Source organism: Coriobacteriia bacterium, from assembly GCA_014859305.1.
Lineage (GTDB): Bacteria > Actinomycetota > Coriobacteriia > Anaerosomatales > Kmv31 > Kmv31.
Map to the genome: position 1 here is coordinate 1 of JACUUM010000008.1, position 50,565 is coordinate 50,565.

Annotated in this window: 45 protein-coding genes and 1 tRNA gene; 41 read left to right on the top strand and 5 right to left on the bottom strand. The window is 70.6% G+C overall.

The genetic code is table 11. The features are described from left to right. Positions 1 to 68: 68 nt before the first annotated feature. Both IBX62_02425 and amt read right to left on the bottom strand, forming a co-directional pair. The gene (locus IBX62_02425; GenBank protein MBE0475936.1) at positions 69 to 407 is read right to left on the bottom strand and encodes a P-II family nitrogen regulator; all 339 of its coding nucleotides are present in this window, start codon (positions 405 to 407) and stop codon (positions 69 to 71) included. A 42-nt stretch (positions 408 to 449) separates the two neighbouring features. Next, positions 450 to 1,823 carry an ammonium transporter gene (amt, locus tag IBX62_02430; protein ID MBE0475937.1) on the bottom strand — a complete coding sequence of 458 codons (1,374 nt, stop codon included), beginning with the start codon at positions 1,821 to 1,823 and terminating at the stop codon, positions 450 to 452. Positions 1,824 to 2,120: 297 nt separating this feature from the next. Between amt and uvrA the strand changes: the two genes are divergently transcribed. From uvrA to IBX62_02525, 19 genes are all read left to right on the top strand, one after another. Further along, positions 2,121 to 4,985 (top strand): excinuclease ABC subunit UvrA, encoded by a 2,865-nt coding sequence (gene uvrA / locus IBX62_02435; GenBank protein ID MBE0475938.1) that lies wholly within the window; start codon positions 2,121 to 2,123, stop codon positions 4,983 to 4,985. Between the two features lie 3 nt (positions 4,986 to 4,988). Beyond that, positions 4,989 to 5,495, top strand: a complete 507-nt coding sequence (locus tag IBX62_02440; protein ID MBE0475939.1) for a hypothetical protein — start codon at positions 4,989 to 4,991, stop codon at positions 5,493 to 5,495. Then, positions 5,495 to 7,195: a hypothetical protein gene (locus IBX62_02445; protein MBE0475940.1), complete on the top strand. Its 1,701-nt coding sequence runs from the start codon at positions 5,495 to 5,497 to the stop codon at positions 7,193 to 7,195. The genes IBX62_02440 and IBX62_02445 overlap by 1 nt, the downstream gene beginning before the upstream one ends. Further along, positions 7,138 to 9,087, top strand: coding sequence for an excinuclease ABC subunit UvrC (gene uvrC / locus IBX62_02450; protein ID MBE0475941.1), 1,950 nt, complete (start codon positions 7,138 to 7,140; stop codon positions 9,085 to 9,087). The genes IBX62_02445 and uvrC overlap by 58 nt, the downstream gene beginning before the upstream one ends. A gap of 1 nt (position 9,088) precedes the next feature. Next, a complete protein-coding gene (locus IBX62_02455) occupies positions 9,089 to 9,457 on the top strand; it encodes a phage holin family protein (protein MBE0475942.1) in 369 nt (122 codons plus the stop codon). Continuing rightward, complete coding sequence (gene rapZ, locus IBX62_02460; GenBank protein ID MBE0475943.1) at positions 9,454 to 10,401, top strand: RNase adapter RapZ; 948 nt, start codon at positions 9,454 to 9,456, stop codon at positions 10,399 to 10,401. The genes IBX62_02455 and rapZ overlap by 4 nt, the downstream gene beginning before the upstream one ends. Next, positions 10,398 to 11,351, top strand: a complete 954-nt coding sequence (locus IBX62_02465) for a YvcK family protein (GenBank protein MBE0475944.1) — start codon at positions 10,398 to 10,400, stop codon at positions 11,349 to 11,351. Before rapZ ends, IBX62_02465 begins: the two co-directional genes overlap by 4 nt. 1 nt (position 11,352) lies before the next feature. Then, positions 11,353 to 12,324: a DNA-binding protein WhiA gene (gene whiA / locus IBX62_02470; protein ID MBE0475945.1), complete on the top strand. Its 972-nt coding sequence runs from the start codon at positions 11,353 to 11,355 to the stop codon at positions 12,322 to 12,324. A gap of 87 nt (positions 12,325 to 12,411) precedes the next feature. Beyond that, on the top strand, positions 12,412 to 13,419 hold the full coding sequence (gene gap, locus IBX62_02475; protein ID MBE0475946.1) for a type I glyceraldehyde-3-phosphate dehydrogenase: 1,008 nt from the start codon (positions 12,412 to 12,414) through the stop codon (positions 13,417 to 13,419). Between the two features lie 96 nt (positions 13,420 to 13,515). Then, positions 13,516 to 14,709, top strand: coding sequence for a phosphoglycerate kinase (locus IBX62_02480; protein ID MBE0475947.1), 1,194 nt, complete (start codon positions 13,516 to 13,518; stop codon positions 14,707 to 14,709). Next, the gene (locus IBX62_02485; protein ID MBE0475948.1) at positions 14,710 to 15,486 is read left to right on the top strand and encodes a triose-phosphate isomerase; all 777 of its coding nucleotides are present in this window, start codon (positions 14,710 to 14,712) and stop codon (positions 15,484 to 15,486) included. Between the two features lie 3 nt (positions 15,487 to 15,489). Next, positions 15,490 to 17,049: a 2,3-bisphosphoglycerate-independent phosphoglycerate mutase gene (locus tag IBX62_02490; protein MBE0475949.1), complete on the top strand. Its 1,560-nt coding sequence runs from the start codon at positions 15,490 to 15,492 to the stop codon at positions 17,047 to 17,049. Positions 17,050 to 17,087: 38 nt separating this feature from the next. Beyond that, positions 17,088 to 17,327, top strand: coding sequence for a preprotein translocase subunit SecG (gene secG, locus IBX62_02495; protein ID MBE0475950.1), 240 nt, complete (start codon positions 17,088 to 17,090; stop codon positions 17,325 to 17,327). A 261-nt stretch (positions 17,328 to 17,588) separates the two neighbouring features. Further along, positions 17,589 to 19,232, top strand: a complete 1,644-nt coding sequence (locus tag IBX62_02500) for a peptide ABC transporter substrate-binding protein (protein ID MBE0475951.1) — start codon at positions 17,589 to 17,591, stop codon at positions 19,230 to 19,232. Between the two features lie 99 nt (positions 19,233 to 19,331). Continuing rightward, positions 19,332 to 20,351 (top strand): ABC transporter permease, encoded by a 1,020-nt coding sequence (locus tag IBX62_02505; protein ID MBE0475952.1) that lies wholly within the window; start codon positions 19,332 to 19,334, stop codon positions 20,349 to 20,351. Then, a complete protein-coding gene (locus IBX62_02510) occupies positions 20,344 to 21,279 on the top strand; it encodes an ABC transporter permease (GenBank protein ID MBE0475953.1) in 936 nt (311 codons plus the stop codon). The genes IBX62_02505 and IBX62_02510 overlap by 8 nt, the downstream gene beginning before the upstream one ends. After that, entirely contained in the window at positions 21,276 to 22,334 is a 1,059-nt protein-coding gene (locus tag IBX62_02515; protein MBE0475954.1) for an ABC transporter ATP-binding protein, read from the top strand. Before IBX62_02510 ends, IBX62_02515 begins: the two co-directional genes overlap by 4 nt. Then, complete coding sequence (locus IBX62_02520; GenBank protein MBE0475955.1) at positions 22,331 to 23,341, top strand: dipeptide ABC transporter ATP-binding protein; 1,011 nt, start codon at positions 22,331 to 22,333, stop codon at positions 23,339 to 23,341. Before IBX62_02515 ends, IBX62_02520 begins: the two co-directional genes overlap by 4 nt. 117 nt (positions 23,342 to 23,458) lie before the next feature. Beyond that, positions 23,459 to 23,544, top strand: a tRNA-Leu gene (locus tag IBX62_02525). 77 nt (positions 23,545 to 23,621) lie between these two features. Here IBX62_02525 and IBX62_02530 read toward each other — a convergent pair. After that, entirely contained in the window at positions 23,622 to 26,078 is a 2,457-nt protein-coding gene (locus tag IBX62_02530) for a SpoIIE family protein phosphatase (protein ID MBE0475956.1), read from the bottom strand. Positions 26,079 to 26,169: 91 nt separating this feature from the next. Between IBX62_02530 and IBX62_02535 the strand changes: the two genes are divergently transcribed. The 5 genes from IBX62_02535 to IBX62_02555 all read left to right on the top strand — a co-directional run bounded on the left by IBX62_02535 (position 26,170) and on the right by IBX62_02555 (position 30,959). Then, positions 26,170 to 26,802, top strand: coding sequence for a phosphoribosyltransferase (locus IBX62_02535; GenBank protein ID MBE0475957.1), 633 nt, complete (start codon positions 26,170 to 26,172; stop codon positions 26,800 to 26,802). 41 nt (positions 26,803 to 26,843) lie between these two features. Then, positions 26,844 to 27,542, top strand: a complete 699-nt coding sequence (locus tag IBX62_02540) for a hypothetical protein (protein MBE0475958.1) — start codon at positions 26,844 to 26,846, stop codon at positions 27,540 to 27,542. After that, complete coding sequence (locus IBX62_02545) at positions 27,539 to 28,807, top strand: B12-binding domain-containing radical SAM protein (protein MBE0475959.1); 1,269 nt, start codon at positions 27,539 to 27,541, stop codon at positions 28,805 to 28,807. The genes IBX62_02540 and IBX62_02545 overlap by 4 nt, the downstream gene beginning before the upstream one ends. A 56-nt stretch (positions 28,808 to 28,863) precedes the next feature. Then, complete coding sequence (locus IBX62_02550) at positions 28,864 to 29,988, top strand: pyridoxal phosphate-dependent aminotransferase (protein MBE0475960.1); 1,125 nt, start codon at positions 28,864 to 28,866, stop codon at positions 29,986 to 29,988. 257 nt (positions 29,989 to 30,245) lie between these two features. Further along, positions 30,246 to 30,959 carry a PHP domain-containing protein gene (locus IBX62_02555; protein MBE0475961.1) on the top strand — a complete coding sequence of 238 codons (714 nt, stop codon included), beginning with the start codon at positions 30,246 to 30,248 and terminating at the stop codon, positions 30,957 to 30,959. Between the two features lie 46 nt (positions 30,960 to 31,005). Here the strand turns inward: IBX62_02555 and IBX62_02560 are convergent, their stop codons facing one another. Next, positions 31,006 to 32,226 carry a ferrochelatase gene (locus IBX62_02560; protein ID MBE0475962.1) on the bottom strand — a complete coding sequence of 407 codons (1,221 nt, stop codon included), beginning with the start codon at positions 32,224 to 32,226 and terminating at the stop codon, positions 31,006 to 31,008. Positions 32,227 to 32,396: 170 nt separating this feature from the next. Here IBX62_02560 and IBX62_02565 point away from each other — a divergent pair, with 170 nt between their 5' ends. Continuing rightward, entirely contained in the window at positions 32,397 to 32,594 is a 198-nt protein-coding gene (locus IBX62_02565) for a zinc ribbon domain-containing protein (protein ID MBE0475963.1), read from the top strand. Next, on the top strand, positions 32,591 to 33,016 hold the full coding sequence (locus IBX62_02570; protein MBE0475964.1) for a DUF302 domain-containing protein: 426 nt from the start codon (positions 32,591 to 32,593) through the stop codon (positions 33,014 to 33,016). Before IBX62_02565 ends, IBX62_02570 begins: the two co-directional genes overlap by 4 nt. Positions 33,017 to 33,043: 27 nt before the next feature. On the opposite strand, the gene IBX62_02575 is transcribed toward IBX62_02570, so the two are convergent. After that, positions 33,044 to 33,325 carry a metal-sensitive transcriptional regulator gene (locus IBX62_02575; protein MBE0475965.1) on the bottom strand — a complete coding sequence of 94 codons (282 nt, stop codon included), beginning with the start codon at positions 33,323 to 33,325 and terminating at the stop codon, positions 33,044 to 33,046. Positions 33,326 to 33,490: 165 nt separating this feature from the next. Between IBX62_02575 and IBX62_02580 the strand changes: the two genes are divergently transcribed. The 15 genes from IBX62_02580 to IBX62_02650 all read left to right on the top strand — a co-directional run. After that, positions 33,491 to 34,459, top strand: coding sequence for a cation transporter (locus IBX62_02580; protein ID MBE0475966.1), 969 nt, complete (start codon positions 33,491 to 33,493; stop codon positions 34,457 to 34,459). A 243-nt stretch (positions 34,460 to 34,702) separates the two neighbouring features. Beyond that, positions 34,703 to 36,097, top strand: a complete 1,395-nt coding sequence (rpoN, locus tag IBX62_02585) for an RNA polymerase factor sigma-54 (protein ID MBE0475967.1) — start codon at positions 34,703 to 34,705, stop codon at positions 36,095 to 36,097. Continuing rightward, on the top strand, positions 36,094 to 37,635 hold the full coding sequence (locus tag IBX62_02590) for a PAS domain S-box protein (protein MBE0475968.1): 1,542 nt from the start codon (positions 36,094 to 36,096) through the stop codon (positions 37,633 to 37,635). The genes rpoN and IBX62_02590 overlap by 4 nt, the downstream gene beginning before the upstream one ends. Then, positions 37,610 to 38,962, top strand: coding sequence for a sigma-54-dependent Fis family transcriptional regulator (locus tag IBX62_02595; GenBank protein ID MBE0475969.1), 1,353 nt, complete (start codon positions 37,610 to 37,612; stop codon positions 38,960 to 38,962). Before IBX62_02590 ends, IBX62_02595 begins: the two co-directional genes overlap by 26 nt. A gap of 115 nt (positions 38,963 to 39,077) precedes the next feature. Then, positions 39,078 to 39,431: a hypothetical protein gene (locus tag IBX62_02600; GenBank protein ID MBE0475970.1), complete on the top strand. Its 354-nt coding sequence runs from the start codon at positions 39,078 to 39,080 to the stop codon at positions 39,429 to 39,431. A 4-nt stretch (positions 39,432 to 39,435) separates the two neighbouring features. Continuing rightward, a complete protein-coding gene (locus IBX62_02605; protein MBE0475971.1) occupies positions 39,436 to 39,723 on the top strand; it encodes a heavy-metal-associated domain-containing protein in 288 nt (95 codons plus the stop codon). A gap of 72 nt (positions 39,724 to 39,795) precedes the next feature. Beyond that, the gene (locus IBX62_02610) at positions 39,796 to 40,524 is read left to right on the top strand and encodes a cytochrome c biogenesis protein CcdA (protein ID MBE0475972.1); all 729 of its coding nucleotides are present in this window, start codon (positions 39,796 to 39,798) and stop codon (positions 40,522 to 40,524) included. 120 nt (positions 40,525 to 40,644) lie between these two features. After that, complete coding sequence (locus IBX62_02615) at positions 40,645 to 43,833, top strand: SpoIIE family protein phosphatase (GenBank protein ID MBE0475973.1); 3,189 nt, start codon at positions 40,645 to 40,647, stop codon at positions 43,831 to 43,833. Then, on the top strand, positions 43,823 to 44,611 hold the full coding sequence (locus IBX62_02620; GenBank protein ID MBE0475974.1) for an anti-sigma factor antagonist: 789 nt from the start codon (positions 43,823 to 43,825) through the stop codon (positions 44,609 to 44,611). The genes IBX62_02615 and IBX62_02620 overlap by 11 nt, the downstream gene beginning before the upstream one ends. A 35-nt stretch (positions 44,612 to 44,646) precedes the next feature. Next, on the top strand, positions 44,647 to 45,753 hold the full coding sequence (locus tag IBX62_02625; GenBank protein MBE0475975.1) for a glycosyltransferase: 1,107 nt from the start codon (positions 44,647 to 44,649) through the stop codon (positions 45,751 to 45,753). Between the two features lie 15 nt (positions 45,754 to 45,768). Next, positions 45,769 to 46,335 (top strand): nitroreductase family protein, encoded by a 567-nt coding sequence (locus IBX62_02630; protein ID MBE0475976.1) that lies wholly within the window; start codon positions 45,769 to 45,771, stop codon positions 46,333 to 46,335. Positions 46,336 to 46,338: 3 nt separating this feature from the next. After that, a complete protein-coding gene (locus IBX62_02635) occupies positions 46,339 to 47,040 on the top strand; it encodes an HAD-IA family hydrolase (GenBank protein MBE0475977.1) in 702 nt (233 codons plus the stop codon). A 2-nt stretch (positions 47,041 to 47,042) separates the two neighbouring features. After that, positions 47,043 to 48,824 (top strand): alkaline phosphatase family protein, encoded by a 1,782-nt coding sequence (locus tag IBX62_02640; protein ID MBE0475978.1) that lies wholly within the window; start codon positions 47,043 to 47,045, stop codon positions 48,822 to 48,824. 23 nt (positions 48,825 to 48,847) lie between these two features. After that, on the top strand, positions 48,848 to 50,347 hold the full coding sequence (locus tag IBX62_02645; GenBank protein MBE0475979.1) for a menaquinone biosynthesis decarboxylase: 1,500 nt from the start codon (positions 48,848 to 48,850) through the stop codon (positions 50,345 to 50,347). Beyond that, a partial coding sequence (locus IBX62_02650) for a hypothetical protein (GenBank protein ID MBE0475980.1) occupies positions 50,344 to 50,565 on the top strand: 222 nt, incomplete at its 3' end. The genes IBX62_02645 and IBX62_02650, both read left to right, overlap by 4 nt.

The window sequence follows — 50,565 nt, forward strand, 5'->3', positions numbered from 1 at the left end:
CGCCGGGCGCGGCGGAGCCGATCAGCTCCCGGCGCATCCGCAGGTAGCCGTCCACGCCGTCGCGGCCTCTACAGCGCGTCCGGCCCGCGCTCGCCGGTGCGGATGCGGACCGCGCTCTCGCAGTCGTAGGTGAAGACCTTGCCGTCGCCGATGCTGCCGGTGCGTCCGGCGGTCACTATCGCCTCTTCGACCCGGGTGGCCAGCTCGTCGTCGACCACGACCTCCACCTTGACCTTGGGCACGAACTCCACCGTGTACTCCTGGCCCCGGTAGACCTCCGTGTGCCCCTTCTGACGCCCGAAACCCTTCACCTCGTAGGCGGTGAGCCCCGCCACGCCGAGTTCGTGCAGCGCATCCTTGACCTCGTCCAGCCTCTGCGGCTTGACGATCGCCTCGATCTTCTTCATCGGTGACCTCCGTCTCGGCCCTTCTTCAGGATGGCGTGGGTCTCAGCCCTCGGTCTGCACGGCGGCGGAGGCCGCAGAAGCCGGAGAGGCCGCCACGGCCGCCGTGATCGTCCCCGTCCCGAACGTCCCGCTCGGGACGAAGTCGGGGTAAGCGCGGTTACCGTGCTCGCCGATATCGAGGCCCTCGAGTTCCTCCGCCTCGCTCACGCGCAGGCCGACGACCGCCCTTATCGCGAGCCAGGCCACGAGCGAGACGGTGAACACGGCCGCGCCGACCGAGGCGACGCCCGCGAGCTGGGCGAGCAGCAGCGTCGTCCCCCCTCCGAAGAACAGCCCGTCCCCTGTCGTTCCGGGCATGTGGACGTCTTGTGCGAACAGGCCCACCGCGAGCGTGCCGAAGATGCCGCCCAGGCCGTGCACCGCCAGCGCGCCCACCGGGTCGTCGACCCGCAGCTTGTCGAAGGCCAGCACTCCCAGCACGACGATACCGCCGGCGATACCGCCGATCGCCATCGAGCTCCCGACGCTCACGAACGCGGCTCCCGCAGTGATCCCCACGAGACCGGCCAGCGCGCCGTTGATCGTCATGCCGATGTCCGGCTTGCCGATGAGCACCCACGCGACGGCCGTCGCCGCGAGCGCGCCCGCCGCGGCCGCCACGTTCGTGGTGACCACGATCCGCGAGATCGCCATCGGGTCCGCCGCCATCGTGCTCCCGGGGTTGAATCCGAACCAGCCCAGCCAGAGCACCAACGCGCCCGTCATCGCCGAGGTCATGTTGTGACCCGGGATCGGATGCACCTTGCCGTCCTTGCCGTACTTGCCCAGACGCGGTCCGAGCACGAGCACGCCGGCGAGGGCGGCCCAGGCGCCGACGGAGTGCACGACCGTCGATCCCGCGAAGTCCCAGAAGCCCAGCTCGGCGAGCCAGCCGCCGCCCCAGATCCAGTGACCGACCACCGGATACACGAGCGCCACGAGTACGAAGGAGAAGACCATGAAGCTGATGTACTTGATCCGCTCCGCCACGGCGCCCGAGACGATGGTGGCCGCGGTCCCCGCGAAGACGAGCTGGAAGAAGAACTTCGCCATGAGCGGCACGCCCGCCCAGCTGATGGACGAGTAGACGCCGCTGTACGCGTCGCCGACGGCGGGGCTGTTGTCCGCCCCTCCGACGAACCAGAGTCCCTCGAGGCCCAGGAACGCGTTACCGTCACCGAACATCAGCCCCCAGCCGAGGACCAGGAACGCCAGCGTCGCCACCGCGAACACGATGAAGTTCTTCGAGATGATGTTCACCGTGTTCTTGGCCCTGCAGAAGCCCGACTCCACCAGCCCGAACCCGAGGTTCATGAAGAACACGAGCATTCCGGCGACCAGCACCCATAGGGTGTCCGCCACGACCTGTGCATCCACAGGATCCTCCTTTGCCGCTGACGTCGCGTCGGGCGGTGGGAACGGTCACGCGTCCACCGGCCCGCCCGCCTACACGCCGAGGATGTCCGGCGATTGTTTCCGGGGTGTGGCGATGGAGTGAAAAGGTCTTTGCGGCGCTCGCCGCATGCTCCCCGGCAGCGCCCTTGCTGTGACCTCCCTGCGCCGACCCGGCGGTCCTCGCGGACAACGGCGAGGCTCTCGTCGTCGTATAATCAAGGGTCGGCGCCGGACCTCCTCGGCGCGCGTGTGCGCCGCCTGCGAACCGGAAGGACCTTCGTGCCCCTGGACCGTCTGTCAATACGCGGGGCCCGCGAGCACAACCTCAAGGGCTTCGACCTCGACATCCCTCGCGACCGCCTCGTCGTGATCACCGGGCTGTCGGGCTCGGGCAAGTCGTCGCTTGCGTTCGACACCGTCTACGCCGAGGGTCAGCGGCGCTACGTGGAGTCGCTCTCGGCGTACGCCCGGCAGTTCCTCGGGCAGATGAGCAAGCCCGACGTGGACCACATCGACGGCCTCTCGCCGGCGGTCTCGATCGACCAGAAGACGACGTCGCGGAACCCGCGCTCCACGGTGGGCACGGTGACCGAGATCTACGACTACCTGCGCCTGCTGTTCGCGCGCGTGGGCGTCCCCCACTGCCCGATCTGCATGACGAGGATCGAGCGGCAGACGCCCGAGCAGATCGTCGACCGCATCTCCGAGCTCCCTGCGGGCACCAGGTTCCAGGTGCTGGCGCCGGTCGTCCGGGGACGCAAGGGCGAGTTCGGCAAGCTGCTGGACGACCTGCGCCGGGAGGGCTTCACGCGGGTGCGCGTGGACGGCGCCGTGCGCGAGCTCTCCGAGGACGTCAAGCTCGGCAAGAAGTACCGCCACGACATCGACGTGGTCGTGGACCGGCTCGTGATGAAGGACGGCATACGGACGCGTCTGGCGGACAGCGTGGAGATGGCCCTGCGGCTCGCCGACGGCAACGTGTGCGTGGCGGTGGTGGACGGCGACGAGGAGACTTACTCGCAGGCGCTCGCCTGCCCCGTGCACGGCGTTTCCATGGACGAGCTCGCTCCTCGGGACTTCTCGTTCAACAGCCCGTACGGCGCCTGCCCGGACTGCGCGGGGCTGGGCAGCCGGCTCGAGGTGGACCCCGACCTCGTCGTGCCGGACCCGACGCTCACGCTGGACGAGGGCGCGATCAAGCCGTTCGCCAGCGGACTGAACTACTACCCGCAGCTGGTCGCCGCCGCCGCTAGGCACCTCGGCGCCGACGTCGACACGTCCTGGGAGAAGCTCCCTGCCGACGTGCGCCGCGCTCTGCTGCAGGGCCTGGGCGACGAGCGCATCCGCGTCGACTACGTGACCCGCGACGGGCGCGAGACGCACTGGTACTCCAAGTACGAGGGCGCGATGAACTCCGTGTTGCGCCGCTTCGGCGAGACCGACTCCGAGGGGGTCAAGGACAAGCTCCGGGAGTACATGGCACTCATCCCCTGCCGGACGTGCCACGGAGCGAGGCTCAAGCCCGAGATCCTCGCCGTGACGTTCGGCGGCAAGAACATCCACGAGGTCACAGCGATGTCGGCTGCGGCCTCCCTGCATTTCTTCAGCCATGTCGAGCTCACCGAGCGGCAGCATCACATCGCCGACCGCGTCATCAAGGAGATCGTGGAGAGGTTGCGGTTCCTCGTCGACGTCGGACTGGACTACCTGACCCTGGAGCGCGCGACGGGCACCCTGTCGGGAGGCGAGGCGCAGCGCATCCGGCTCGCCACCCAGATAGGCAGCGGGCTGATGGGCGTGCTCTACATCCTCGACGAGCCCTCGATCGGGCTGCACCAGCGCGACAACGCCCGGCTGATAGCAACGCTGGAGCGGCTGCGCGACGTGGGCAACACCGTGATCGTGGTCGAGCACGACGAGGAGACGATACGCGCGGCGGACTTCGTGGTGGACATGGGGCCGGGCGCCGGAGAGCACGGCGGCGGGATCGTGTGCGTGGGACGGCCCGAGGAGGTCCTGGAGTGCGAGGAGTCGCTCACCGGCGCCTACCTGTCCGGGCGGCGCTCCATCGCCGTGCCCGAGCGGCGGCGGGGGGATGGCGGGCGCGGCGCCGTCCGGCTCCTCGGCGCGGCGGAGCACAACCTGAAGGGGATAGACGTCGAGTTCCCGCTGGGGAAGCTCACCGTGGTGACGGGCGTCTCGGGGTCGGGGAAGAGCTCGCTCGTGACGGACACTCTCGCCCCGGCACTCTCCAACGTCGTCTACCGCGGGCGCAAGCGCGCCGGCAAGCACCGGGCGCTGGAGGGCGCGGCCGCCATCGACAAGGTCGTGGACATCGACCAGTCGCCCATCGGGCGCACGCCGCGCAGCAACCCGGCCACCTACACCGGCGTGTGGGACGACATCCGGGCGTTGTACGCCTCGACGCCGGAGGCCAAGGCGCGCGGCTACGCGCAGGGGCGGTTCTCCTTCAACGTCAAGGGCGGGCGTTGCGAGGCGTGCAAGGGTGACGGTCAGATCAAGATCGAGATGCACTTCCTGCCCGACGTGTACGTGCCCTGCGAGGTCTGCAAGGGCGCGCGGTACAATCGTGAGACGCTGCAGGTGACCTACAAGGGCAAGGACGTGAGCGACATCCTCGACATGACCGTGGAGGAGGCGCTGCACTTCTTCGAGAACATCCCGCCCGTCGCCCGCAAGCTCCAGACGCTGTTCGACGTCGGTCTGGGCTACATCCGCCTGGGTCAGCCCGCCACGACGCTCTCCGGCGGCGAGGCCCAGCGCGTCAAGCTCGCCAGCGAGCTGCAGCGGCGCAGCACCGGCCGCACCTTCTACATCCTCGACGAGCCGACGACCGGGCTTCACTTCGACGACGTGCGCCAGCTGCTGCTCGTGCTGCAGCGCCTCGTGGAAGGAGGCAACACGGTGCTGGTGATCGAGCACAACCTGGACGTGGTGAAGTCGGCGGACTGGATCGTGGACCTCGGCCCCGAGGGCGGAGACCGCGGCGGGGAGGTCGTCGTGTCGGGCACGCCGGAGCAGGTGGCCGCGTGCGCGGGCTCGCACACGGGGCGCTTCCTGCGCCCGGTGCTGGAAGGCCGCGGCGCCACCGTCGCGCCGGAGCTGTCCGCGGGGAGGGCGTAGGCGGTGCGCGGCGCTGCCGGCATCCTTCGCGCCCACCCGCGAGCGCTCGCGGCAGCCGCGGCCGCGGCGGCTGCTGTCGCCGCTCTCGCCGCGCTCGCGGTGGTGTCGCTCTATGCCCGAGGAGGCGGTCCGCTGCCCGCGCCGCTGCGGTTCCTCTCCCCGGCCGACGCGCCGGCGCATGACTCTCCGTCGGTGACCGCATTGCGCACGCTGCGGCTCGCGGGGTACGACCACGCGGTCGTCGGAGAGGAGGACGGCACGGTGGTCGTGCGCCTGTCGGTGCCTTCGGTGGCGTCGCCGGCCGACGTGGAGCTCTCGTGGCAGACGGCCCTGGCGGTCGGGGCAGCCGCCTACCCCGAGGCGGAACGCTGCGCGGCGCAGGTCTTCAGCGGCGGCCAGGCGCTCGTCGAGGTGCGGGCGGACGGCGGCGAGGTGCGCGAGGCGCCCGACGCGGCGGCGCTGCGTGCACGAGCGGAGATCGCGTACCTGCCCGAGAGCGGGGGCGAGTGATGGGCCGCCTCGGCCGCCTGGCGCTGCTGTCCGCGCTGTCCGCGGCGGCGGCGCTGCCCGCGTTCCCGGCGCCGCCGGCGCGTGCCGAGGCACGTGCGCAGGCATACGAGCACCTGTGGCAGGCGGAGACGGCCCTCGGCGGGGAGCGCGGGCGGACGGCCAAGCGCGTCGGACGTTCGACCGTGACGCTCGCCGCCGAGGGTGGCCGGTTCCGCGGCACGGTCCGCTACGAGGACGTGCTCGGTGCCGAGGACCCGTCGGGGTTCCACTCCCAGTCCGGTTCGATCACGCTCGTGCTCACCGGCGCGTTCGTGGAGTCCGGGCGCACCGCGGGCGGCACGTTCGAGGGCACGGTGTACGTCAACACGGTGCGGGTGGCGAGCCTGGACGAGGCGGTCGCGGAGGGGATCGAGGCGCGATCGGACGGCGTTCGGGTCGCCTACGCGGTCTCCGGCCACTGGGGCGCGGCCATAGAGGACGGACGCGCGACCGGCGAGCTGCTCTACGAGCAGGCCGAGGTGGTACGTGCGAGCGCACCCGATGCGCCTGCGCACGGTCCCGGGTGGTTCAACCGCTTGGGCCCGGCGCTCGCCGGCGGGTCCTCGCCTCCGGGCGAGCCGCAGACCTTCACGGCGATACTCGGCGGCGACCCGCCGGCGGCGGATCCTGGACCCGGCGATGCGGGTGCCGGTGGCAACGGCGGCGCCGGCGGCGCTGCTGCCCCGAGACCGGTCGTGCCGGCCGGACCGGGCAGCCCGGACGGCGGCCCGGGCTTCTGGCGCTACGTCCTGCGCGGTCTGGCCGGACGGCCGCGGGGGCGCGGCGTGCCCGCCTCACCGGAGGCGCTGAGGGCGGCGCGCGCGCTGCGCGACGCCCGGCCCTCGGGAGCGGTCCCGCTCCCCCCCGGCGCGGTCGCGATCGACCTCGACGTGAGCGGCGCCTACCTGGACGCGCTGAACCGCGCTTCCGGGCTGACCGCCGAGGAGGACCTCGCGGGGTTCGAGCCCATCGGCGAGACGTGGGCTTCCGCACGGCGGGACTCGCCGGGGAGGCCTGCAGCGCCCGCCGAGGCCGATCCGTCCGTCTTCCACGCGGCGCGCCTGCTCGAGGCGCTCGAGGGCCAGGGGGGCCGGGGCGCCGGCGACCTCGCCGAGAGCGCGAGCGCCATCGCCGAGGGCCGCGCCTTCGGCGCGGTGCCCGAGCTGCGGGCGTGGACGTTCGCCGCGGAGGCGGTGCGCGGCGTGCCGGGCGCGCGGAGCGTCCTCGCGGCGACCGCCGGCGCGGTGCGGCTCGTACGCCAGGCGCCGGTGCCGCGGGAGGGGCCGGACGCCGACGCCGTGCTCGCCGCGGCGGACAGCGCGCTCGCTCCGCGCGAGGCCCGGGAGGTCGCGGCGTTCGTGCGGGCGCCGTCCATGGACGCCTCGGCCTCCGCCGGCGAGGCGCTTCCGGTCGCGGTGCTCGCGCGCGCGCCGGGCGGTGCGCTGTCCTGGGAGAGCGAGGGCGCAAGGACCAGCGTGAGGCCGGCGCGGTTCCCCGCGTACAGGCGCGCCGACGGCCGCGTCTACTGGCTCGCGGGCGAGGACGGCCCCGCCGCCCTGACCGACGGCACGCTGCGCGGCTGGGCGTTCACCCTGCCTCGGGCATGGCTGGTGGACCCGGCGCGCGTCGGGCGTATCCTCGCCGAGTTCCCGGCGGGGTAGCCGTGGACGCTCCCACCCTGCGCGAGCAGCTCTCGAGGGTGCCCGACGCCCCCGGCGTGTACCTGTGGAAGGACGCCGGCGGAGAGGTGCTCTACGTCGGCAAGGCCAAGCAGCTCCGTTCGCGGATGCGCAGCTACCTGGCCGCCCGCCACCCCGACCGCCCGGCCATCGAGCAGATGATGGGGATGGTGACCGGCTTCGACTACGTGGTGACGGAGAACGAGGTAGAGAGCCTCATCCTGGAGAGCAACCTCATCAAGCAGTTCGCGCCGCCGTACAACGTCGCCTACCGCGACGACAAGACGTATCCGTTCATCGCTGTCGGCACCGGTGACCCATACCCGGCGATCAAGTACACCCGCGAGAGGCACCGCCCCGGCACGCGCTACTTCGGCCCCTACACCGACGCCCGTGCGGCTCGCGAGACCATCGACGTCGTGCGCCGCATCTACCCGGTGTGCAGCGCCGCGTGCGTCGAGTGGAAGCGGCTGGCCGCGCGAGGCGAGCCCGCGGGCAAGGCGTGCTTCGACTTCCATGTCGGCAGAGGACCGGGCGCCTGCACGGGGGAGGTCGACCGCGGCGAGTACCGCGCCCAGGTCGACAAGGTGGTCGCGTTCCTGTCCGGGCGACACGCGGGCGTGGCCGAGGAGCTCGAGCGCGAGATGCTCGACGCGGCGGAGGCGCTGGAATTCGAGCGCGCCGCGCGCTTCCGCAACTCCCTGGAGGCCGTGAAGAAGGTGCTCGAGCGGCAGAAGGTCGTCTCGGCCCGAAGGCTGGACGCCGACGTCTTCGGCATCTTCCGCGAGGAGACGATCGCGGGCGTCCACGCCTTCGTGGTGCGCGAGGGCCGTGTGCTCATCGGCAACGAGTTCGTGCTCGACAAGGGGCTCGACATCGGGGAGCCGGAGCTCGTGGAAGGCTTCCTGCTGCGCTACTACGGGACGACCCCGGAGATCCCCCGCGAGGTGGTCGTGCCCGCGCTGCCCGAGGATCCCGGTGCGATGGAGGAGTGGCTGTCCGAGCGGCGCGGCACGCGCGTCCGCCTGACGGTCCCGCGCCGCGGCGAGAAGAGGCGCCTGCTGGAGATGGCGGCGACCAACGCCCGGCACACGCTCGCGCGCTACGTGCACCGGACGCGCTACGACGAGGAGCGCTCGAACGCGGCGCTCCTCCAGCTGGAGAGCGCGCTTGCGCTGCCCGCCCCTCCCATGCGGATCGAGTGCGTGGACGTCTCGACCCTGCACGGCCGCCAATCGGTGGCCTCGCTCGTGGTGTTCGAGGCCGGCCGCCCGGTGCCCGGCGCGTACCGCCGCTTCCGGATCCGCATGCCCTCCGAGGAGGCCGACGACGTGGCGATGATGGGCGAGGCGCTGCGGCGGAGGTTCGCGCGGCACGGCGCGGGAGACCGGCGCTTCGCCCGCGGCCTACCCGACCTGCTGATCGTGGACGGCGGCAGGCCGCAGCTCGGCGCCGCTCGCGCGGCTCTCGCCGACGTCGGGGTCGCCGTCCCCGTCGCCGCGCTGGCCAAGCGCGAGGAGGAGCTGTTCGCGCCCGGGTTCGACGAGCCGGTCGTCCTGCCTCCGGGCTCCGCCTCGCTCTACCTCGTGAAGCGTATCCGCGACGAGGCGCACCGGTTCGCCGTCGCCTACCACCGGAAGCTCCGCGGCAAGGCGATGACCGCCAGCGCGCTGGACGACGTGCCCGGCGTCGGGCCGGCGCGGAAGAGGGCGCTGCTGCGGGCGTTCGGCTCCCTGAAGCGCCTGCGCGAGGCCTCCGCCGCCGAGATCGCCCAGCGCGCCCGCGTCCCGCTGGAGGTCGCCGAGGACGTCCGTCGCGCTATACTCTCCACCAGCGTGGAACGCACCGCCGACGAGCCCGAGGGGAGTCAGTGACATGAGGTTCCTCGTCCGCTTGCTCGTCTCGGCGCTCGTCATCTTCGGCGTCGCGTACCTCTTCGAGGGCGCGCTGCTCGAGCTCGACCCCGCCGACGCGTTCGGCACCGCGCTCGTGGCGGCGATCGTGCTCGCGGTCGTCAACGCCACGCTCAAGCCGATCGCGCACCTCGTCTCGCTGCCGGTCACGCTGCTGACGCTGGGCCTGTTCGCGCTGGTGGTGAACGCGGCGATGCTGTACGTCGTGGCGTGGGCGGTTCCCGGCCTGGACCTCGTCGGCTTCTGGCAGACCGTCCTGGCCGCGCTCCTGATATCCATCGCGACGTCGGTGCTCACCAAGCTGCTCGCCTCCGAGGGGGGCCGGCGATGAGCCCGGGCCGCCCGGCCGGCCCGCCGCCGGACGGGGGACCGGCCGGCGTGGAGGAGGCCGTCGCTCGCTCGGGTCCTCAGTTCGTGGTCGTCACCGGGATGTCCGGCGCGGGACGGAGCCAGGCCATCCACACGTTCGAGGACTTCGGGTACTTCTGCATCGACAACCTGCCGCCGGCGTTCATCCGTCAGATGGTGGAGCTCACGAGCCTCCCCGGCAGCAAGATCCGCCGCGTCGCCGTGGCCTGCGACGTGCGCGGCCGCGAGTTCTTCGATCAGCTCTCGGGCGAGCTGCAGGCGCTGGAGGAGGGCGGCGTCGAGTTCCACCTGCTCTACCTCGAAGCCGACGACGAGACGCTCGTGAGGCGCTTCAAGGAGACGCGCCGCCGCCACCCGCTGGAGGAGGCAGGCTCGATCGTGGACGCCATCGCGGCGGAACGCGAGGCACTGGCCGAGATCCGGGGCCGTTCCGGGGTGGTCATCGACACGAGCGAGATGCGGCCGTCCGACCTGCGCGAGGCGATCCGCGATGAGTTCTTCTCCGGCAACCTGCGCGCGACGCTGTCGGTCACCGTCTCGTCCTTCGGCTTCAAGTACGGACTGCCCATCGACGCGGACATCGTGATGGACGTGCGCTTCCTCCCGAACCCCTACTACGACCCCGATCTCAGACCGCTCACCGGCACCGAGGAGCCGGTACGCGAGTACGTGCTGTCGCGCGGCGAGACCAAGACGTTCCTGGACCGCTGGTTCGCGCTGCTGGACGCGCTGATGCCCGGGTACCTGGCGGAGGGCAAGACGCACCTCTCGATCGCCATGGGCTGCACCGGAGGCATGCACCGCAGTGTCTGCCTCGCCGAGGAGACGGCGTCGCACCTCCGCCGCAAGGGCTTCAGGGTGAGCGTCAGCCATCGCGACATCGGCAAGGACAGGCTGGCGCGATGACCGGCGGCTCGAGGCGTGCGGTGGCGCTGGGCGGCGGCACGGGGATGCCCGTGGTGCTGTCGTGTCTGGTCGAGCTGGGCTTCCGGACGACCGCCGTCGTCACGGCCGCCGACGACGGGGGCTCCTCGGGCATGCTCCGGCGCGAGCTGGGCATCCTGCCCCCCGGCGACGCGCGGAACTGCCTGATCGCCCTAGCCGAGCCCGGAAACGCGCTGGCCGAGGTCTTCCGGTACCGCTTCCCTCGAGGCGAAGGGCTCGCAGGCCATGCGCTCGGCAACCTCATCATCGCCGCGCTGGCCGACATCGAAGGCGGTTTCGCCGAGGCGCTGGCCGAGGCCGGCGAGCTGCTGCGCGCGCGCGGCCGCGTCCTGCCGTCCACGCTGGACGACGTCGCGCTGCATGCCGAGGACCGATCGGGCCGACCCCTGAGCGGACAGGCGAACATCGCGCGGAGCGCCTCGGCGGTCTCGCGCGTGGCGTTGGACCCGCCCTCGCCGCGGGCGTACGCGCCGGCAGTGGAGGCGATCGAGTCCGCCGACGCGGTGGTGATCGGACCGGGCTCGCTGTTCACCAGCATCATCCCCAACGTGCTCGTCCCCGGCATCGTGGATGCGTTGAGGCGCACGCGGGCGAAGCGCCTGTACGTGTGCAACGTCGCGAACCAGCGCGGCGAGACGGCCGGCATGGACGCTTACGGGCACGTGAAGGCACTGCGCGAACACGGGGTCGACGGCGCGCTGGACGCCGTGCTCGTGAACGACGCCGCGCGTCTCGGCCGGCGCCTCCTGCAAAGCGACACGGAGGTCGATGTCGTGGACGCGGGGCGGGACGTCGTCGAGCGGATCCGGCGCGAAGGGGTCGCCGTGACCGTGGCGGACGTCGCGGCCGAGGACGACTGCCGCCACCACTCCAAGGCGAAGCTGGCGCGCGCACTCGAGGAGGTCCTCTGAAGTGTCGTTCACCGCCGAGGTCAAGGAGGAGCTCTCGCGAGTAGCCCCGCGGCGCGGCTGTTGTCCGAAGGCGGAGCTCTCCGCGCTGGTGCGGGTGGAAGGCGCCCTGCACATCGCCGGGGAGGGACGGTACCGGCTGGAGATCGCCACCGAGACCGCGCCGGTGGCGCGCAAGACGATCAAGCTGCTCCACGAGCTCTACGACCTGAAGACCGAGCTCACCGTTCGCCGCTCGGTGCTGCACAAGGCGAACAACTACCTCATCACCGTGCCCAGCCAGCCCAGGTTGCGAGCGGCCTTGGCCGACCTGGGCGTACTCGCCGAACGCGGGGGCATCGGGTACGGCGTCCCCTCCGCGCTCGTCAAGCGCGACTGCTGCGCGATGGCGTTCCTGCGCGGCGCCTTCCTCGGAGGGGGCTTCGTGGCCGACCCGCACGGGGACTTCCACTTCGAGCTCACGGCCGAGACCGAGCGTCTCGCCGAGGACCTCGCCGGGCTGATGGAGCGGTTCGGCATCGACGCGCGGGTCACGCGGCGGCGCGGGCTGTATGCGGTGTACCTGAAGGGAGCGGAGCCCATCGTGACGTTCCTCGCGCTCGCCGGTGCGCATCGCGCGCTGCTGCAGACCGAGGACGTGCGGGTCATCAAGAGCATGCGCAACGAGGTCAACCGTCTGGTGAACGCCGAGACGGCGAACCTGCAGAAGACGGCGGACGCCGCCCTGGCCCAGGTCTCGGCCATACGCGCCGTCGCCGAGGAGCGAGGACTGGACGCTCTGCCGCCGGCGCTGCGGGAGCTGGCCCGCCTCAGGCTGGAGCACCCCGACGTCTCCTTGCGCGAGCTCGGGGAGCTCGCGGACCCGCCGCTGTCGAAATCGGCGGTGTATCATCGGATTCGCCGTCTCGAGGAGATCGCCGGGGAGATAGCGGGCTCGTCGGGGGGCGGGAAGCGGGGACGCGAGCGCAGAGGATGAGGCGTTCCCGAGGGGAATGAGAGGGTGACGCGCGCCGCGCGAGGGCGACGCGCGCCGCTGCTTTCCGGTGACGAGGAGGGATGCGCGTTGGCGATTCGTATCGGCATCAACGGGTTCGGCCGCATCGGAAGGCTGGTCTTCCGCGCGTGCGAGGGGGACCCGGGGATCGAGGTGGTGGCGGTCAACGACCTGACCGATGCCGAGACCCTGGCTCACCTGCTGAAGTACGACTCGATCCACGGCGTGTTCGACCGCGGCGTGGAGGCGGCCGACTCGGCCTTCAGCGTCGGGGGCCGCGAGGTGAAGGTGCTGGCCGAGCGCGACCCCGGTGCGCTTCCCTGGGCGGACCTGGGCGTGGACGTCGTGGTGGAGTCCACGGGGCTGTTCACCGACGCCACCAAGGCGCGCGCGCACATCGACTCCGGCGGAGCCCGGAAGGTCATCATCTCCGCGCCCGCGAAGAACGAGGACATCACGGTGGTCCTCGGCGTGAACGACGACGCGTACGACCCGTCTTCGCACCACGTCGTCTCCAACGCCTCCTGCACGACGAACTGCCTCGCGCCCGTGGCCAAGGTCCTGATGGACGCGTTCGGGGTGAAGCGCGGCTTCATGAACACGATCCACAGCTACACCAACGACCAACGCATCCTCGACCTGCCCCACTCCGACCTGCGGCGCGCCCGGGCCGCCGCGCTCTCCATGATCCCGACCTCCACGGGCGCGGCCAAGGCGATCGGGCTCGTGCTGCCCACCATGAAGGGCAAGCTCGATGGCTTCTCCATCCGCGTCCCGACGCCGGACGGCTCGGTCGTCGACCTCACCGCGGAACTCGAGAGCGAGGTCACCGCAGACGAGGTCAACGCCGCCATGAAGGCCGCCGCCGATGGACCGATGTCCGGGATCCTCGAGTACACCGAGGACCCGATAGTCTCGGTGGACGTCGTCGGGAACCCCGCGTCCTCGGTGTTCGACGCCCAGGCCACGATGGTGATGGGCGGGACGGGCGACTTCGTGAAGATCCTGTCCTGGTACGACAACGAGTGGGGGTACAGCAACCGGGTGGCGGACCTGGCGAAGAGGGTGCTGCCGTAGGGACAGGGCGATCGGCTGCTTCGGGGGCTCCTTCGGTTCGTGGGCTTGGGACGTTCGGGCCGCCCGTACCGTCCGCCGCTTCCGGAGGGAGGCCCGATGTTCCGCAAGAGGACGATCAGGGACGTGGACGTGCGCGGGAAGCGGGCGCTCGTGCGCGTGGACTTCAACGTGCCGCTGTCGGAGGGCACGGTCACGGACGACACGCGGGTCCGGGCCGCGCTGCCGACGATCCGCTTCCTCATCGACCACGGCGCGCGGGTCGTTCTGATGAGTCACCTCGGCCGGCCCAAGGGGGAGCCCGACCCCCGTTACTCGCTGCGCCCGGTCCGCCGGGTGCTGCAGCGCCTGCTCGGGCGCAACGTGGTCTTCATCGACCAGACGGTGGGCCCGGAGGCCGAGGAGGCGGTCTCCCGCATGGTCGACGGCGAGGTCCTCATGCTGGAGAACGTGCGCTTCAACCCCGGCGAGAAGGCCAACGACCCCGCCTTCGCCGCGCGCCTCGCCGCGCTCGGAGACCTCTACGCCAACGACGCGTTCGGAGCCGCCCACCGCGCCCATGCCTCCACCGAGGGCGTCGCTCATCTGCTGCCGGCCGTGGCGGGCTTCCTGCTCGCCCGGGAGGTCGAGACGCTCACCGACATGCTCTCCGAGCCGCAGCGCCCGTTCACGGCGATCCTCGGGGGCTCGAAGGTCTCCGACAAGCTCGGCGTCATCGACAAACTGCTCGACAGAGCGGACTCGCTGCTCATCGGCGGCGGCATGTGCTTCACGTTCCTCGTGGCAAGAGGCATCGGCGTAGGACGCTCCATCGTCGAGGAGGACTGGGTGGAGCGTGCCGGGGAGATGCTCGCGAAGGCCGCCGAGCGGCGCGTGGACGTGATGCTGCCGGTGGACTTCGTGGTGGCGACCGAGATGGCCGAGGACGTGTCCACGCAGGTGTGCGGCCGCGAGGAGATCGGCATCGACCAGATGGGGCTCGACATCGGGCCGACGACCGTCGAGCTGTACAAGGGCGCGGTCGCCGACGCGCGGACGATCTTCTGGAACGGGCCGATGGGCGTGTTCGAGATGAAGCCCTTCGAGGCCGGCACGCGGGAGATCGCCACCGCGGTCGCTCGGAACACCCGGGCCGTGTCGGTGGTGGGGGGAGGCGACAGCGTCGCCGCCCTGCGCAAGTTCGACCTCGAGGAGCGCGTCACCTTCGTGTCGACCGGCGGCGGCGCGTCGATGAGACTGCTTGAGGGGGCGCCTCTGCCCGGTGTCGAGGCGCTGTCGGACAAGGAGGGCTAGATGGCGACGAACGGGCGCAAGCCGCTGATCGCGGGCAACTGGAAGATGTACAAGACGGCGGGGGAGGGCGCGATCCTCACACAGGAGCTCGACCAGCTCGTGAGCGGCGTCTACAACCGCGTGGAGGTGGCGGTGTGCCCGCCGTTCACCGCGCTGAAGTCGGTCTCGACCGTGATCGAGCTCGACAGGCTCGAGATGAAGCTGGGGGCCCAGGACGTCTTCTGGGAGACCGAGGGCGCCTTCACGGGCGAGGTCTCGCCCAGGATGCTGGCCGACCTGCGCTGCGACTACGCGATCGTCGGACACTCGGAACGGCGCGAGCACTTCGGCGAGACCGACGGGACCGTCAACAAGAAGGCGCGGGCCGTCTTCGCCGCCGGCATGGTGCCGGTCGTGTGCGTGGGCGAGTCGCTCGCCACGCACGAGGCGGAGGGCACGGAGGAGTTCGTGCGCGGCCAGGTGCGGGCGGGCTTGGAAGGGCTGACGGCCGAGCAGGCGGCGGCGCTGGTGGTGGCGTACGAGCCGATCTGGGCGATCGGCACGGGCCACACGCCCATCCCCGAGGTCGCCAACGACGTCTCCCGCACCATCCGGGCCACCGTCGGCGCCATGTACGGTCCTCCGGCCGCTCAGTCCATGCGGGTGCTGTACGGCGGCTCGGTCAAACCGGAGAACGCGGCGATGTTCTTCGGCGAGCCCGACATCGACGGCGCGCTCGTGGGAGGGGCTTCGCTGGAGGCGCGCACGTTCGCCGAGATCGTCAGAGCGGCGCTGTAGGCGATGCGGGGCTGCAGTCCGGGGCGCGGGGGCGGTCCGCGGTCGCCGCTGCTGCTGGTGGTGATGGACGGCTACGGGTTGGCGCCTCCGAGCGCGGGCAACGCGGTGTCGCTGGCCCGCACGCCGAACCTGGACGGCCTCTTCGCGCGCTACCCGTGGGCACCGCTGTCGGTGAGCGGGCTGGCCGTCGGCCTGCCCGAGGGGCAGATGGGCAACTCCGAGGTCGGGCACCTCAACATCGGCGCGGGGCGCGTCGTCTACCAGGAGCTGACCCGCATCAACGCGGCGATCGAGGATGGCACGCTGGCCGCCAACCCCGTGCTCGACGAGGCGATCGATGGCGCCGTGCGCGCTGGCGGGGCTGTGCACTTCATGGGCCTGCTGTCCGATGGGGGCGTGCACAGCCACAACAGCCACCTGTACGCGCTGGTCGAGGGGGCCCGTGCGCGCGGCGCCGACCGCCTCTACGTGCACGCGTTCCTCGACGGCCGCGACGTGCCGCCCACGAGCGGCGCGGGCTACGTGCGCGAGCTGGAGGGGTTCCTGCGAGAGCTCGGCGCCGGACGAGTCGCCACCGTGATGGGCCGCTACTACGCGATGGACCGCGACCGGCGCTGGGACCGGGTCGAACGGGCCTGGCGCGCCATGGTGCTGGGCGAGGGGCTGGAGACCGAGCACGCCGCCGGTGCCGTCGAGCGCAGCTACGCCGAGGGCACGACCGACGAGTTCGTCGAGCCCACCGTGGTGCTCGGCGACGAGGGGACGGCGGCGACCGTCTCGGACGGCGACGCGCTCGTGTTCTTCAACTTCCGCCCGGACAGGGCGCGCGAGATCACGCGAGCCTTCGTGGACCCCGCGTTCGCCGAGTTCGAGCGTCCCGCGTTCCCCCGGGTCCGCTTCGTGTGCCTCACGGAGTACGACCCGACCATCCCCGCGCCCGTGGCCTTCCCCAAGGAACTGCCGCGATGCGTGCTGGCCGACGTGCTGGCCGAGGCCGGTCTGCGCCAGTTCCACATCGCCGAGACCGAGAAGTACGCGCACGTGACGTTCTTCCTCAACGGCGGCGTGGAGCCCCCCAAGCCCGGCGAGGAGCGGGTGCTCGTCCCGAGCCCGAAGGTGCCGACCTACGACCTGCAGCCGGAGATGAGCGAGCCCGAGGTCACGCGCCGTCTCGTCGAGGCCATCGGGGCGGGTGCTGCCGACGTCTACATCGTGAACTACGCCAACTGCGACATGGTCGGGCACACCGGCGTGCTGGAGGCGGCCGTGAAGGCGGTGGAGGCGGTCGACGACGGGGTGGGGCGGATCGTGAAGGCGATCGGGCGCGCCGGCGGGGAGGCGCTGGTGACGGCCGACCACGGCAACGCCGAGCGGATGCGCGAGCCCGATGGAGGCCCGCTGACCGCTCACACCACCGACGAGGTGCCGTTCCTGGTGGTCTCCGACCGCGTGCGGGAGGTGCGGGCGGGGGGGATACCCGCCGACGTGGCCCCCTCCGCACTCGACCTTCTGGACATCGAGCCCCCCGAGGAGTGGACGGGGCGCAGCCTGCTGGTATACTGATACACCGCCCGTACGCGCGGCCGAGGAAGAGGTGGGACGTGAACGCGCTCGAGTGGCTGCTCGTCATCATCCATACGCTGTCCGCCCTCGGAATGATCGTGTTCGTGCTGCTCCACTCCGGCAAGGGGACCGGTCTGTCCTCGATGTTCGGAGGCATGATGCCCTCCACCTCGGCCGGCACCGGCATCATCGAACGGAACCTCGACCGCATTACGATCGGAACGGCCTGCGTGTTCGCCGTGACGTCGCTGTTGCTCATGGTCATCCTCGGCTTGTAGCCCCCATCGTCCGCTCCTTGTGAACGCCCCTCCCCGCGGGGGCGTTCTTCGTGTCGCGCCCCCCGGAGGCGTATCCAGCGTCCTTGCGTTTCCATTGCAACAGAGAGAAACTTCCAAGTGGTCGTGTTCCGCCAGCAGGGGCCGTCGCGCGAGCCGAGCCCGCCGCCGGGCGGAGCGCGGACGCGACCGAAGGGGCTCCCTGCGGCTGAACGCTTGCGAACGACGAACGGTCGGATTCGTCGTCATCGAAGGGAGGCCCCTTTGTCAGATCGATTCCGTAAGCTCCTGGTCCTGACGCTGGCGCTCGTACTCGGCCTGTCGCTCGTGACGGGTTGCGGCCGCGCTGCGGAGGGCGAGAGGGGCGGCGACGAACGGGCTGTCGAGCCCAAGGTCGGCGGGACGCTGGTGATCGGGTACGAGCAGGAGCCCGAGATCCTGAATCCCTTCATCGAGGGCGGGGACATGATGGCCACCAAGGACGTCGTCGCCAACGTCCTTTGGGGGCTCGTGCGCGTACGGCCCGACTTCACCTACGAACCGCTCCTCGTCGAGGAGGTCCCGACCCTGGAGAACGGCCTCGTCACCGAGGACCCGTTCACGGTGACGTACAAGATCAGGGAGGAGGCCGTCTGGAGCGACGGCACCCCCGTCACCGGCGAGGACGTCGAGTTCACGTGGCAGACCACCATGGACGAGAAGAACAAGATCCTGTCGCGCACGGGCTACGAGGACATCGAGAGGATCGACGCCGACGGTAAGACCGCCAAGCTCACCTTCAAGAAGCCGTACGCCGCCTACAAGGACCTCTTCGCCGTGTCGCAGACCCTGCTGCCCAAGCATGCCCTCGAGGGCAAGGACTTCAACGAGGTCATCAACGCCGAGATCCCCGTCGCCAGCGGACCGTTCGTGTTCAAGGAGTGGGCCAAGGGCGACAGCATCACCCTGGAGCGAAACGAGGCCTTCTGGAGCGAGCACACGTCATACCTCGATGCCGTGACGTTCAAGTTCATCCCGGACACGAACACCGAGGTCGCGCAGTTCAAGACGGGTGAGGTGGACGCGATCAACCCGGCGCCGGACGTGAGCCTCATCGAGCAGCTCGAGGCGGTCGAGGGCGCCGATGTGCAGGCGGACCCCGGGACGATCTGGGAGCACCTCGGCTTCAACCTGGAGAAGGTGTCCGACGCGAGGGTCCGCCAGGCGGTCGCCTACGCCGTGGACCGCGATGCCATCTCGAATCAGGTGATGAAGGGCCAGGTCAGCCCGCTGCAGAGCATCTTCGTGCCGGAGCAGGCCTCCGTGTACGTATCGGCGTGGGAGAAGTACGCGTTCGACACCACCAAGGCCGAGCAGCTCCTCGGCGAGGCCGGGTACGCGAAGGGTGCCGACGGCTACTACGCAAAGGGCGGGAACCGGCTGACGATCGAGATCAAGTCGACCGCCGGCAACGCCGGCCGCGAGAAGGTCCAGCAGATCATGCAGTCGCAGCTGAAGGACGTGGGCATCGAGCTGAGGATCGACAACGAGGAGCCCTCCACGTTCTTGGGCAGCACCGTCGTCGACGGCACCTACGAGCTCGGGCTGTGGGCATGGCTGGCCAGCCCGGACCCCGGCTCGACGTTCCTGTACGCCTCGGATGCGGTCCCTCCGGGCGGCCAGAACTACTACCGCTACCGCAACGACCAGGTGACGGAGTGGCTGAAGGCCTCCGACGCCGAGGTCGACGAGGCGGCGCGCGCCGAGTTGCTGAAGAAGGTCCAGACGCAGATAGCCGAGGACGTGCCGCTGATCCCACTGTACCAGCGCCTCTCCATCGTGGCCGCGCGAGGCGGGATCCACAACGTCGAGAACAACGCGACGCTGGAGGGCGTGTTCTGGAACCTCGGCGAGTGGTGGAAGGAGTAGGCTCGGGAGAGGCCTCCGAGCCTGTGTGAAGCTCCGAGGGGGGCCGGCTCGCGCGTCCGCGGGCCGGCCCCCGTCACGAGGACTGACGGGGAGCCGCCGGTGGGACGACTCGCCTCGACAGCGGCGACGCTGAAGGACCTCGCCCCCTTCGTGGCGCGCCGGTTCCTGTACAGCCTGGGCGTGATAGCGCTCGTCACGGTCATCGTGTTCTCGCTGATGCAGTTCGCGGGAGACCCGCTCGCGCGCCTGCGCAACAACCCCAACGTCTCTCCGGCCGACATCCAGAGGATCGAGAGGCGGATGGGGCTGGACAAGCCCGCGTACGTGCAGTTCGCCTACTGGGTACGGGACTCGGTCCGGGGAGAGGGGGAGTGGTCCGAGAGCTTCTCGTACAAGACGCCGGTGCTGCCGATCGTCTGGGACCGCTTCAAGAACACCCTCGTGCTGGTAGGGATCACGGTCCTCGTGGCGCTCGCGGTGGCCATACCCATCGGCGTCTACTCCGCCATGCGGCAGTACTCGGTCTTCGACTACCTGGCCACGGCATTCTCGTTCTTCGGATTCTCGATGCCGGTCTTCTGGTTCGGTCTGATCCTGCAGCTCGTGCTGGGCTTCTACCTGATGGACTGGCTCGGCCTGAAGGAGCCGCTGTTCTACACCGCGAGCATGTACTCGCCGGGGATGGAGGGGGACGTCCTGAACCGCCTCCGGCACCTGGTGCTTCCCGTGATGACGCTCTCTCTGACGATGGTCGCGGGCTGGAGCAGGTACCAGCGCTCCGCCATGCTCGATGTCGTCCGCTCGGACTACCTGCGCACGGCGCGGGCCAAAGGGCTCCCCGAGTGGGCGGTGATCGGCAGGCACGCGCTGCGGAACGCGCTCATCCCCGTCGTCACGATCGTCGCGATCGACTTCGCGACGCTGCTCGGCGGGGCGATCGTGACCGAGACCATCTTCGCCTGGCCCGGTATGGGGCGGCTCTTCTACCAGGGACTGCTGAGGCGCGACTACCCGCTGGTGATGGGGACCGTGCTCTTCAGCTCGACCGTCCTCGTCGCGTTCAACCTGCTCGCGGATATCGTCTATGGCTTCCTGGACCCGAGGATCCGCGATGAGTAGCGCCTTGCCCGAGCCCGGGACCGAGCGTGACCCCGCGCCTGCGCTCCCGGACGTCTCCGACGAGCCCGTCTACGGCGCGGGTAGGAGCCAGTGGCAGGTGTTCTCGAGCCGGTTCCGCCGTCACAGGCTCGCCGCCGCCGCCGCGGCCGTCCTCGCGGTGCTCTACGCCGCGGCCGTGCTCGCTCCCCTGATCGTCCCGTACGACCACACCGAGATCAGCTACCTCGGTGCGCAGCCTCCCTCGGCCTCGCATCCCATGGGGACCGACGAGCTCGGGCGCGACCAGCTCTCGCGGATCGTGATGGGCGGGAGGGTGTCGCTGATGGTCGGGCTGGTCGTGGCGGTAGTCGCGCTCCTGGCCGGCACCGCCGTGGGTATGATCGCCGGCTACTTCGGCGGCTGGCTCGACAACGTCCTGATGCGGTTCACCGACATGATGCTGTCGCTGCCGTTGCTGCCCCTGCTCATGGTCGCGGGGGCCGCTTTCGGAGGCACGTTGTGGAACATCGTCCTCATCGTGGGGCTCCTGTCCTGGATGCCGGTGGCCAGGCTGGTCCGCGGTTCGTTCCTCTCGCTGCGGGAGAAGGAGTTCGTCGAGGCGGCTCGTTCGACCGGTGCCTCGAGCGGGCGCATCATCGTGCGCCACCTGCTGCCCAACGCCGTGGGCCCGGTCGTCGTGAACACGACCCTGACCGTCGGGACGGCGATCATAGTGGAGTCGGTCCTGAGCTTCCTCGGGTTCGGGATCCAGCCGCCTACCCCGAGCTGGGGGAACATGCTGACCGAGGCCAAGTCGACCATGGTGCTCTACCCGTGGCTGACGTGGTTCCCCGGGCTCATGATCGTGCTCACGGTGCTGTGCGTGAACTTCTTCGGCGACGGCCTGCGGGACGCGCTGGACCCCATGCAGCGGGAGGGCGTGTCGTGAGCCGCCCGAGGGAGGCGGCGGCGCCGCTGCTGAGGGTCGAGGACCTCAGGACGTACTTCGACACCGACGAAGGCGTCGTCAAGGCCGTCGACGGCGTGTCCTTCGAGCTCGCGCGCGGACGTACCCTCGGCGTGGTCGGGGAGTCCGGCTGCGGCAAGACCGTGCTGGCCCTGTCCGTTCTCGGCCTGGTGCAACGCCCGGGGCGCGTCGTTTCCGGCAGCGCCTGCTACGAGGGCGTGGAGCTCGTGGGGGCGCCCGAGACCGAGCTGCGCGGCGTTCGAGGCGCGGAGATAGCGATGGTGTTCCAAGACCCGCTCACGGCATTGAACCCGGTGCTCACCGTGGGCCGCCAGGTCGTCGAGGCGATACGCGCGCACGCCGATCCGGGTCGAGAGGAAGCCCGCGCGAGAGCCGTCGAGCTCCTCAGGCGCGTCGGGATCCCGGGAGCGGAGCGCCGCTTCGACGACTACCCGCACCAGTTCTCGGGAGGCATGCGCCAACGCGCGATGATCGCGATGGCGCTCGCGTGCGACCCGAGCATCCTGATCGCGGACGAGCCCACGACCGCGCTCGACGTCACGATACAAGCCCAGATCCTCGCCCTCATGGAGGACCTCCGCCGCGACTCCGGCTCGAGCATCCTGCTCATCACCCACGACTTGCGCGTGGTGGCCGGGATGGCCGACGACGTCATGGTGATGTACGCCGGGCGGCGTGTGGAGGCCGGACCCGTCGAGGAGGTGTTCTCGGAGCCTCGTCACCCGTACACGATCGGGCTCCTCGGCTCGTTGCCGGCGCTGGACTCCAAGCGCGCCGGCGCCCTGCCGTCCATCACCGGCACGCCGCCCTCGCTCATCGGCCTGACGGACGGGTGCCGTTTCGCCCCGAGGTGCAGGTTCGGGCGGCGGGTCTGCCGGACGCGCTACCCTGATCTGCGCGAGGTGACGCCGGGGCATCTCTCGGCGTGCCACTTCGCCCGGGAGGTCTCGCTCGCGTCGGTCGTCGAGGTGGCCGCGGCCGAGGAGCGGGCTTCCGGCACGGGAGGGACGGGATGAGCGAGCTGCTGCGCGTCACCGAGGTGCGGAAGCTCTTCCCGGTGCGCGAGCGCGGGTGGTCGCGCCGCCGTGAGGCGGTGCACGCCGTCGACGGCGTCTCCCTCACCCTGGACGAGGGCGAGACGCTGGGGCTGGTCGGCGAGAGCGGTTGCGGGAAGACGACGCTGGCGCGGCTGGCGCTGCGCCTCATCGAACCGACGTCGGGGAGGGTCGAGTTCGCCGGGACCGACGTCACGCACGCGCACGGGAACGAGTTGCGGCGGCTGCGCCGCGACGCGCAGGTCGTCTTCCAGGACCCCTACGCTTCCCTGAACCCGCGGATGACGGTCGGCAGCATCATCCAGGAACCTCTGGTCGTGCATCGCGTCGGGACGCGGGAGGAGCGCGGGGAGCGGGTGAAGGAGCTGCTCCGCACCGTGGGACTGAACCCCGAGCACGTCGACCGCTACCCCCACGAGTTCTCCGGCGGGCAGCGTCAGAGGATCGGGATCGCCCGGGCGCTCGCCCTCAGGCCGAGGCTCGTCGTGTGCGACGAGCCGGTGTCCGCGCTGGACGTCTCGATCCAGGCGCAGATCATCAACCTGCTGACGGGGTTACAGGCCGAACTGGGGCTGGCCTACCTGTTCATCGCGCACGACCTCTCGGTCGTCAGGCACATCTCCGACCGCGTCGCGGTGATGTACCTCGGCAGGATCGTGGAGACGGGATGCTGCGACACGCTGTACACGAGCCCGCAGCACCCCTACACCCAGGCGCTTCTCTCCGCGGCGCCTGTCGCCGACCCGCGGCGGGAGCGCGACCGCGACCGCATCATCCTGCAGGGCGACGTGCCGACGCCCGTCGACCCGCCCGGCGGCTGCCGCTTCCACACGCGCTGCCCCGTCGCACGGCTCCCCGGGTGCGCCGAGGAGGAGCCCCAGCTGCGTGAGGTCGGCCCGGGGCAGCGGACGGCGTGCCATTTCGCCGAACCGTTCCCCGTACCCGTCGCCGAACGAAGAGCCGGCTAGGCTAGGGAGCGGGCACTCATCACCGGGACGAGTCCTTCCCGACCCGGTCGCGCGCCTTGGCGCCCTCGGGGGCCTGTTGGTATACTTCCGTTCGCTGTCTGCGGGGACGGCGGTCACGTCCGAGTGGCGGAATGGCAGACGCGCTAGGTTGAGGGCCTAGTGAGGGCAACCTCGTGGGGGTTCAACTCCCCCCTCGGACACCAGCGACTACGAGCGGCTCCTCCGCCCGGGGGAGCCGCTGCGCGTCTCTCCCGGGCGGCTGCGGACGGATCGCCCGCGTCTACCCGGCGCTCAGCCTCTCGGGCAGCTCGGTCGGCTGCTCTGCGACCAGCGAGAGGTTCGCCGCGGTGAGACGGAACGCCGCAATCGCCGCGTCGTCGGTCAGCACGCCCCCGGTGAAGGACTCGACCGCCGCTATCGCCCGGGCCACGAGCTCCTCGGCCGGTTCGGTGGCCAGGTCCGTGAGCAGCCTCAGCAGGCGCTTCTCGCCGAAGAAGCCGCTCTCGCCCCGCGCGTCGAGCATCCCGTCGCTGTAGGCCACGATCATCTCGCCCGGGCCGAGCCGCACGGAGACCTCCTCGAAGCGGATGCCGGCGAACAGCCCGAGCGGCGGGTTCGCCGGTACCTCGAGGTAGCCGCAATGCTCGGGGCCGCAGAGCAGGGGCGGGGGGTGGCCGGCCGTGGAGAGCGTGAGCAGGCCCGAGGAGGTGTCGAGCACCCCGCAGAGCGCGGTCACGAACCGGTCCTCCTCCATCTGCCGCACGAGCACGGCGTTCGCCTCCGCCAGCACACGCGCCGGTTCCGAGTCGCGGTACGCGAACGCTCTGAGCGTCGAGCGCGCGATGGCGGTGACGGTGGCGGCTGCGAGGCCCTTGCCGGACACGTCGCCGAGCGTGAAGGCGATCCTCGCCGGGCCGAGGACGAAGGCGTCGTAGAAGTCCCCACCGATGCTGCTCGGATCCCCCGAGGAGCGGTAGGCGCCGGCGAAGTCCACCCGCGGCAGCCGGTCGGGCATCGCCATCAGCGCGGCCTGCAGGGTCTCGGCGATGGTCCGCTGGGCGTCGTAGAGGCGGGAGTTCTCGATCGCGAGCGCCAGCGCGGAGGCCAGCGACGTGGCGAAGTCCGACTCGTCGGGCGTGAACCAGTGTGTGTGGCTGTGGAAGTTGAAGTAGATGGAGCCCACGCAGTCGCCCCGCGAGATCAGAGGTACGACCAGCACGGAGCGGATCTCGTAGCGGCGCATCACCTCGCGATTGACGCGGTCGTCGTCGTACGCGTTGGATATCGCCACCGGGACTCCCAGTTCGGCGGCGAGCACGGCCTGAGGCAACTCCTCGTCCGGGAAGGGCCTGCCGATGATCTCGGCAGGGAACTCATGCGTCACGATGGGGACCCAGCACCCCTCCTCGCGCAGCATGACACTGGCCGTCTCGCAGCCCACGCCGGCGGCGGCGCTCACGACGGCGCGGCGCATGATGGTGCGGAAGTCCAGCGTCGAGTTGATGGCGGCGTCGACGCGGTTGAGCGCCTCGGAGAGCTCCTTGGCGCGCCGCAGGCGCTCCTCGGAGGACCTGCGCTCGCTGATGTCCTCGATGATCGAGACGAAGTACTTGGGTGATCCGTCGGCCTCTCTCAGAAGCGAGCGGCGGAGAGAGACCCAGGTGTGCTGCCCGTCCTTGCGCACGAGGCGCTTCTCGATGCAGTACTCGCATATCTCGCCGGCGAGCAGACGGGACATCCGCTTCAGGTCCGCGGGCAGGTCGTCGGGGTGGGTGATCTCCTTGAACGAGCGCCGCAGCAGCTCCTCCGTCGGGTACCCGGCGATCTCCGCGAGGCGCTCGTTCACACGCAGCCAGCGTCCGTCCAGGTCGAGATGGGCGATGCCCACCGTGGCTTGCTCGAACGTGGTGCGGAACCGCTCCTCGCTCTCGGCAAGAGCGGCCTCGCGCTCGGCCGCCTCTCTGAACAGGACGCCGAACGGCCGGCGCAGCGCCGACTCCACGATCGCCTTGTAGATGAGGAAGAAGGCCAGCACTTTCAGCAGGTGGCCGACGAAGTTGAGCGCGCCGAACGGGTCGGTGTAGAGCGTGAACGCCATCTCGGAGGCGATGGTCACGAGTATCGAGCCCAGGAGCAGCCTCAGGACGCCGGCCTCGAAGCGCTCCCGGTTCCTCCACAACGCGAGGGCCGCCACGCCCAGCATCGACGAGATGAGGTACTCGCTGCCCACCTTGAACGGGGTCAGGCCGGTGACCGGGTCGAGCGCGACCGGGAAGACGTCCCACCACAGCACCGCGGAGACGCCGAGGACCGTCACGCACGCGGAGAACGCCATCGCGGCGTAGGGCCGCACGCGGCGCGTGAGGAAGGCCGGCGCGACGAGCATGGCGCCGGCCTGCAGGTAGCGGGCTACGAGCCACAGCTGGGTCGGGACGTCGGTGTGGTCGTGTCCCAGCAGGTCCCCCATGCCCTTGTACGCCAGCGTGTGGAGCAGGTCCACGCCGCCCACGAAGAGGAACGCGATGCCGAGCACCAGCAGGTACCCGTTGTCGAGCAGCCGGCGGGTGTTCCAGGTGACGATGAAGATGCCCGCGGCGACCACGACCGCGAAGAGCTCGACGAGCACGTGGAAGAGGGTGTAGCCGTAGAACCGGTGCACGAGCAGCAGGCCGACCGGCCCGAGGGCCGCGCCGGCGAGCACGACGTACCGTTCCCAACCCTGCGTACCGCTGCTCACCGAATCGTACCGCCGGTCCCGCGCGAGATGATGGGTATGATTCTACCGTCGCCGGACGTTCGAGACGAGTTCCGGCACGAGGGTGAGGCAGATGTTCCGTGACAGGCTCGAGGCGGGGCGCAGGCTCGCCGAGAAGCTGGCCGGGTATCGCGGCATGCCCGACGCGGTCGTGCTGGGCATACCGAGGGGCGGCGTAGTGCTCGCCGCGGAGGTGGCGGGGGCGCTCGCGGCGCCGCTCGACGTGCTGGTCGTGCGCAAGGTCGGCCACCCGCTCAACCCCGAGTTCGCCGCGGGAGCCGTCGACCCGGACGGCGGGCTGCTCGTCAACCCGTTCGCCCGTGTCTCCGAGGAGGAGGTGCGGCGCATAGCCGAGCGGGAGAGAGCGGAGATCGAGCGCCGGCTGGCGGCGTACCGCGCGGGCCGCCCGCCCCTGGAGCTGCGCGGCAAGACCGCGATCCTGGTGGACGACGGCATCGCGACCGGTCTCACCGCCCTCAAGGCGGCCGGCTACGCGCGCGACCAGGGGGCCGGGCGCGTCGTGGTCGCCGCGGCCGTCATGTCCCGCGAAGCGCGCGAGGCGCTGGCCGAGGTCGCCGACGAGGTCGTGGCGGTGGACGTCCCCGAACCCTTCGGCGCCGTCGGCCAGTTCTACCGGGAGTTCCCCCAGGTGTCGGACGCAGAGGTGGTCGACATCCTGGCCGGGACGCCGGCGTCACGCACCTGAGGCTGCGGGCTCTGCGCTATCCTGTCCTGCGGGAGGTGCGCATGCTCGCGTACGCCGAGGTCCCCATAGGCGGCCGTCCGGCCGCGTGCGCCCGTTGCCGGCCGTGCCCTGAAGAAGCACCCTTCATCCCTGCCGAGGAGGTCGCGTCCGCCATCCGCCGCGACGTGCAGGCCCGCGGGGGCTCCGTCGCCCTCGTAGGGGGCGACGCCTTCGAACACCCCGCCTGGCGGGACCTCGTGTCGGGCGCCCTCGTTGCGGGAGCGCGAAGGTTGCGGACGGACGCGGGCCCCGCGCTCGCGGTGTACGCCGAGGAGGCTCTGTGCGTGGGCGTTCGCCACGTCAGGGTGCGCCTGCTTGCGCCGCCGTCCAGGCACGACGAGCTGCTTCGGGCGGCGGGAGCCGGGGAGGCGACGCTGGCCGGCGTGCGCGCCTTCCTGGACGCGGCGGAGCGTGCGGGCGTATCCGCCGTCGTGACCGCGATCCTGCCGGTCTGCCGCCACAATCTGCACGACCTGCCGGCGACGGTCACGGCGCTCGCGGAAACGGGCGCCGCCTCCGCGGAGGCGGTCCTGGATACGGCCTCGGTCCCGCCGGGCCCCGCCGCGCCCTGGCTGGCCGCCGCCGCGGACAGCGGGACCGTGAACCGCATGTGGCTGCGTCTCGCCGGCGTGACCGAAGGTGCGCTGCCCGGCTACGAGATGCACTTCGAGCCGCCGTTCGCGACCGGGGAGCCGGCGTGAGCGGCGGTCCGCTGAAGGTGGCGCTGGTCGCGCTGAACTCCCCGGGCTACCGCTCGCTGGCGATGGGCTACCTGCGCGCCTACGCGCAGGCGGACCGTCGGCTCTCGGGCAAGGCCGCGTTCCAGACGGTGGACCTGGACGTCGGCACCGACGCGTGGTGGGTGGCGTACAGGGTCGCCGGCAGGGCGCCGGACGTGGCGGCCTTCTCGGTCACGTGCTGGAACGCTTCGACCGTCTACGAGGCGTGCCGCCTCATCGGGTTGGCGCGCCCCGAGACCTCCATCGTGCTCGGAGGCCCGGAGGTCGGCCCGATCGCCGAGGACGTGCTGAGGGCCAACCCTTCCGTGGACGTCGTGGTGCGCGGCGAGGGTGAGGTCACCTTCGCCGAGCTGCTCGGAGTCATGGCCTCCGGCGGCAAGACCTGGCGGGTCGAGGGCGTCACGACGCGTCGCGAGGGCTCCGTGGCCTCGGCCGACGACCGTCAACTCGTCCCCGACCTCGACGAGCTGCCCTCCCCGTACCTCGCCGGCCTCATGGAGCCGGTCGAGGGGGCCACGTACCTGGAGACCTACCGCGGCTGCCCGCACCGGTGCGGATACTGCTTCGAGGGCAAGGGGTACGGCCGCGTCCGCCACTTCTCCCAGGAGCGCGTGGCCGCCGAGGTCGAATGGCTGGCGGATCGCGCGGGTCTGCGCCTGTTCTCCTTCATCGACCCCGTCTTCAACCTCACCGAGGACCGCCTGGGCCGGATGGCCGCGCTGCTCGAGCCTCACGCCTCCAACGGGGTGAGGCTGCACACGGTCGAGGTGGACATCGAGCGTATCGGCCCCGAGGAGGCCCGCATGCTGCGGCGCGCGGGCGTGCGCTCCGTCGAGACAGGCCCGCAGTCGGTGGGTGCCGAGGCCCTCGGCATCTGCGGGCGGCCCTTCGACCGGGACCGGTTCCGCGCGGGCGTGGCCGCGTGCAAGGCCGAGGGGATCTCGGTCGAGTGCGACCTCATCCTCGGCCTGCCCGGCGACGGACCGGCCGAGTTCGCGCAGGGCATGCGCTTCGTGACGGCGCTGGACCCGGGCAGGGTGCAGATGTCCACGCTGCACGTCCTTCCCGGGACACCGCTTTGGGAGCGCGCCTCCGAACTCGGGCTGGTCTTCGATCCGTCGGCGCCGCACGAGGTCGTCGCCACCCGCGAGGCCTCCTTCGCCGAGCTGCGACGCGCCGAGGTGATGGGCCTGGCGCTGCAGCGCGAGTACGGGGCCGGGGCGTGAGAGCCCGCGGTCACGGCGTCTCCAAGCGCGCCGAGGAGATCCGGCCGTTCGTCGTAATGGACGTGGTCGCGCGCGCAAAGGCGCTGGAGGCGGCCGGCCGAGACGTCGTCCGCCTCGAGATAGGGGACCCCGACTTCCCCACTCCGTCGGTCATCACCGACGCCGCCGAGGCCGCGATGGAGAGCGGCGACACCGGCTACACCCAGTCCGCCGGGCTGCCGGACCTGCGCGACGCGGTAACCGCCCACTTCGACGAGCGGTACGGCGTGAGGGTGGACTGCGAGGACATCGTCGTCACGCAGGGGACCTCCCCGGCCATGCTGCTGCTCTTCGGCACGCTGCTCGACCCGGGCGACGAGGTGCTCGTGCCCGACCCCGGTTACCCCGCCTACCCGAACTACGTGCGCTTTCTGGGGGGCGTGCCCGTACCCGTCCCGGTGCGGGCCGAGGAGGGCTTCAGGCTGCTCGCCGAGGACGTGCGCGCCGCGGTCACCCCTCGTACGCGCGCCGCGATGCTCAACTCGCCGGGCAACCCGACAGGGGGCGTGCTGCGACCGGCCGACCTCAGCGCCCTGGCCGAGGTGGCCGAGGACACCGGCATGTACCTGGCCAGCGACGAGATCTACCACGGCCTGCAGTTCGAGGGCCGCGAGCACACCGTGCTCGAGTTCACCGATCGCGCGTTCGTGCTGAACGGCTTCTCCAAGGCGTACGCGATGACAGGCTGGCGCCTCGGCTACCTGGTCGCGCCGCGGGAGTTCGTGCGGCCGGCCGAGAAGATCCAGCAGAACTTCTTCCTGTGCGCGAACCACTTCGTGCAGGTGGCCGGGACCGTGGCGCTGACCCGGGCCGGCAGGGAGGTGTCGCGGATGCGAGCGGCCTACGACGAGCGCCGTCGCTTCCTCGTGCCCGCGTTGCGCGAGATCGGCCTGGGGGTCGCGCGCGAGCCTCTCGGGGCGTTCTACGTGTTCGCCGACGCGCGGGCATGGGACGGCGATTCGCTGCGTCTGGCGAACCGCCTGCTCGAGGAGGCTGGCGTCGCGGTAGCGCCCGGCATCGACTTCGGTCCGGGGGGCGAGGGGTTCCTGCGCTTCAGCTACGCCTCGCCGCTGGATCGTCTGCGCGAGGGCGTGCGGCGGCTGCGGCGCTGGTCCGTCGGTCAGGCCGTGGAGGACTGGTGAAAGCGACCGACAGGGCGGCGGGCGGCGGAGGTCCGAGCGGCCGTGGCGCCGGCATCCGTCGTCGGCGCCGCCATGTTGGGGCCGGGGGCGGTTGGGGTATCCTTGACAGGTCCTGCGCCGCCCGGGGTGCGGGTACCGGCGGCACGACCGTTCGTCACGAGGCGGTGCAGCGGCACCGCCGGGGTACCGAGAATCATGGGTACGGGACTTGCTCGTCGGCCGAAGGTCCTACCGACGAGGGGCGCGAAGGGTAACGAGTGACCGAGACCTACAGCAAGGCCGACCTGCACATCCACAGCAACCACAGCGACGGCCTCGCGAGGATACCCGAGATCATGGACTACGTGCAGGAGAGGACGGACCTGCGCGTCATCGCGATCACGGACCACAACACGGTCGAGGGTGCGCTGTTCGCGAAGTCACTCGAGGAGATGTACGACTTCGAGGTCGTCGTCGGGGAGGAGATAAGCTCGCGCTCCGGCCACATCCTCGGGCTGTACCTGAGTGACATGGTGCCTCCGGGTCTGTCCGCGGTCGAGACGATCTCGCGGATCAACGAGCAGGACGGAGTGGCGATAATCCCTCACCCCTTCGCCAACCGCGCGTTCGGCCCCTTCGGCCTCAAGGCGCTCGGCGACTCGATCTACGACGTCGCCTTCCACGGGCTCGAGCTCTTCAACTCGTCGCCGTACCTCGTCTACGCGAACCGTCTCGCCGCCAAGGCGTTCGCCGGCGGGCAGGGGATAGCGGCCACCGGCGGCTCCGACGCGCACGTGCTCAAGGGGATCGGCACCGGCTACACGCTCTTCCGCGGCACTACCGCCGAGGACCTGCGCCGCGGCATCGATGACCTCGACACCCGCGCGAAGGCGGGCAAGGGCCAGCTGTCGCTCGCGCTGCGCTACGCGTTCCGCTACCCGCAGATCCGCAGGATGCAGTCGTGGAACTGGGAGCGCTGCAAGGCGCGCTGAGCGCCCCGCCGCGGTCCGCCCCGCCGCAAGCGCCAAGCCCTCGGCGTCATTCCGAGCGCCCGGAAGCGGCCTCGCGCATGCGCGATACCAGCTCCTCGGCCACGGCGGGGTCGTTCCCCCACGGAGGCAGGAGCTGCACCGCCGCCTCGGTCCTGGCGAGCTCGGCCCCGCGAGCCAGGTCGAGCATGGTGACGAGCGTCTCGGTGGGGAACCCCGCCGGCACGACAGCGACCCGCTCGCAGCCCAGCGCCGCGAGGTGACGTACCGTCTCGGTGACGTCCGGAGTCCTCCAGTCCGCCCACGCGGTCCGGATCCGCTCCCCTGGCACGCCGCCCTCCGCGATGAGGGTGCGGACTCGCCCCGCGAACGCCGCCTCCTGCCGGTCGAACTCCTCGTGCGCGCCCTCCCACGCGGGGGGCTGCGCCTCCATGACCAGCGTGACGCCGGCCTCCGGGCTCCCGTCGGCGAACGACGAGGCTCGGCCGGCGACCAGCCCGGCGAGCCGCTCCGAGGACCACATCGGCTGGGTGTAGAGGATCTCCAGACCGGCCTCGCCGGGCTTCAGCGCGTCGAGCGCCATCTTGGCGCGCTCCTCGGGATGGCCCTCCGCCACGGCGAGAGTGGCGACCACGATGCGGGAGCACCCGGCCTGCGCGGCCGCATGGACGGCCTCCGCCAGCGACCCCGGCGGCTCGCACCACGCCACGCGCACCTCCGGCACGCCCAGGGCGCGGGCCGAGCGCTGGGCGAGGCCGAGGACCGTCTGGCGCGCCGGGCTGCGCCCCTGGGCGAGGCGGTAGCGAGCCTTCTGGGCGGCGAAGAGGAACGGCAGGAGTGCGACGGGGACGAACATCGAGCCGGACCCCGAGACCTCGGCGACGGTGGCCGCCGCCCAGCGCGGGTGGTACCGTTCGGGCTCGGCGCGCGACAGCAGCACGTAGGCCGGTGAACGCGCGGGATCGCCCTCCACACGCGGCAGTGGAGCGGGCGGGGCCGAGCGGGCGAGCAGGGGGAGCATCGAGGCGGCGAGCAGGTAGCCCCCGAGGAAGGCGGCGAGTCCGAGCGCGCCGGAGAGGACCGCCGCGCCGACCGAGCCGTGGCGGGCGGACAGCAGGACGAGACCCCAGCCCGACATCGCGACCATCCCGGCGGCGCCTGCGAAGGCCGGTGGCTCGTACCGGGGAGGCGCTATCAGCAGCGCCACGAGGGCCGCGCCGGCGCCCACGGCGCCGAGCAGCAGCGCGAGCCACGCCCACGAAAGCGCCACGTCCCCTCCTCGCCCCTGCCGGACTCGCGTTCCCGGGTCGAAGGCTGCACGTACCCCTTACCGCCGCTGATAGGATACTCTACGGGATGGCGGGACCGTGCGGCGTTGACGGCCCAATACCCCGGGGGGTATGATGACGGCGTCCGAGCCCGACCGATGGAGGGAAGGCATTGCCGACGTACGAGCTGAAGTGTGACCGGTGCGGGGAGCGTCACGAACGGTTCGTTCCGCGCTTGCTGCAGGAAGACGACAAGGTATGTCCCGCGTGCGGTTCCACGGATGTCCGCACCGGGGTGGGCGGCGGCTACATCAGCGCCCTGAAGAGCGGGTCGGGATCCGGCTGTGCGCCTGGAGGAGGCTTCACTTGAAGGTGACCGACGTCCGGTCGGGCGATGGAGGGTTCCCGGAGGACTACACGTACGAGCGGCGCAGCGGCGCCGGGTTCGACGAGACCCTCGGGTCGATCACGCACGCCATCGAGTCGCGGGACCTGGTCGTGCGCAGGACCTACGACATCCAGTCGGCGCTGGAGGCGAAGGGCTTCCCCATCCAGCCGCTGACGATCCTCGAGGTGGGGCGTGCGCACGATTCCTCCTCGACGGAGCTTGCGGGGCTGCTCACGCCGTTGCGTTTCAACGTCTACCAGAGGGGCGACCACGTCTTCGTGTCGGCCCTGCGGCCGTCGTTCGTGACGCGTCTCGTGTCCGATGACGCCGTCGTGCGCCTCGCGGCGTGCCTCGAGCGCGACGTGCTCGCGGTCGTGGACGCGGCGGCCGGGGACGGGACCTGAGGGAGGCTCGGCCGGCCGGCAGCCATCCTACTTCACGCAGGACGAGTACTTCAGGAACACGCCGATCGCTTCGTCGATGAGGTCGTCCCGGGCCGTGACATCCTCCGAGATGAGGCACTTCTTCATGGAGTAGCCGATGATGTGCATCCCGACCTGGTTGAGGGCTGCCTTCGCGGCCATGATCTGAGTCAGGACGGCCTCGCACTCCTTACCCGACTCGACCATGGACTGCAGGCCGCGCATCTGGCCCTCCAGGCGCTTCAGCCGGTTGACGATGCGCTTGCGCTCGGCCTCCGAGACCTCGAGCATCTCGGCCGTGGCGACCGTGTCGTCATGGGACATGAGGCACTCCTTGCGGAAGGTACGGTACTATCTACTCGCGCGGCTATTATACCCCCTAGGGGTATTCCAGGCAATGCCGGGGGGCCGGCAACGCGCACGAGGAGGGCCATGGGCTACACGAAGCCCAGCGAGATGCGCTTCGGCGGGCGACGCGTCCGGACGGTCAGGCGGGTGCTGCTGGCGATCCTGGGACTCAACGCGTCCGTCGCCGCCGCGAAGATCGCCTACGGACTGCTGTCGGGCTCGATCGCCATGCGAGCCGACGGCTTCCACTCGCTCTTCGACGGCTTGTCGAACGTGATCGGGCTGGTGGGCATCGGCCTGGCGTCCCGTCCGGCGGACCGGACGCACCCGTACGGCCACGGCAAGTTCGAGACCTACGCCTCGGCGGCCATCGGCGCCATGCTGATGCTGGCCGCGTACAACGTCGGTTCGGAAGCCCTGGGCCGGCTGCTGGACGGCCCGGACGGCGCGCCGCGCGTGGACGCCGGCTCCTTCGCCGTCATGCTCGGGACCCTGGCGGTCAACATAGGCGTCACGCTGTACGAGCGGGGCATCGGACGCCGCATCGGCAGCCAGATCCTCGTCGCGGACGCGAGCCACACCGGCAGCGACGTGCTGGTGAGCCTGGGCGTCATCGCGGGCCTCGTCGCCGTCCGGCTTGGCTTCCCGGCGGCCGACCCGATCATCGCGCTGCTGGTGGCCGTCGCGATCGTGCTCACCGCGGTCCGCGTGCTCGGCGAGGCCGGTCTGACGCTCTCGGACAGGGCGAGGATCGATCCGCAGCTGCTGTGCTCCGTCGTCCTCCGGATCCCGGGCGTGCTCGGCTGCCACTCCATCCGGACCCGGGGCTCGGAGTCCGAGGTGTACGCCGACCTACACATCCAAGTGGAACCCTCCGTGACCGTCGAGCAGGGGCACCTCGTGGCCGAGGAGGTCGAGCGCGGGGTAACGGAGGCCTTCCCCGAGGTCGTGGACGCGATCGTGCACCTCGAGCCTCTCGACGCCTACCAGGTCTCCAAGACCGAGTCCGAGGCCGAGCAGGGCCTTGCCCCCGCCCCCGCGGCCGGCCCCGCGGACCGGCCCGAGCGGCGCCGCTGAAGGACGGGCCGCTAGAGGCGGGCCGCCGAACGGTCAGGGACGCCCCGGCCGGCCGGCCCGGCCGGCGCCGGGCGCCGGACCTCGGCCGCTGCGCGTCGGGGTAGCGCGGACTCCCGCGTGGGTATCCCAGGTTGGGGACGGTGCCCACCCGTCCCTCGCGCTGTGGGGATATACTGAGTGGTACGCGGTTTGCTAACGCTCGCGCCCCTTGAAGCGGCGACGGGACGGGCCGGGGAGCCCACGATGGAGATCACGCAACGGCCGGAGCTCAAACAGAAGGTCACCCTCTCGCCCCAGGTCTACCAGGGCCTGAGCATCCTCGCGATGCCCATCGCCGACCTCCAGGCGCTCGTCGAGATGGAGATGCTGGAGAACCCGGTGCTCGAGGTGGAGGAGTTCGAGACCGATCCGGCGGAAGCCGAGGAGGATCGGCTGGACACGGGCGAGGACGAGCGCGCGTGGGACGAGTGGCTGGACATGTACGAGGACCTCGAGGCCTCGGAGCCGGTCTCGCCTCGGGACCCGAACGCCGAGGCCGTCAACACCGAGGAGTTCGTCTCCGGCGTCCAGAGCTTCGACGACTACCTCCTCGACCAGATCGGCATGCTCTCCCTGAAGCCGGGCGTCGAGGCCGCGGCGCGCGCCGTCGTCGGCAGCCTGGACCCGGACGGTTTCTTCGCGGGAGACCTCGCCGAGGTGACGCGTATCGCCGCGGTCACGCCCGAGGAGGCCGAGGAGGGACTGCGTGTCGTGCAGCAGCTCGACCCCCCGGGTGTGGGCGCGAGGGACCTCGCCGAGGCGCTGAAGATCCAGATGGTCTACCTCGGGCTCGAGGAGCCCGTGCTCGAACGCATCGTCGAGGAGCACCTCGACGACATCGCCGCGAACAGGTTCCGGAAGGTCTCTCGAGCGCTTCGCACCGACGAGCGCGAGGTGCGGCGATTGGTGGATCTGCTGCGCGACCTCAACCCGCGGCCGGCGGGAGCGTTCTCGCCCGGCCCCTCGCCCGGCTACATAGTCCCCGACGTCACCCTCCGCCGCATCGGCGACGAATGGCTGATCATCCCGAACAACGAATCCGTCCCCACGCTCCGTGTCAGCCCCCGCTACCGCTCGATGTTGCGCTCGGGATCGAAGGCCGACGATGAGACGCGCCGCTACCTGAAGGACAAGATCCGGTCCGCCGAGAGCTTCATCCGCAACGTCGACCGGCGCAAGGACACCGTGAGCCGCATCGCGCAGATCATCCTCGAGGTGCAGCGCGACTTCTTCGAGGACGGCCAGGGACCGCTGCGGCCGCTGCGCCTGGAGGACGTGGCCGTGGAGATCGGGGTGCACCTCTCCACGGTGAGCCGCGGGGTGACCGGCAAATACATGGCGACGCCGTACGGGCTGTTCGAACTGAAGCACTTCTTCTCGGGAGGGTACCGGACCTCCACGGGGCTGGACGTCGCGTCCACGTCGGTGAAGAACCATATCCGAGAGCTGGTGCGAGAGGAGGACCCGGACAAGCCGCTGTCGGACCAGAAGCTCGCCGAGGTCCTCTCGAGCGAGGGTATCTCAGTGGCCAGGCGTACGGTCGCCAAGTACCGCGAGGAACTGGGGATCGAGCCGTCCTGGGCACGGAGGCGTAGATGATCCCGATGGCGGAGAGCGTCCGCGAGACGGAGGAGAGGCGGCAGGCGGCACGGGACGTGTCGATCGTGGCGGCGATGCTGTCGGCGGTCGTGCTGCTGCACCTGTTCACCAGCACCGCGCCCGAGCACCTCATCTACCACACGCTCTACCGGCGGCTCGCCTACCTCCCCGTCTTGTTCGCCGCCTTCCGGTTCGGTCTGCGGGGCGGCACTCTGACGGCGCTGGCCGCGGCCATCCCGTTCGCCATCCACGCGCAGATGAGCCTGGGCGGACTGCTCGGCGGCGGCGGCGACAACCTGCTCGAGATCGTCATGTACGTGGTGATAGGCGCCCTGTTCGGAAGTCTTCGCGACATCGAGGAGCGCAAGACGATGGGGCTGCGGGAGGTCGGTCGCCAGCTCGAGGACGCGTATCGGAAGCTGGAGGAGCGCGCCATCCAGCTGATCAACATCCAAGACTACACCCAGTCGATACTCCGCTCCATCACCTCGGGCGTGATCACCATCGGACCCGACGGCTCGGTGGCGACCGTCAACCCCGCCGCCGAGCGCATCCTGGGGATGTCCGAGTTCGAGGTCGTGCCCAAGGCCATCCGCGCCCTGTTCAGCGACGACGCCGGGCTGGGCAACGACGTGATGAAGGTGCTCGAGGGCAGACTGCCCAAGGCGGTGCGCGAGGTGACGCTCGTGACCAGGGGCGGCAAGACGATACACGCGCAGGTCTCCGCGTCGCGCATGCGCGCCGTGGGCGGCAGGATCCTCGGGGCCGTCGTCACCATCGAGGACATCTCGGAGGTCAAGGCGCTGACCGAGCAGCTCATCCGCGCCGACCGGCTCGCCGCGCTGGGCGAGCTCACCGCCGGCGTCGCACACGAGGTGCGCAACCCTCTGGGCATCATCCGGGCCTCGGTGCAGCTCGTCGAGGAGGCCCAGTGCGACCCGGCGCGGCTCCGGGAGGCCACCGGCGTGGTCAAGCAGGAGATCGACCGCCTCGACAAGGTGATCAAGGCGCTGCTGGACTTCGGCCGCCCTTCGCCGCCGACGCTGGTACGAACGGACGTCGAGGACGTGCTGCGGGACGTCGTGCTGTTCACCCGGCGTTTCGCCGGGAGGCGCAAGGTGCGGATCCGAGAGTCCTTCCCGGGCGACCTGCCGCCGGTCCTCGGCGACCCCGACCAGCTCAAGCAGGTCTTCTTGAACCTGGTGACGAACGCGGTACAGGTGATGGGCGAGGAGGGGGGCACCGTGGAGGTGCGCACCGGGACCGAGAACGGCTTCGTCGTCGCCGAGGTGAGGGACGACGGGCCCGGGATGGCGCCCGAGGAGCTCGGCAAGATCTTCGACCCCTTCTACTCGAAGCGTCCCGGCGGCACGGGGTTGGGGCTCACGATCGTGCACAGGATCGTCGATGAGCACGACGGGCACATAGAGGTTCGGAGCACCGAGGGGCGAGGCACCGTGTTCATGGTGTCGTTGCCGGCGCAGTCGGGAGCTGGTGGGATGAGGGAGGAGCATGAATCGGCGCGTTCTCATCGCTGACGACGAGAAGAACATGCGGTGGGTCCTGGGGCAGGCGCTGTCCTCGGAGGGCTACGACGTGCTCGAGGCGGCCGACGGCAAGGAAGCGCTGTCCGCGGTCGCCGAGCAGGCGCCGGACGTGATGGTGCTGGACTACAAGATGCCCAAGCCCGACGGCATGGAGGTGCTGAGGAGGCTGCGAGGGAAGGGCCAGGGCTTTCCCATCATCATGCTGACCGCTCACGGGAACGTGAGTCAGGCCGTGGAGGCGATGAAGGCCGGAGCGAACGAGTACCTCACCAAGCCCTTCGACCTCGAGGAGCTCAAGCTCGCGATCGAGAAGTCGATCCAGGTGAGCGAGCTCGCCGCCGAGGTGGAGCGGCTGCGCGAGGAGATCGACCGGGACTACGACGTCGAGGGCATCGTCGCAGCCGACCCCAAGATGCTCGAGGTCCTGGAGACGGTTCACAAGGTCGCTCCGACGAACGCCACGGTGATGATCTACGGCGAGAGCGGCACGGGCAAGGAGCTCATCGCGAGGGCGATCCACCGGATCTCCCCTCGCGGGAGCAGGCCGTTCGTCTCGATCAGCGCCGGGGCCTTGCCGGAGACGCTGCTGGAGAGCGAGCTGTTCGGCTACGAGAAGGGCGCGTTCACGGGCGCGATGCAGGCCAAGCCGGGGCGTTTCGAGATGGCCAACGGGGGCACGCTGTTCCTCGACGAGGTCGGCGACATCACGCCCTCCGTGCAGGTGAAACTCCTGCGTGTCCTGCAGGAGCGCACGTTCGAGCGGCTGGGCGGGACGCGGACGATCGAGGTGGACGTCCGGATCGTGGCCGCGACGAACCAGGACCTGCAGCAGCTCATCGCCGACGGAGTGTTCCGGGAGGACCTCTACTACCGCCTCAACGTCGTACCGATGACGCTGCCGCCGTTGCGCCAGCGCGCCAGCGACATACCCCGTCTCGTCGCGCATTTCCTCGAGAAGCTGGGTGCGGCCGACAAGAGGATCTCGCAGGACGCGATGAAGGCGCTCGTCGGCTACCAGTGGCCGGGCAACATCCGCGAGCTGGAGAACACGATCGAGCGGATCGTGATCCTCGCGCAGGGCGACGAGATCGGCGTGGCGGACCTGCCGGCGGAGGTCCGTACCGGGGTGCCCGCGATCTCCGCGGGGGGCGTGTGCACCTTCGCTCTTCCCGAGGAGGGCTGCGATCTCGAAGAGGTCGAGCTGGAGCTCGTCAAGCAGGCTCTCGGGCGCTCGGGCGACAACGTGCCGAAGGCCGCGAAGCTCCTTGGGTTGACCACCAAGACGCTGCAGGCCCGCATGGACCGTTTGGGGCTGTGAGAGCGTTCTGCGCGACGGCGGGCAGAGGAGCCGCCGGGACCGGCGCGGGCGACTGGAGGTCTTTGGCATACGCCTTGCACTTCCGGGAAAGCGTCGGTCCAAGTGTGGAGAAGTCGTGAGCAAAGCCCCCCTGAGCAGGCTGATCTTGATCGTCGGAGGGATTCTCGCCGTGCTGGCGGCCACCGCGGCCCTCCTCCTTCGGGTCGACTGGAGCGCCGGCTTCGCCGGTTGCACGTGGACAGCCGCTTTCGGTTGGACCGTTCCACTGATCGCCGGTCTCGTGATCGCGGCGGTCGCATGGCTGCTGCTCAGGACGAGACCTGCTCGCTCCGACGAGGGGATCGGGTTCGTCGCGTACGAGTGCCCTGCGTGCGGCGAGAGGGTGATCAAGGGCTGGCGCCTGTGCCCGTACTGCGGGAACATGCTGGGGACGCTCCCCGAGCCGTTCCGACCCGAGGACGCGGCCTGAGGCGGTGCGATCCGAGGCGCGCGGGGTCGTGCTCGCGGGGTACAAGCCCGTATCGGGCCATCGCAGGGAGGAGAGCGACGTGGCCGAGGTCGACATCCGCACCACCGGTATGCACTGCCACTCGTGCATCATGCTCATACAGATGAACGTGGGAGACCTCGAAGGGGTCGAGAAGGTCGAGGCGGACCTGGCCTCCGGCGTCACTCACGTCCTGTACGACCCCGACAGGGTGACGGTCGAGCAGATCGTCAAGGAGATCGAGTCGACCGGGTACGGGGCGCAGCCGCTCTAAGGAGCGCGGGTTGCGTCAGGATACCCCCCGGGTATGGTGGGCCGGTCCTGACCACGATCCGCGGAGGTTCGCATGGGTGCCGGGGTGGGTCTCGCTGCCGCGTTCGCCGCGGGCATCGTGTCGTTCCTGTCACCGTGCGTGCTCCCCCTCGTCCCGGGCTACCTGTCGGTCGTCACCGGCGTGAGCCTGTCTGAGTTGAAGAGCGGCCAGCGCCGAACCTGGAGCGTGCTCGCGCCCAGCTTGCTGTTCGTGTCCGGTTTCGCCGTCGTCTTCATCGCCCTGGGGGCCTCCGCCTCGGTCCTGGGCGCCTTCCTGGCTCCTTACCGCGAGGGACTGACGCGATCGGCGGGCGTTCTCGTGTTCGCGATGGGCTTCCTCATGCTCGGGGTGGTGAAGATCCCTCGGCTGTACGGAGAGGCCCGGTTCGACATGGCGCGCGCGCGCACGTTCGGCCGCGGCGCGTCGCTGTTGATGGGGATGGCCTTCGGCTTCGGCTGGACGCCGTGCGTCGGTCCGATCCTCGCCTCGATCCTCACGCTCGCCGGCTCCTCGGCCGACGTCGGACGGGGAGCGGCATTGCTCGCGGCGTACTCTTCGGGTCTCGGCTTGCCCTTCATCGGCGTCGCCCTGCTGTTCGGCAGGGTGGAGCCGGTCCTGCGGTGGCTGTCGGCACACGCGTCGACGGTCAACCGGGTCGCCGGCACCCTTCTGATGGTGGTCGGCGTCCTGATCTTCACGGACACGTTCCGGCTGCTCTCCGCGTGGCTCCTGCGAGCGGCCCCCTTCCTCGCCATGGGATGACCGTCCGACGGGATCCACGCTTTGCCCGCGGCACGCCTCGCCGTACCATTGGGGTGATCGCGGGGGGAGGTGGACGCATTGCGTGCCTGGGCGAGGCGGGACCAGAGTCTGGCGAGGGACATGTTCCTCGCGACGATCGCGCTCGTGACCGTTGCCGTGGTGCTGCTCGCCGCAACCTCGGTCACGGGCGTGTACCGCACGGTCAGGGGACTCGAGCAGAAGCAGCTGGCCGCCGAAGGCGACGCTCTGCTGACAGCCGTGCGCTCCCGGTTCCGCGCGGCGGCGGACATGCTCGAGGGCATCGTGAGCGGGACCGAGTCCGTCACCGACGGGTTGAGCTCCCGCCAGTGGCTGGCCGCGTTCGAGCACTTCGACCGGCTCCTGCTGGTAGAGGGTTCGGGCAAGGTGGTCTCCGCCTACCCGCGCTCCGCGGCCGACGACGGCATACCCCGAGAGGTGCGCGAACGGGCGTCGCCGATGGTGGCGTTCGTGCACCTCGGCGAGGACCCGGACACCGGCGAGCCGGTCGTGTGGGCGGTGCGCACCGTCGGCGAGCGCAGCCGCGACCTCGTGGCCGGGCGTGTCCGGACGGGGTTCATCGCCGACGAGGTCGCCGCGAGCGTGGGGTCCGACGGCGACCGGCTCGCGTGCGTCGCCTCCGCACTGGGCCCGGTCGCCGTCGCGGGAAGCCGTGCCTCGGAGGCGGGCCGCATCGTGTACGCCGACGCCTACGAGGGCGGAGCGGGTGAGGCGAGACTCGTCGGCCTTGACCTGAGCGGCGACTACCGCGACGTGACCGGCCTCCCGGGTCTCTCATGGCGGATCGCGATACTCGAGCCGCGGTCGAGCACGGTGAGCTTCGCGCGCGTCGCGCTCACGCCCGCCGCCGTCGCCGGGCTCGTCGTCTCGATCCTGGCGGTCATCGGCGCGGCGATCTCCGGGCGCCTGCTCGTGTCGCCTCTGAAGGATCTGGAGCGGCGGGCACAGCGCGCGGCGTCGGGGGCGTACGTGCGCACGATGGAAGTGGGCCGGCGCGACGAGGTCGGGCGGCTCTCGGAGGCCATCAACGACCTGACGACGCGATTGAACGCGTTGCACGACATCTCGCGCCTGCTTCGCAGCGCCGCCCGAACGGAGCAGGTCCTCGACAGCATCCTGTCGGCCGTCGCTCACATCGCGCCCTCAGCCAGCGCGGCTGTCTTCCTGACGGACATGGTCAGTGGAGACCTGGTGGCCGAACGGCTGCCCGAGCCCTCGGCGGTGCGCCCCGGCGACAGGCTGAGGATCGAGTCGGAGCTCGCCCTGGGTCAGGTGCTGCTGGCCGAAGGACCGGTGTCGCTGCCGCCCGGCCGGTACGGCGGCGTCTTCGAGTCCCGCGGCGAGCTCCTCGGCATACCGCTGAGCGTGAGCGGAGAGGCGTTCGGGCTGCTGCTGCTGTACGACGGGCATCGGCCGTTCTCCGACGCCGCGATCGAGACGCTGGGGACGTTCGCCGCCCAGGCGGCGGTGGCTCTGCGCAACTCCCGCCTGTTCGAGGCCGAGTACGCGTCCCGCGTGGAGGCCGAGGCGCTCAGGGAGGTCGCCGAGCACCTCGCCAACCCCACCGACCTCGCGAGCGCGCTGGCTTCCGTGCGCGACGTGGCCGGGCGCCTGCTCGGGGCCGATTCCGCGGTGCTGGCGGTGCGCGACCGCGAGGCGTACGGGTTGCCGCCGGCCGAGGACGCGGAGCGGGAGGCACTCGTGCTCGAGGTGCTCGGGCGGGCCGGAGCCGGCGCATCGGGTGGGGCGGTCGTCGTAGAGGACGTCGAGCAGCGAGACTTCGCGGAGGCGTACCGCGGGGTCGGCGTGCGCTCGCTCATACTCGTGCCGCTGGCGACACGCGAGGAGGCGGCGGGAGGCATCGGCTTCGAGTACCGCGGAGGCTCCGTGTGGTTCGGCGAAGCGCGGCTCGGGCTGGCCAACACGATCGCCAAGCAGGTCTCGCTCGCGTTGGCGAACGCCTACCTGTTCGCTCAGGCGCAGCGCCGCGCGATCAACCTCGACACGATCTTCAGGATCTCGCAGGCGGTCGGTTTGTCCCTGGAGACGAAGGTGGTGCTCGACCGCGTCCTGGACGTGGTGCAGAAGATCTTCTCGGGAGACGCGGTCTCGCTCATGCGCTACGACAGGCAGAAGCGGACGTTGAGCACGGAGATGGCGCGGGGCATGGTCAGCGCCGAGATCCTCGAGATGGAGTGCTCCCCCTCCGAGGACGTGCCCGGGGAGGTGTTCGAGACGCGGCGGCCGAAGGTCCTGGGCATGCTGGACCCGACGAACGGCGGGCTGGAGGCGGCCGCCGCGGCGCGCGGTCTGAGGGCGCTGCTGGCGGTGCCGCTCCTGGCGCGCGGGAGGAGCATCGGCGTGCTGTGCGTCTTCTCCCGCGAGCCGCACTCGTACCGCGAGGAGGACATCGAGCTGCTCTCGACCTTCGCGTCGCAGGCGGCGCTCGCGATCGACACCGCGGCGCTGTACGGGCGCGAGCACGCCGTCGCCACGGTGCTGCAGTCGAGCATCCTCCCCGGGAGGCTGCCCTACGTCCGCGGGATCGATGCCGACAGCGTCTACCGGCCGGCGGGGCGGGACGCGGAGATCGGCGGTGACTACTACGACCTGTTCCAGACCGTCGACGGCAAGGTCGTCGTCGCGATGTGCGACGTCTGCGGCAAGGGCGTCGGCGCGGCCACGAAGACCTCCATGGTGAAGTACTCCGTGCGCGCGCTCGCGGCCGCGGGCCTCGGTCCGGCCCGCATCCTGACCGAGGTCAACAGGATCGTCACCGACGCGGGCGACAGCGCGGATATCGTCACGCTCGTCGTAGGAGAGATCGACCCCGAGACGGACACGCTCACATACGCGAACGGAGGCCACCCGCCGGGGCTGCTGACCTGCGGGGTCGGCACCGAGGTCGTCTATCTCGCCGCCACGGGCCCACTGCTCGGGGCGGTCGGCACTGCGAGCTTCGCCGAAGCGAGGGTGCCCGCTCCCGAGGGGTCCACTATGGTGATCTACACGGACGGGGTGACAGAGGCCCGAAGAGGGAATAGATTCTTCGGAGAGAAACGGGTCCGGCGGGCTCTCGTGGGCGGCGGGAGCGCCGCGGACGTCACTCGGCGGATCACAGCCTCGCTGCGGAGATTCACCCCCGGAGAACTCCGCGACGACGTGGCTATCCTGACGGTTCGCCGGACATCCGGGGGCGAGCGACCTGGGGCAGGTTTTCATCGGTGTAGGGATGGGCCCAGGAAAGGACGTGCCCTCGATGTCGATTGACATCGAACGCCAGGTGGACTCGCGCGCCTGTGTCGTGCGGGTCGAGGGCGAGATCGACATCTCCGTCGTCCCCGAGATGCGTGAGGCGCTGGACGCGGCGCTCCAGGGCGGCTACGTGAACGTCGTCATCGACCTCTCGGGCGTGACGTACGCGGACAGCTCCGCGCTCGGGCTGCTCGTCTGGCTGGATCATCGGCTCTCGCCGCGCGGCGGCAAGCTCGTGCTGGCAGGCGCCAACTCCGACGTGACGCGCATCCTCGAGCTCTCGGGCCTCATATCGGTGGCGCCGAGCGTGAGCGCCTCTCCCAACCTCGGGTCCGCGCTGGAGGGGCTGGAGCTCAGGGAGGTGCCGCCGGAGCCCCTGTGGACGCAGACGCTGGACATCCCGGCGACGACGGACAACCTGGCCGAGACGAGGAACCGGGTCGTCGCGCTGCTGTCCCCGCTGGACGTCGCGGAGGCGTCGCTGTTCGACATCAAGGTGGCGGTGGGGGAGGCGCTCGCGAACGCGGTGCGCCATGGATCACCCCGGGGGCAGGAGGACATGATCAGCATCGAGGTGAGCGCCGCCGAGGATCGGATCACGATCCGGGTCACCGACGCCGGCGAGGGGTTCAACGGCATCGCCCAGTGCAACCGCGACGTCTACGCCTCGTCGGGTCGAGGGATCATGTTCATGCGGGCTCTGATGGACAGGGTCGAGTTCGCGTCTTGCGATGACGGCGGGACCATGGTCACACTGGTGAAGCACCTGCCGCCGCAGGGCGTCGATCGCTGATTCCCGTAGGGCGGCCGCACCCCGGGGGGTCGATTGTGCCGTCCAAGCGTCGCATCGTGATCTTCAGCGCATCGTTCGGAGGAGGCCACCGGTCCGCCTCCGAAGCGCTGGCCAACTACCTCGCGGCCCACCACTCGGGCACGGTCCGTTTCGAGGTGGTGGACTTCTTCGAGGACTTCGCGCCGGGCTTGAACGTTCTCGCGAAGTTCGCCTACCAGCAGTCGGTGCAGTTCTTCCCTGAACTGTACGGCACGTTCTTCGACCTGACGAACAAGCTCCCCAACAACCCCGTCGTACACGAGATGGCGCAGATGGGGTACGCGCGCGCCGTGGCCTTCATCGACTCCTACGGTCCCGATGCGGTCATCTCGACGTTCCCGATAGCCGGGGGCGTGGCGGCGGAGATCAAGGCCTCCCGTCCCCTCGTGTCGGCGACCGTCATCACCGACTTCGGGGCCCACCGCCAGTGGCTGCACCCGGCCACGGACCTCTACTTCGTCGCGACGAAGGAGGTGCGCGAGGACCTCGTCGTGAGGGGCATCCCGTGGGAGCGGGTGGTGGTCTCCGGCATCCCGATCCACGAACGGTTCAGCGAGGCGGTCCAGCGCGGGGAGAGCCGCAAGCAGCTCGGCCTCGCGGACCGCTTCACGGTTCTGATGACGGCTGCGGCGGGAACGCCGGGGGATGTCCGATCGATAGCCAAGGAACTGACGTCCCTAGGCATACAGGTGGCGGCGGTGGCCGGCCGTCACGAGAGGCTGCGCCGGCGGCTCCTCTCTCTCGAGAAGAAGACCGATCTGCTGAAGGTCTTCGGTTTCGTGAAGGATATGCATAGAATGATGGCGTCGGCCGACGTGCTCGTCGGGAAGGCGGGGGGCCTCACCGTCTCCGAGGCGCTGGCGATGGGTTTGCCGCTCATCATCTACAACCCGGTCCCCGGACAGGAGATCTACAACGTGGACTTCCTCGTCAACTACGGAGCCGGCCTGCTCTCGCGAGACGAGGAGGATGTGGTGGAGAAGGTGCGCTTCCTCTCCGCGCATCCCGAGCGGCTGCGGCAGATGGCCGAGAACGCCGGCAAGCTGGGCAAGCCGGGGGCGGCCCAGTCCGTGTGCGAACGCGTGCTCGTGGCGGTGCGCTGAGACGAGGGGGGCGCGATGGACGTCATGGAAGCGATCCGGGGCAGGCACTCTTACCGGTCGTTCCGGGAGACGGAGGTTCCCCGGGAGGTGCTCGACCTGCTGGTCGAGGCTGCCGCGCTCGCGCCCTCCTCGTTGAACATCCAGCCTGTCCGGCTCATCGTGGCGACGGGCGAGACGCGAAGGGCCCTCGGCAGGGTCATCTCGCTGACGACCGTGCACCTGGCCGAGTACGTCGAGGTGCTGGGTCCGGAACTGTACGAGAAGGCGGTCGAGTTCTACGGCGACCTCGGCGCGTCGCCGGTCGCCGTCGCGGTCACGCTGCCCAAGGCGTCGGGCGAGCTCCAGCGCATCAACGAGTTGCTCGCGGCCGGGACCGCGGTCGAGAACATGCTCCTCGTGGCGACCAGAGAGGGTCTGGGGGCGTGCAACCTGACCGTCTCGTTCTGGGTGCGCGACGAGCTCGCCGAGTTGCTGCGTCTGCCCGAGGACCGGGAGGTCGTCTCGGTCATCGTGCTGGGGTATCCTGACGAGGTGCCGCATGCGCCCGAGCACCGGCTCGACATCGCGACCTTCCTCGAGTGAGGCATGTACGACGCAGTCTTCTTCGACGTAGGCAACACGCTCATCTACCCCCATCCGAGCGTCTCCGAGGTATGCCGCCAAGTGCTCGCGGAGGCAGGCCACTTCCACGACCTGCACCGCATCGACGAGGTCATGCCCATGGTCGACGCGTACTACGAGGACCGGTACCGGGACGACGACACCTTCTGGACCAGCGAGGACGAGACCAGCCAGGTCTGGGTCGGCATGTACTCCCTGCTCTGCAGGAAGCTCGACATCCACGAGGACGCCGAGGTCCTCGCGCGGCGGGTGTACGACACGTTCGGCGATCCGGCGCGGTGGCGGCCCTACGCGGACGTGCTGCCGGCGTTCGAGCGCCTGGGCGGGCGGGGGGTGCGGCTGGGCGTGATCTCGAACTGGGACCGCCGGCTCGGCACGCTGCTTGACGGCCTCGGGTTCGGCGCCCACGTCGAGGCTGTGGTGAGCTCGGCCGAGGTCGGCCTGCACAAGCCCGACCCGCGCATCTTCGAGCTCGCGTGCATGCGTCTCGGGGTCGAACCCCGGCGTGCCGCCCACGTGGGCGACCATCACTACGCCGACGTCCTGGGGGCGACGGCCGCGGGGATGCGGCCCGTGCTCATCGACCGCCATGGGACCGGGTGCGCCGACCATGAGCCGGACCTCGCCGACCTCGACGCGCTCGAGGCGGTCCTCGGGATGGGGTGAGCATGGCCTCCCGCCGCTCGGTCCGGCGGTGGCTCCTGCCGCCGGTCGCGGTTCTGATCGGTCTCGCCGCGGCCTTCGCCGCGCACCGGCTGGCCGGCTCGTCATGGGAGCAGGTCGTCTCCTACCGCTCACCCTTCACGGCGACGGACCTCCCCGCCGCCGGCTCGGGGCCGCCGGTCGCCGGACGGCTCGTGCTGGTCATCGTGGACGGCCTCGGAGAGGAGGCCTCGCGGGAGATGAACTCGCTCGAGCGGCTGCGCGACATCGGCGCGGACCTGACCTTGGTCGCCGGGCAACCGTCGTTGTCGTACCCGACGTGGACGACCCTCCTGTCCGGAGCGCCGCCCAACGTGAGCGGCGTGACGACCGACCGGTTCGAGGAGCGCGTGCCGGTGGAGACCCTGCTCGACACCGCGCTGCGGTCGGGCCGGACGGTAGGCGTGGTCGGCCCCACCTCGTTCGAGACGCTGTACGGGGCGGGGCGCGCCCAAGCCGCCTTCCTGATGGACCGGGAGGGCGACTACCTGTCGGCGCGCTTGGTCGACGAGGCGCTGCGGATCGACGGCGGTCTCCGCCCCGATCTGCTCGTCGTCCACCTGCCCGACGTCGACGAGGCGGGGCGGGCCTCGGGCACGGGGTCGTCAGAGTACGCCGAGGTGGTCCGCCGCGTCGACGGCGACCTGGCGCGCCTCGTGGAGGGCACCCAGGACGCCCGCACCGCCTATGCCGTGGTTTCCGCACACGGTCACGTCGCCGGGGGCGGCTATGGCGGCTGGGAGCCCGAGGTGTTACGGGCGCCCGCGGTCCTTTCCGGCGACGGCTTCCGCTACGCACGCATGACGGCGCGGCAGAGCGACCTGGCCCCCACGCTCGCCGCGCTGACCGGCATCCCGTCGCCTCGTCAAGCCGCCGGCGAGGCGCTCGCCGAAGTGCTCGCCACGACCTCGGGCGACCCGGTGCGGCCCACCTGGGCGCAGCGGCGGGCCTTCGCGGCGGCCTACGCCGACGTCGTGCTCGAGCCGACCGGCGTGACCAGGCATGCGGACTGGGGCGAGGATTCGCACGGAGAGGCGCTGGACTCCTGGATCCGCTCTGCGGAGAGGGTGCGAGAGGCCCACGACAGGTGGGAGCGCGTGCCGGCGGGGATCGCGGTCGCCGCCGGAGCGGTGCTCGCGCTGGCGGCCGTCGGCCTCGCGTCGTGGCGCGCCCTTCTCGCCGCGCTCGCGGGCACCGCGGTCTACCACGCGCTCTACAACGCGGCGTATTTCCTGGTCCACGGCCACTGGTGGTCGCTCTCGGCGTTCAACTCGCGATCCGACGTCCGGTCGTTCTTCAGCCTGCGCATGGCCGAGGCGGCCGCGGCCGGGCTGGCCGCAGCGTTCGTCGCCGGGCTGGTCTACGCCGCGCTGCGCCGTGCGCCCCGCGGCTCGCGGGGCCGCTTCCTGCCCGGTTGGCTGGCCCTGGGTCCGGTGACGGCACTGACCGCCCAAGCCACGCTCGCGCTCCAGGTCGCGTGGTTCCTGTGGTGGTACGGCGCGTCGGTCACGTGGCGCATGCCGGACTTGCGCTGGGCCCTCAAGTACGAGCTCGACCTCGTCCAGGCCACCGCCCTGGGTGCCGCGGCGGTGCTCTCGCCGCTGGTTACCTGGCTCGCCGGACGGTATCATCCGAGGGTGCGCCGAGCCGAGGAGACCAGGCGCGCGGCCGAGGACGCGGAGCGGGGGCGCTCGGTCCTCGGCGAGGAGCAGGAGCCCGTGGTGCGCCGCAAGTCGCACCCGGCGTGACGTTCCGAGCTTCGGGAGAGATGATGACCATCGGGGACCTGCGCGAGTTCGTCGCGCTGCTCGAGAGCAAGGGTCAGCTGAAGCGCATCCGTGCTCGACTGGACCCGTACCTGGAGATCGGTGAGGTCACCGACCGGGTCAACAAGGCGTTCGGCCCGGCCCTGCTGATCGAGGATCCGGTGGATCGCCGGACCGGGCGCCGCTACGAGCGACCGGTGCTGATCAACACGTTCGGCAACTACGACCGCATGGCGTGGGCGCTCGGCGTCGACGCCGAGACCGGTACGTGGCGCGACCTGGACGCGGTGGGCCGGAAGCTGATGGAGCTGTTGCCGCTGGACGCCCCCGCGAGCGTGTGGGACAAGCTCGGCGTCGCGCGCAACCTGGCAGGGCTGGCAGGCGTCGGCAGGAAGGAGGTCAAAGCGGGCAAGGCCCCGGTGCAGGAGGTCGTGCTGCGCGAGGACGAGGTCGACTTGACGGAGCTCCCGGTGCTCACGACCTGGCCGGGGGATGGCGGCCCCTTCGTCACGCTGCCGCTCGTGGTCACGAGCGACCCGGTCAAAGGCAGGCTCAACCTCGGCATGTACCGGCTGCAGGTCTTCGGCCCCCGGGAGACCGGGATGCACTGGCACGTGCACCACGACGGGGCCAAGAACTTCCGCGCCTGGCGCGAGCTCGGGCACGAGCGTATGCCGGTGGCCGTGGCGCTCGGGGGGGACCCGGTCACGATCTTCTCGGCCACCGCGCCCGTCCCTCCGATCATCGACGAGTACCTGTTCAGCGGCATCATCCGAGGAGAGAGCGTCGAGGTCGTCAAATGCATGACGAACGACCTGCTCGTGCCCGCGCACGCCGAGATCGTACTTGAGGGCTGGGTGTCGACGGACCCGGCCGACGTGCGCTGGGAAGGGCCATTCGGCGACCACACCGGCTACTACTCGCTGGCCGACTACCACCCGGTCTTCCGCGTCGAGGCGCTCACGATGCGCAGCGACGCCTGGTACCCCGCCACCATCGTCGGCCGGCCGCCGATGGAGGACTGCTTCCTCGGCAAGGCCACCGAGAGGCTGTTCCTGCCGGTGATCCGCGCGCTCATGCCCGAGGTGATCGACTACGACCTGCCGCTGGAGGGCGTCTTCCACAACTGCGCGATCTTCCGGATCCGCAAGGAGTTCCCCGGGCAGGCGTTCCGCGTGATGAACTTCGCGTGGTCGATGGGGCAGATGATGTTCACGAAGTTCGTGATCGTGGTGGACGAGGACGTCGACTGCCACGACTACTCGCAGGTCGCCTGGCGCTGCTTCAACAACGTCGACCCCGACCGCTCGATCCTGGTCAGCAAGGGGCCGCTGGACCAGCTCGACCACTCCTCGGCGCACGAGAGGTACGGCTTCAAGATGGGCATCGACGCGACGAAGCCGTTCCCCGAGGAGGGACACGGCCGCGAGTGGCCCGAGGCGATGCGGATGACGCCCGAGGTCAAGGTACGCGTCGACGAGATGTGGGGCGAGCTCGGCCTGTGAGCGAGCGCGAGCGGCAGGCGCGCGGCGACGGCGTGCGCCGCGAACCGCTGCCGCTGCGCGCGGAGGTCGACGAGTCGGCCGCGAGGCGAATGCCGCCCGGCGCGCAGACCCCGAAGGGCCTCTGGGGCAAGGCCCGCATCTTCCTCGAGCTCGTGAAGTTCGAGCACTCGGTCTTCGCGCTGCCCTACGCCTACATCGGCGCGCTCTATGGGGCCGCG

Coding starts and splice junctions, on each gene's coding strand:
- IBX62_02520 (MBE0475955.1), top strand. CDS start 22,331: ATGAGCGAGCTGCTGCGCGTCACCGAGGTGCGGAAGCTCTTCCCGGTG.
- IBX62_02465 (MBE0475944.1), top strand. CDS start 10,398: ATGACCGGCGGCTCGAGGCGTGCGGTGGCGCTGGGCGGCGGCACGGGG.
- IBX62_02615 (MBE0475973.1), top strand. CDS start 40,645: ATGTTCCTCGCGACGATCGCGCTCGTGACCGTTGCCGTGGTGCTGCTC.
- IBX62_02575 (MBE0475965.1), bottom strand. CDS start 33,325: ATGCTCGAGGTCTCGGAGGCCGAGCGCAAGCGCATCGTCAACCGGCTG.
- IBX62_02590 (MBE0475968.1), top strand. CDS start 36,094: ATGATCCCGATGGCGGAGAGCGTCCGCGAGACGGAGGAGAGGCGGCAG.
- IBX62_02645 (MBE0475979.1), top strand. CDS start 48,848: ATGACCATCGGGGACCTGCGCGAGTTCGTCGCGCTGCTCGAGAGCAAG.
- IBX62_02635 (MBE0475977.1), top strand. CDS start 46,339: ATGTACGACGCAGTCTTCTTCGACGTAGGCAACACGCTCATCTACCCC.
- IBX62_02550 (MBE0475960.1), top strand. CDS start 28,864: ATGGACGTGGTCGCGCGCGCAAAGGCGCTGGAGGCGGCCGGCCGAGAC.
- IBX62_02610 (MBE0475972.1), top strand. CDS start 39,796: ATGGGTGCCGGGGTGGGTCTCGCTGCCGCGTTCGCCGCGGGCATCGTG.
- IBX62_02455 (MBE0475942.1), top strand. CDS start 9,089: ATGAGGTTCCTCGTCCGCTTGCTCGTCTCGGCGCTCGTCATCTTCGGC.
- IBX62_02540 (MBE0475958.1), top strand. CDS start 26,844: ATGCTCGCGTACGCCGAGGTCCCCATAGGCGGCCGTCCGGCCGCGTGC.
- IBX62_02595 (MBE0475969.1), top strand. CDS start 37,610: ATGAATCGGCGCGTTCTCATCGCTGACGACGAGAAGAACATGCGGTGG.
- IBX62_02480 (MBE0475947.1), top strand. CDS start 13,516: ATGTTCCGCAAGAGGACGATCAGGGACGTGGACGTGCGCGGGAAGCGG.
- IBX62_02580 (MBE0475966.1), top strand. CDS start 33,491: ATGCGCTTCGGCGGGCGACGCGTCCGGACGGTCAGGCGGGTGCTGCTG.
- IBX62_02630 (MBE0475976.1), top strand. CDS start 45,769: ATGGACGTCATGGAAGCGATCCGGGGCAGGCACTCTTACCGGTCGTTC.
- IBX62_02640 (MBE0475978.1), top strand. CDS start 47,043: ATGGCCTCCCGCCGCTCGGTCCGGCGGTGGCTCCTGCCGCCGGTCGCG.
- IBX62_02620 (MBE0475974.1), top strand. CDS start 43,823: ATGTCGATTGACATCGAACGCCAGGTGGACTCGCGCGCCTGTGTCGTG.
- IBX62_02510 (MBE0475953.1), top strand. CDS start 20,344: ATGAGTAGCGCCTTGCCCGAGCCCGGGACCGAGCGTGACCCCGCGCCT.
- rpoN (MBE0475967.1), top strand. CDS start 34,703: ATGGAGATCACGCAACGGCCGGAGCTCAAACAGAAGGTCACCCTCTCG.
- rapZ (MBE0475943.1), top strand. CDS start 9,454: ATGAGCCCGGGCCGCCCGGCCGGCCCGCCGCCGGACGGGGGACCGGCC.
- IBX62_02490 (MBE0475949.1), top strand. CDS start 15,490: ATGCGGGGCTGCAGTCCGGGGCGCGGGGGCGGTCCGCGGTCGCCGCTG.
- IBX62_02535 (MBE0475957.1), top strand. CDS start 26,170: ATGTTCCGTGACAGGCTCGAGGCGGGGCGCAGGCTCGCCGAGAAGCTG.
- IBX62_02445 (MBE0475940.1), top strand. CDS start 5,495: ATGGGCCGCCTCGGCCGCCTGGCGCTGCTGTCCGCGCTGTCCGCGGCG.
- IBX62_02485 (MBE0475948.1), top strand. CDS start 14,710: ATGGCGACGAACGGGCGCAAGCCGCTGATCGCGGGCAACTGGAAGATG.
- IBX62_02425 (MBE0475936.1), bottom strand. CDS start 407: ATGAAGAAGATCGAGGCGATCGTCAAGCCGCAGAGGCTGGACGAGGTC.
- uvrC (MBE0475941.1), top strand. CDS start 7,138: ATGGCTGGTGGACCCGGCGCGCGTCGGGCGTATCCTCGCCGAGTTCCC.